The 57,671-nt window shown below is 49.6% G+C and carries 49 protein-coding genes (1 of these 49 running past the window's edge); 40 read left to right on the forward strand and 9 right to left on the reverse strand.

Annotated features, from left to right (window positions below; all coding sequences use genetic code 11):
- Positions 1 to 291 precede the first annotated feature (291 nt).
- Positions 292 to 525 (forward strand): hypothetical protein, encoded by a 234-nt coding sequence (locus CSQ88_RS05830; RefSeq protein WP_099397170.1) that lies wholly within the window; start codon positions 292 to 294, stop codon positions 523 to 525.
- A 13-nt stretch (positions 526 to 538) separates the two neighbouring features.
- Here the strand turns inward: CSQ88_RS05830 and CSQ88_RS05835 are convergent, their stop codons facing one another.
- Positions 539 to 820: a GIY-YIG nuclease family protein gene (locus CSQ88_RS05835; protein WP_099397171.1), complete on the reverse strand. Its 282-nt coding sequence runs from the start codon at positions 818 to 820 to the stop codon at positions 539 to 541.
- A 6-nt stretch (positions 821 to 826) separates the two neighbouring features.
- Between CSQ88_RS05835 and CSQ88_RS05840 the strand changes: the two genes are divergently transcribed.
- The 3 genes from CSQ88_RS05840 (at position 827) to CSQ88_RS05850 (ending at position 2,350) form a co-directional block, all read left to right on the forward strand.
- Positions 827 to 1,576: a fused MFS/spermidine synthase gene (locus CSQ88_RS05840; RefSeq protein ID WP_099397172.1), complete on the forward strand. Its 750-nt coding sequence runs from the start codon at positions 827 to 829 to the stop codon at positions 1,574 to 1,576.
- Between the two features lie 66 nt (positions 1,577 to 1,642).
- On the forward strand, positions 1,643 to 1,870 hold the full coding sequence (locus tag CSQ88_RS05845) for an RNA-binding S4 domain-containing protein (RefSeq protein WP_099397173.1): 228 nt from the start codon (positions 1,643 to 1,645) through the stop codon (positions 1,868 to 1,870).
- 6 nt (positions 1,871 to 1,876) lie between these two features.
- Positions 1,877 to 2,350 carry a WbuC family cupin fold metalloprotein gene (locus tag CSQ88_RS05850; protein WP_099397174.1) on the forward strand — a complete coding sequence of 158 codons (474 nt, stop codon included), beginning with the start codon at positions 1,877 to 1,879 and terminating at the stop codon, positions 2,348 to 2,350.
- 77 nt (positions 2,351 to 2,427) lie between these two features.
- On the opposite strand, the gene CSQ88_RS05855 is transcribed toward CSQ88_RS05850, so the two are convergent.
- Positions 2,428 to 3,123: a crotonase/enoyl-CoA hydratase family protein gene (locus CSQ88_RS05855; protein ID WP_099397175.1), complete on the reverse strand. Its 696-nt coding sequence runs from the start codon at positions 3,121 to 3,123 to the stop codon at positions 2,428 to 2,430.
- 639 nt (positions 3,124 to 3,762) lie between these two features.
- Between CSQ88_RS05855 and CSQ88_RS05865 the strand changes: the two genes are divergently transcribed.
- From CSQ88_RS05865 to CSQ88_RS05925, 13 genes are all read left to right on the forward strand, one after another.
- On the forward strand, positions 3,763 to 6,393 hold the full coding sequence (locus CSQ88_RS05865) for a TonB-dependent siderophore receptor (RefSeq protein ID WP_143449427.1): 2,631 nt from the start codon (positions 3,763 to 3,765) through the stop codon (positions 6,391 to 6,393).
- Between the two features lie 381 nt (positions 6,394 to 6,774).
- Positions 6,775 to 7,428, forward strand: a complete 654-nt coding sequence (locus CSQ88_RS05870) for a hypothetical protein (protein ID WP_257212495.1) — start codon at positions 6,775 to 6,777, stop codon at positions 7,426 to 7,428.
- A 34-nt stretch (positions 7,429 to 7,462) separates the two neighbouring features.
- On the forward strand, positions 7,463 to 8,200 hold the full coding sequence (locus CSQ88_RS05875; RefSeq protein ID WP_115226902.1) for a MotA/TolQ/ExbB proton channel family protein: 738 nt from the start codon (positions 7,463 to 7,465) through the stop codon (positions 8,198 to 8,200).
- Positions 8,201 to 8,259: 59 nt separating this feature from the next.
- Positions 8,260 to 8,643 carry a biopolymer transporter ExbD gene (locus tag CSQ88_RS05880; RefSeq protein ID WP_207916319.1) on the forward strand — a complete coding sequence of 128 codons (384 nt, stop codon included), beginning with the start codon at positions 8,260 to 8,262 and terminating at the stop codon, positions 8,641 to 8,643.
- Positions 8,644 to 8,744: 101 nt separating this feature from the next.
- On the forward strand, positions 8,745 to 9,164 hold the full coding sequence (locus tag CSQ88_RS05885; protein ID WP_099397180.1) for a biopolymer transporter ExbD: 420 nt from the start codon (positions 8,745 to 8,747) through the stop codon (positions 9,162 to 9,164).
- 159 nt (positions 9,165 to 9,323) lie between these two features.
- Positions 9,324 to 11,324, forward strand: a complete 2,001-nt coding sequence (locus CSQ88_RS05890) for a M3 family metallopeptidase (protein WP_099397181.1) — start codon at positions 9,324 to 9,326, stop codon at positions 11,322 to 11,324.
- Positions 11,325 to 11,418: 94 nt separating this feature from the next.
- Positions 11,419 to 13,191, forward strand: a complete 1,773-nt coding sequence (locus tag CSQ88_RS05895) for an ABC transporter substrate-binding protein (RefSeq protein WP_099397182.1) — start codon at positions 11,419 to 11,421, stop codon at positions 13,189 to 13,191.
- Positions 13,192 to 13,228: 37 nt separating this feature from the next.
- Positions 13,229 to 14,167, forward strand: a complete 939-nt coding sequence (locus tag CSQ88_RS05900) for an ABC transporter permease (protein ID WP_099397183.1) — start codon at positions 13,229 to 13,231, stop codon at positions 14,165 to 14,167.
- A gap of 15 nt (positions 14,168 to 14,182) precedes the next feature.
- Positions 14,183 to 15,241, forward strand: coding sequence for an ABC transporter permease (locus CSQ88_RS05905; RefSeq protein ID WP_099397184.1), 1,059 nt, complete (start codon positions 14,183 to 14,185; stop codon positions 15,239 to 15,241).
- Between the two features lie 12 nt (positions 15,242 to 15,253).
- On the forward strand, positions 15,254 to 16,987 hold the full coding sequence (locus tag CSQ88_RS05910; RefSeq protein ID WP_099397185.1) for an ABC transporter ATP-binding protein: 1,734 nt from the start codon (positions 15,254 to 15,256) through the stop codon (positions 16,985 to 16,987).
- A gap of 204 nt (positions 16,988 to 17,191) precedes the next feature.
- Positions 17,192 to 18,043 (forward strand): ABC transporter substrate-binding protein, encoded by an 852-nt coding sequence (locus CSQ88_RS05915; protein WP_218963005.1) that lies wholly within the window; start codon positions 17,192 to 17,194, stop codon positions 18,041 to 18,043.
- Positions 18,044 to 18,146: 103 nt separating this feature from the next.
- Positions 18,147 to 20,384 (forward strand): alkaline phosphatase, encoded by a 2,238-nt coding sequence (locus CSQ88_RS05920; RefSeq protein ID WP_218963006.1) that lies wholly within the window; start codon positions 18,147 to 18,149, stop codon positions 20,382 to 20,384.
- A gap of 565 nt (positions 20,385 to 20,949) precedes the next feature.
- Positions 20,950 to 21,381, forward strand: a complete 432-nt coding sequence (locus CSQ88_RS05925) for a cytochrome c (protein WP_143449429.1) — start codon at positions 20,950 to 20,952, stop codon at positions 21,379 to 21,381.
- A gap of 196 nt (positions 21,382 to 21,577) precedes the next feature.
- Here the strand turns inward: CSQ88_RS05925 and CSQ88_RS05930 are convergent, their stop codons facing one another.
- Positions 21,578 to 22,708: a GNAT family N-acetyltransferase gene (locus tag CSQ88_RS05930; protein ID WP_099397187.1), complete on the reverse strand. Its 1,131-nt coding sequence runs from the start codon at positions 22,706 to 22,708 to the stop codon at positions 21,578 to 21,580.
- Positions 22,709 to 23,013: 305 nt separating this feature from the next.
- Here CSQ88_RS05930 and CSQ88_RS05935 point away from each other — a divergent pair, with 305 nt between their 5' ends.
- The 10 genes from CSQ88_RS05935 (at position 23,014) to nagA (ending at position 32,473) form a co-directional block, all read left to right on the forward strand.
- Entirely contained in the window at positions 23,014 to 24,066 is a 1,053-nt protein-coding gene (locus CSQ88_RS05935) for an oxidoreductase (protein ID WP_099397188.1), read from the forward strand.
- The gene (locus CSQ88_RS05940; RefSeq protein WP_099397189.1) at positions 24,059 to 24,523 is read left to right on the forward strand and encodes a CreA family protein; all 465 of its coding nucleotides are present in this window, start codon (positions 24,059 to 24,061) and stop codon (positions 24,521 to 24,523) included. Before CSQ88_RS05935 ends, CSQ88_RS05940 begins: the two co-directional genes overlap by 8 nt.
- Before the next feature lie 461 nt (positions 24,524 to 24,984).
- On the forward strand, positions 24,985 to 25,767 hold the full coding sequence (gene agaR, locus CSQ88_RS05945) for a transcriptional repressor AgaR (protein ID WP_099397190.1): 783 nt from the start codon (positions 24,985 to 24,987) through the stop codon (positions 25,765 to 25,767).
- A 24-nt stretch (positions 25,768 to 25,791) separates the two neighbouring features.
- Entirely contained in the window at positions 25,792 to 27,075 is a 1,284-nt protein-coding gene (locus CSQ88_RS05950) for a D-tagatose-bisphosphate aldolase, class II, non-catalytic subunit (RefSeq protein WP_099397191.1), read from the forward strand.
- Positions 27,072 to 28,232, forward strand: coding sequence for an SIS domain-containing protein (locus tag CSQ88_RS05955; RefSeq protein ID WP_099397192.1), 1,161 nt, complete (start codon positions 27,072 to 27,074; stop codon positions 28,230 to 28,232). The genes CSQ88_RS05950 and CSQ88_RS05955 overlap by 4 nt, the downstream gene beginning before the upstream one ends.
- A gap of 400 nt (positions 28,233 to 28,632) precedes the next feature.
- Positions 28,633 to 29,112, forward strand: a complete 480-nt coding sequence (gene agaV / locus CSQ88_RS05960; RefSeq protein WP_099397193.1) for a PTS N-acetylgalactosamine transporter subunit IIB — start codon at positions 28,633 to 28,635, stop codon at positions 29,110 to 29,112.
- An 11-nt stretch (positions 29,113 to 29,123) separates the two neighbouring features.
- A complete protein-coding gene (gene agaW / locus CSQ88_RS05965) occupies positions 29,124 to 29,891 on the forward strand; it encodes a PTS N-acetylgalactosamine transporter subunit IIC (RefSeq protein WP_099397194.1) in 768 nt (255 codons plus the stop codon).
- Complete coding sequence (locus tag CSQ88_RS05970) at positions 29,881 to 30,774, forward strand: PTS system mannose/fructose/sorbose family transporter subunit IID (protein ID WP_099397195.1); 894 nt, start codon at positions 29,881 to 29,883, stop codon at positions 30,772 to 30,774. The genes agaW and CSQ88_RS05970 overlap by 11 nt, the downstream gene beginning before the upstream one ends.
- Positions 30,775 to 30,828: 54 nt before the next feature.
- A complete protein-coding gene (gene agaF, locus CSQ88_RS05975; protein ID WP_099397196.1) occupies positions 30,829 to 31,260 on the forward strand; it encodes a PTS galactosamine/N-acetylgalactosamine transporter subunit IIA in 432 nt (143 codons plus the stop codon).
- Entirely contained in the window at positions 31,250 to 32,473 is a 1,224-nt protein-coding gene (gene nagA / locus CSQ88_RS05980; protein WP_099397197.1) for an N-acetylglucosamine-6-phosphate deacetylase, read from the forward strand. The genes agaF and nagA overlap by 11 nt, the downstream gene beginning before the upstream one ends.
- Positions 32,474 to 32,907: 434 nt before the next feature.
- Here the strand turns inward: nagA and CSQ88_RS05990 are convergent, their stop codons facing one another.
- The 4 genes from CSQ88_RS05990 to dapA form a co-directional block, all read right to left on the reverse strand.
- On the reverse strand, positions 32,908 to 33,888 hold the full coding sequence (locus CSQ88_RS05990) for a serine/threonine protein kinase (protein ID WP_099397199.1): 981 nt from the start codon (positions 33,886 to 33,888) through the stop codon (positions 32,908 to 32,910).
- Positions 33,889 to 34,329: 441 nt separating this feature from the next.
- A complete protein-coding gene (locus CSQ88_RS05995) occupies positions 34,330 to 34,545 on the reverse strand; it encodes a Lar family restriction alleviation protein (RefSeq protein WP_099397200.1) in 216 nt (71 codons plus the stop codon).
- A 72-nt stretch (positions 34,546 to 34,617) separates the two neighbouring features.
- Positions 34,618 to 35,757, reverse strand: a complete 1,140-nt coding sequence (gene bamC, locus CSQ88_RS06000; protein WP_180273548.1) for an outer membrane protein assembly factor BamC — start codon at positions 35,755 to 35,757, stop codon at positions 34,618 to 34,620.
- Positions 35,758 to 35,779: 22 nt separating this feature from the next.
- Positions 35,780 to 36,658 (reverse strand): 4-hydroxy-tetrahydrodipicolinate synthase, encoded by an 879-nt coding sequence (dapA, locus tag CSQ88_RS06005; RefSeq protein ID WP_099397202.1) that lies wholly within the window; start codon positions 36,656 to 36,658, stop codon positions 35,780 to 35,782.
- A gap of 487 nt (positions 36,659 to 37,145) precedes the next feature.
- On the opposite strand from dapA, the gene CSQ88_RS06010 reads away from it, so the two are divergent.
- Complete coding sequence (locus CSQ88_RS06010; protein WP_180273549.1) at positions 37,146 to 39,815, forward strand: PAS domain S-box protein; 2,670 nt, start codon at positions 37,146 to 37,148, stop codon at positions 39,813 to 39,815.
- A 102-nt stretch (positions 39,816 to 39,917) separates the two neighbouring features.
- On the opposite strand, the gene CSQ88_RS06015 is transcribed toward CSQ88_RS06010, so the two are convergent.
- Positions 39,918 to 40,541 carry a LysE/ArgO family amino acid transporter gene (locus CSQ88_RS06015; protein ID WP_218963007.1) on the reverse strand — a complete coding sequence of 208 codons (624 nt, stop codon included), beginning with the start codon at positions 40,539 to 40,541 and terminating at the stop codon, positions 39,918 to 39,920.
- A gap of 254 nt (positions 40,542 to 40,795) precedes the next feature.
- On the opposite strand from CSQ88_RS06015, the gene CSQ88_RS06020 reads away from it, so the two are divergent.
- From CSQ88_RS06020 to CSQ88_RS22725, 10 genes are all read left to right on the forward strand, one after another.
- Complete coding sequence (locus tag CSQ88_RS06020) at positions 40,796 to 41,467, forward strand: energy transducer TonB (RefSeq protein ID WP_218963008.1); 672 nt, start codon at positions 40,796 to 40,798, stop codon at positions 41,465 to 41,467.
- Between the two features lie 12 nt (positions 41,468 to 41,479).
- On the forward strand, positions 41,480 to 42,157 hold the full coding sequence (locus CSQ88_RS06025; protein WP_099397205.1) for a MotA/TolQ/ExbB proton channel family protein: 678 nt from the start codon (positions 41,480 to 41,482) through the stop codon (positions 42,155 to 42,157).
- 2 nt (positions 42,158 to 42,159) lie between these two features.
- Positions 42,160 to 42,570: a biopolymer transporter ExbD gene (locus CSQ88_RS06030; protein ID WP_099397206.1), complete on the forward strand. Its 411-nt coding sequence runs from the start codon at positions 42,160 to 42,162 to the stop codon at positions 42,568 to 42,570.
- 85 nt (positions 42,571 to 42,655) lie between these two features.
- Positions 42,656 to 44,938, forward strand: a complete 2,283-nt coding sequence (locus CSQ88_RS06035) for a TonB-dependent siderophore receptor (protein ID WP_099397207.1) — start codon at positions 42,656 to 42,658, stop codon at positions 44,936 to 44,938.
- A 79-nt stretch (positions 44,939 to 45,017) separates the two neighbouring features.
- Entirely contained in the window at positions 45,018 to 45,698 is a 681-nt protein-coding gene (locus CSQ88_RS06040; protein WP_099397208.1) for a Fe2+-dependent dioxygenase, read from the forward strand.
- Between the two features lie 109 nt (positions 45,699 to 45,807).
- A complete protein-coding gene (locus CSQ88_RS06045; protein WP_099397209.1) occupies positions 45,808 to 46,020 on the forward strand; it encodes an FmdB family zinc ribbon protein in 213 nt (70 codons plus the stop codon).
- A 13-nt stretch (positions 46,021 to 46,033) separates the two neighbouring features.
- The gene (locus CSQ88_RS06050; RefSeq protein ID WP_099397237.1) at positions 46,034 to 46,678 is read left to right on the forward strand and encodes a DUF502 domain-containing protein; all 645 of its coding nucleotides are present in this window, start codon (positions 46,034 to 46,036) and stop codon (positions 46,676 to 46,678) included.
- Between the two features lie 139 nt (positions 46,679 to 46,817).
- A complete protein-coding gene (aspS, locus tag CSQ88_RS06055) occupies positions 46,818 to 48,623 on the forward strand; it encodes an aspartate--tRNA ligase (RefSeq protein WP_099397210.1) in 1,806 nt (601 codons plus the stop codon).
- 308 nt (positions 48,624 to 48,931) lie between these two features.
- A complete protein-coding gene (locus CSQ88_RS06060; RefSeq protein ID WP_099397211.1) occupies positions 48,932 to 49,852 on the forward strand; it encodes a DMT family transporter in 921 nt (306 codons plus the stop codon).
- 405 nt (positions 49,853 to 50,257) lie between these two features.
- Positions 50,258 to 50,563, forward strand: coding sequence for a hypothetical protein (locus tag CSQ88_RS22725; RefSeq protein WP_143449431.1), 306 nt, complete (start codon positions 50,258 to 50,260; stop codon positions 50,561 to 50,563).
- A gap of 64 nt (positions 50,564 to 50,627) precedes the next feature.
- On the opposite strand, the gene glnE is transcribed toward CSQ88_RS22725, so the two are convergent.
- A complete protein-coding gene (glnE, locus tag CSQ88_RS06070; RefSeq protein WP_099397213.1) occupies positions 50,628 to 53,309 on the reverse strand; it encodes a bifunctional [glutamate--ammonia ligase]-adenylyl-L-tyrosine phosphorylase/[glutamate--ammonia-ligase] adenylyltransferase in 2,682 nt (893 codons plus the stop codon).
- Between the two features lie 166 nt (positions 53,310 to 53,475).
- Here glnE and CSQ88_RS06075 point away from each other — a divergent pair, with 166 nt between their 5' ends.
- Positions 53,476 to 57,264, forward strand: coding sequence for a YhdP family protein (locus CSQ88_RS06075; protein WP_099397214.1), 3,789 nt, complete (start codon positions 53,476 to 53,478; stop codon positions 57,262 to 57,264).
- 17 nt (positions 57,265 to 57,281) lie between these two features.
- Positions 57,282 to 57,671, forward strand: the beginning of a protein-coding gene (locus tag CSQ88_RS06080; RefSeq protein WP_099397215.1) for a carbon-nitrogen hydrolase family protein. 414 nt of this gene lie beyond the right edge of the window; the window shows 390 of its 804 coding nt (coding positions 1–390); it begins with the start codon at positions 57,282 to 57,284; the stop codon falls past the right edge of the window.

Consider the following 57,671-nt stretch of genomic DNA (forward strand, 5'->3'; position numbering starts at 1 on the left):
AGCAAGCATTTTGCTTAAAATGGCATCTTTACGAGCCTTGGGAATACGCGACATGATAAGTAACCAGCCCCCTGAGTAAGTTGGAATCCCTGAAAAGGGAGTATCTCAACTATCCTGACACAGGGGGGGGCTGTCTTACTACTAAGGTCCGGAGTAAAAACACTGTAGACAAGGGGTTAATATGCTGGAAAAAAAACGTAGCGCCGTCTTGCCTGTTGTTTTAATTGCAGTGGGCGGTGGCTGGTTAATAAATGAGCTGCAATTAATGCCGCAAATGGGCACTTTAATTATTTGGGGCTGATTGCTGCGGGTATTGCTGTGCTGGCATTGGAAGGGATTAATAAATCCAGTGTTGTAACCGCACCGATGCTGATCGCAACGGGGTTTGCACTTTATCTGAAGGATTATCATGGGGTTGGTTTAAAGCTTTCTATTCCCGCATTAATGGTTTTGGCTGGTTTACTGATGTTGCTGGCCAGATCCAGCCATATTGCTGATCGGGCCGAACAAAGTGCACAGGAATAGCGGTTTTTTACAATCAGATCACGGGATGTTGTGCGGCAAACGCGCGTTTTTGCTTTGCCGTCCATTGCTTGATGGTGTATTCCGTACTGGCCGCTGCGGCCCTGTCGGCAAACTCAATCACAGCCAGTAATTTTAGCGGCGGGCGAATGCGTGTATAGCGCGCGCCTTTGCCGCTTAAATGAGCTGCATAGCGTTTTTCTACATTCACGGTGATTCCTGTATAAATTGAATAGTCCTGACATTCAATCAGGTATACAAACCATGGCTTGTGCGCATTAGTTAATTCTTTAGGCATATTGTAATGACTTTTTCAGCTTCGCTTGATAAAGCGCTTTATCTCACTTTAGAGAATGGATATAAATCTTTGCGCTTTGACGGGAATTCTATTCAAAGCGCAATGGATTTAGATGATCCTTATTCACTGGCTTTGGGCTACTCACAAACAATGATGGGTTTTTTGCTTTTTGTACCTGACCCGAAACAGGTATTAATTGTAGGCTTGGGCGGCGGCTCATTACCCAAATATTGTTACCGTTATTTGCCTGAAAGCAAAATCACCACGCTTGAGATCAATGAAGAAGTCATTGCCTTGCGCCATGAATTTTTCATCCCTGATGATAATGAGCGCTTCAGTATTATTCAAACCGATGCGGTTGATTATATAACGCATGGCCGTGCCGAAGCCGATGTAATCATGCTGGATGCTTATGATAATGAAGGCTTGCCTGCTGTTCTGGCAACAGAATCTTATTATGATCATTGCCGCATGGCTTTATCTGAAAAAGGCGTGCTGGTGATTAATTTATGGGGCACAGATCCCAAGCTAAATATCTATATCGAAAGATTAAAGCGGGTTTTTAATGGCCGTGTTTGGTATTGCCGCGCATTTAACAGTTATAACGTGATTGTTTTTGCAAGCAATGATGAGGACTTTAAAATGAACTGGATCAAGCTTTTATTTTTGGCATCCAAATTAGAAGCCCGGCATGATCTGGATTTACAAGGCATTGTGCGGCGCTTGCGTGCGGGTTTGCAATACAGCCTGAGCTGATTTTTCGCGAGCCGGAGAAGCTGGTATCATCCGGCCCTTATTGAAGTATTGAAAAGAGAAATTGAAATGCAAGAATTTGAAGTTGAACTCAGTAATGAATTTATTGAGCTGCATAATTTGCTGAAAATTACGAATGTGGCCAGCTCTGGCGGCCAAGGTAAGCAAATTGTTGCTTCGGGGGATGTGCAGGTTGACGGGCAACAGGAGCTGCGCAAAGCGTGCAAAATTCGTGCCGGGCAGATCGTGCAGGTAGGCGAATCCGTATTAATCCGTGTTGTGGCTGCGGCAGAGTAAATCAGCATGAAAAAAATAACTCCGGCTGATCTCACTAGCCTAGCTGGCAAAGCGCAGGCATCTGCCCGCCGCCGTGCAAATCATAATCTGCATGAAGAGCTGGCTGATCCGATTCAGCGTCTTGCCATTGCTATGGAGCCAGATACGCTGGTGCGTCCTCACAGGCATCCGCATACATGGGAGCTGCTCTATCCTTTGGCCGGAAGATTTCTGGTGCTGCATTTTAATGATGGCGGCGAAGTGATTGCCCGCCAGATTTTGGGTGAGGATGCGGCTGTGTTGGAAACGCCGGCGGGTGTATGGCACGCTGTATTGTCTTTGGATCAGGGAGGGGTGATTTTTGAGGTGAAGCATGGGCCTTATATGCCAATTGCTGAGCAAGACTTTGCGCCTTGGGGGCCTTTGGATGGCGGGAGTAAAGTGGCTGATTTGCTTGCCTGGTATAAGCGCGCTCAGTTGGGTGAGCGCTGGACTGGCTAGCAGGTGAGCCTGAAGCTCAGGCGCATCTTGCAGGGGCTGGCAAAAAACGCGGGCTGCGTTTTTTGCCACCTGGCCTTTTAATCAAGACTCAGGGTTTCTTTATCCTGCTCAATAGCTTTATCTAAGGCGGCTAAAAAGTCATGGCGTACTTTTAGCTTGGTATTTCTGTGCGCCTTCATGCTGATTTTCTTTAAAGATTCTGCTGCGGCCAGTGCGCTGCTTGCGAGCCCTTCCGGCTCAACCAATAAATCTAAAAACCCTGCATCCACCGCGCCTTGCGGATTAAACATTTCCCCATTAATGACAGAGCGCTCAAAAGCTGCCGGGCTTAAGCGATTGCGCGCAATTGCGATGCCTGCGTAGGGCATGGTCATCCCAATTTGTACTTCATTCAGGCCAATACTGAACGGGCCAGCCACACCAATCCGATAATCAGCAGACAACAATAAAAATGCGCCCTTGGCAATGGCATGGCCAGGACACGCCACAATAACCGGGTAGGGGTGAGACAGCAGACGGCGGCTAAGTCTTGATCCTGCAGTGACCAGTGGCAGCGCATGATCTAAGCCCGAAGTCATGACTTTCAGATCATAGCCTGCCGATAAAACACCCGACCCCGAAGTAATAATGACAACAGCCTGATCAAGCTCCGCCTGATCAAGAGCACGGTTAAATGCATCAATAACATCCATAGAAATTGCATTGACTTTGCCATTGCTTAAACAAAGCGTAGCAATACCATTTTCTAATTGATAAGAAAGAACTGGGCTCATAAATAAACCTGGTGGAAAGGGGAGAACGCAAACCTTATCGGCTCTGTGGGTATTGGTAAAGTGGGGTAAGCCCGCTTACATTGCGGTGAAATGGTCATTTTTGTAATTGTTCACCTTTAAATATTACACGAGTATTTCTTATTGCTTTTGTTGTGCAGTGCAATAAGTAAATAGTGTGGTAAATATCACTCAAAAGTGATGATAGTGATGCATAAATGTATAAATAAATAATGACAATAAAATATGAATTTCTGGGTTTTTTCATCCACTGTTTACTAGGGAAAGCACGGTAATAGTACAAGTCTCCCTTTAAAAAAAGCATAAAAATGTTTGCATTTTCTTTTGAATACGAGTGATGGGGGTATTATTGATGAGTGGTAGCTGCGTCTTTCGCTTACAATCAACTTTTGATAAAAAAAGAAAAGCGTGCAAGTAGTGAACGTTATTTTTTCTATCTTATTGATTTTATTGATGTAAGTATTTTGTTGTATTGCTATCTGATTCTCAAAAAAAATAAAACCGCCACGTTTTTTCTTGCAAGTCACTCAAGTTGGGATTATCCCTAGCTTGCCGTCTAATTCTTGATTTGCATCAAGCCCATTCAAAAAATATCTGTTTTAAACCCCGCCACCCTATGCCTTGATTTGGTTACATATCGTTACATTCGCAATATTCGCCTATGGTAATTTTTACTTAGCGAAAGCCGCGGACAAAAAGACAGCGGCAATGCAGAGCGAGGGATCTCACTTCTTAGTGAGCATTTGTAAGTCTAAATATCAGGGGGCTTTCATGCGGATGAAACAATTAGCGGTTGCGATCGCTTTAATCGGTGCTGGTGCAGCAATCAATGCCCAGGCTGAAGAAAAAGTAAATAAAGTTGAGCGCGTTGAAGTAACGGGCTCGAGCATTAAGCGGATTAAGAAAGAAGGTTCCACACCGGTTGAAACGGTTACTCGTAAGCAAATTGAAAAAATCGCTGCGACTTCTGTGAATGAGTTGCTCAAGAATATGGCTTCCATGGACATCATGGACCAAGGTGAAAATGCAAGTAACTCTCCAGCTGCGTCGGGTAGCTCTACCATCAAGATGCGTGGCTTGGGTGCTGGTGATGTATTGGTCTTGCTGAATGGCCGTCGCGTGCCTGTAAGTGCCGTGGGTGATACGGCTACGCCATCAGGCGTTGACGTCAATATGATCCCTATTTCAGCCATTGAGCGCGTAGAAGTGTTGAAAGATGGTGGTTCTGCCATCTACGGTGCGGATGCAGTGGGCGGCGTAGTTAACTTCATTACCAAGAAAAACTATCAAGGTGGCGAACTACGTACCAACCTAGGGCAATCCAGCCGTGGTGACGGTACTGAGAAAAGCTTTGGTATGAGTGGTGGTTATGGCGACTTAGATGAGCAAGGCTTTAATGTATTCGCCAGCTACGACATCTTTAAGCGCGATGCTATCTTGCGTAAAGATCGTGATTTAACCAGCTCGGCTGATTTCCGTCGTTTTGGTGGGCGTGATCAGCGTAGCTCATTTGCGCCGACAGGTAGTTTGAACGGCAAGCCGTACACACCATGTCCTGCTGATTCGCTCAACAAGTCGGGTGCCTGTGTATTTGATTTTAATAAAGAATTGCTTACTTCATATAACGGTGCTGATCGTCAGACCGCTATGATGTTGGCTAATGTTAAGATTAATGAAGATATCCGTGCCTTTGCATCTGGTTTCTACTCAAAGAGTAGCGATCATTTTGAAGCGCACCCTGCGCCAGGTAATTTGCCTGTTCCGGGTAGTACGACCGAGGAGACCTACCGTGGTCGCTTTATGCAAGGCGGTTCACGTATTACTGATCGCGATGCCTCTTTGTATCAAATTGCGTTTGGTTTGGATGGTACAACCCAGGGCTTTGATTGGAAAATTGGTGTAGCGCACGGCGTAAGCAAGCAGACCAATCAAGATAGTAATTATCTTGATGAGAAAAAATTCTTCGCTGCGCTAAATAGCGGGCTTATTGTTGGTACATCAACCACAAACAATCAAGCCATTGTCGATTCACTCAAAGTCACTCCGCGCCGAGAAGGTGAAAGTACGCTTTCATCGATTGATGCCAAAGTCAGCGGTGAGACCGGTATCAGCCTGCCAGGTGGCCCTTTAGCTTTTGCCGTTGGCGCATCGTTCGCGCGTGAATCTTTAAAAGACACGCCAGATGCCTTGACTCAGGCAGGCGGTGTATTTGGTAGCATTCAACAAGCGGCCGTAGATGCATCACGTAATACCAAGGCCGTTTTTGCTGAGTTGTCTATTCCTTTGAGCAAGCAGTTTGAGCTGCAAGCCGCTTTGCGTTACGACAGCTACGATACCGCATCTAAGGCATCCCCACGGATTGCTGCACGTTATCAGCCTTTACCGGAGTTGTTGTTCCGTGGTTCGTACACGGCCAGCTTCCGTATGCCTACTCTCAAGCAATTGAAAGGGGGGCTGGATGAGGGGGCATACCGAGTTGAAACGAAGGAAGAATGCGCTGCACTGAATAAGCCTGCCAATTGCATCGTGGATGGCTATTACCTCAATGGTAGTAACACTGAGTTGACGCCAGAAAAAGGCGAGTCTTTCAATATTGGTGTTGTGGTCGACAACGGTCCGTTTAGTGCATCTATGGACTGGTGGAGAACCAAAAAAATTGATCTGATCGACACACCAACACAGTTGCAAGCGTTAGAAAAAGGCAAGTACTCCTATCAACAGCGTGGTCTGGTGATCAATACCAACCTGCAGAATATGAATAGCCTGACAGTAGAAGGGATTGATACTGAGTTTAGATTCCGCTTACCTACTTCGATTGCAACCTTTACTTTTGGTAATACCAATTCATTCTATTTGCTGAATGAAAAAGTAAATGGCGATAATCAGAAAGAAAACTGGAATGGCATTTTCAACCAACCTGCATGGCGCAATACTTTACGTGTTGAGGCAGAAACAGGTGAATGGAGTGGTGCGGTTTCTCTGAAAACAACGGCTGGTTTTGTGAATCGTAAAGATCCGATTACTGATACAAATCCATTGGGCGCAAATGAGTATGAAGTGCCTAGTCATTCAGAAACAGACTTTACACTGAGCTATACCGGCTTTAAAAACTTTAAAATCGATGCTGCAGTGAAAAATGTCTTTGATCGTATGCCTCCATTTACCGATGTAGGCACGAGCAATATGGGTTTTGCTGATTTGTACAGCGTACGTGGTCGTTTTTACTCTTTAGGTGCTAAGTATTCATTCTAAAATGAGTATTGCCTGTGAGGGCCCGCCCTCACAGGCTTCTTTAGCGTGTTTTTTTATTTTGTGAAGCATATCGATATAACTATTCATTTTTTGACTAACATAATTTTGTGTTTATGATGTTCGTTCATTTTCGGTTATATCTGTTTTTCGATTTTAATTTATTCAATTGAGTGTAAAAAAATAAATGCATAAAGGTTTGCGGGGCGCGTTTTGTCGGCCAACTTTTATGAGCTATTTGTTTTTGCCGAATTGCTGATTATTATTTTCGATTGGTTAGAGTAAACCCTAGTAAAAATTCATTTTCTACTAGCGTATCTTAGTGGTGTAGCTGCTTAATTGTTTTATTAAGTTATTTCGTGAATCTATTTAAAGGAGAGCATCGTGGAAGCTTTTGGCCAGAATGCACGTGATCGTCGTGCAGTGGGCTTAGCGGGAGTGGCTGCCTTGCATGTGCTCGTTGTCTATGCGCTGGTTACCGGCTTGGGCAAAGATTTGGTTAAGGTGATTCAGCAAAAGGTTGAAGTTGCTGTGATCAGTGAGCCGCCACCGCCGCCGCCGCCGCCACCCCCAAAAATTGAAAAAGTGGTGAAGGATACAGCGCCTCCGCCACCGCAACAGCAGCCGGCCTATGTTCCTCCGCCTGTGGTTGCTCCGACTACCCAGTCAACAAACACGATTCAGGCTACATCAGAAGCAAAAGCACCATCTGCTCCTGCTGTGCCTCAGGCAACTGCTGCCCCTGTTGCTGCGCCTGCAGGGCCGATTTCAACAGCAGGTAATTGCAGTAAGTTTGGTGGTCTGGAGTTTCCTCGCAAGGCTTTAAACGAGGATATCAGTGGTGTGGTTACCATTGTTTACAAAACAAATTCAGACGGAAAGCTGAGCGAAATTATTAGCTCTAAGTTTACAAGTGGAATTCCGCCGTCTTTCCGTAGCCAGTTTTTGCAAGCAGCTAAGCAGTCTTTACAAGGTAACAGCTGCAAACCAGATACGATTTTTGAGCAAGAGCTTTCTTTCAAGCTTGATTCAGAATAATTAAGACCCTCACCTAAATAGAATGGAGTAAATCATGGCTAAGTTCTCCCGCCAATTCTTTATGTTCGCAGCCGCTGCTGCAGCGTGTGCTTTGCCAGTGCTTGCAAATACCACGACAGCTGTCGCTAATCCATACGGTATTGATGCTTTATGGGCTCAGGGCGATATCGTTGCTAAAGGTACTTTAGTGATTTTGCTGACCATGTCCGCAGCTACCTGGTATGTGGGTATTGTTAAGATTCTGGATCAGCGCCGCCTGATCAAATTAGGCCGTGATTTGCTCAAAGCGCGTGGCCCGGAGCTGCTGACTAAGGCTAAAGCACTGAAAGACGATGGTATTTACAGCTCTGTAGCTCATGCAGGTGCTCAGGCTGCCAGCGAGCACAATGGTGAGTTAAGCAAAAACGTAGACCTGAATACATGGGTTTCGATGGCAACTTACGATGCAGCGGATCACGCCAGCAGCAAAATGCAAGCCGGTATGTCGGTTATCGCAACTGTAGGCTCGACTGCTCCTTTCGTAGGTTTGTTCGGTACAGTTTGGGGTATTTACCACGCGCTAACAGCCATCGGTATTTCTGGCCAGGCATCGATCGATAAAGTGGCGGGCCCGGTGGGTGAGTCTTTGATCATGACTGCGATTGGTCTGGCAGTAGCCGTGCCTGCGGTACTGGGCTACAACTGGTTAGTACGCCGTAACAAGCTGGTAGTGGAAATGGTTCACACCGTAGCAGCCCGCTTGCATACCAATTTACTCAGCACACCTAAGTAATCATCATGAGATATCTGCGGCCAGGACAAAGGGCTTCCAGCCACGATGAAGATGAGGTCATGTCTGCAATCAACACCACGCCATTGGTGGATGTGATGCTGGTACTGCTCATCATCTTTTTGATTACTATTCCAGTTGTAACGCAAACGATTAAATTGACTTTGCCTAAAGAGGTCAATATTCCGACGCAAACCAAGCCAGAAAACATTGTTTTAGGCGTGGATGATAAAAGCAATATTTACTGGAATATCACCCAGATTAAGTCGGATGAAGAATTACTGGCTCGTTTGGTTAAAGTTGCAAAAATGGATCCGCAACCGGAAGTCCATATTCGCGGCGATATGTCTTCTAAATATAGCTCGGTAGGCCGGATTGTTTTAGCGGTACAAAGGGCGGGGATTGTAAAAATCGCCTTTATTACCGAGCCGCCTGCCAGGAATTAATGGCTTTCGATGGGTCAGGCCGTGGTTTGATTTATTTAAACCACTGGCCTGATTCACTGAATCATAAGATATAAAAAGCAAATGCGCTGTGGAGAACGATTATGGGAATGCAAATCGGTGGTAATGACGATGATATGATGATGGAAATCAATACCACGCCATTGATTGACGTGATGTTGGTTTTGCTGATTATGCTGATTATCACTATCCCAATTCAAACGCATGCCGTAAAACTGGATATGCCCGTTAATTCACCTTCTAAATCAACAGAAAAGCCGGAAATAGTTCAGATTGATATTGGCAGCAATAATATCATTTCATGGGCGGGTGTTCCTTTGGCTGATCGTGCTGCTTTAGAAAAGAATCTGTCTGATGCAGCACAAAAAGCGGTACAGCCCGAGTTTCATATTCGCCCTGATAAAGATGCAAATTATGAATCTGTGGCATTGGTTTTGGCTAGCTCGCAGCGCTTGGGTGTAAAAAAGATTGGTATTGTCGGGCATGAGCAGTTTATAAAGTAATTTAAAGCTGGGCGTCATTCGCCCAGCTCTTCTGCGTTAACCCAAAAAAAGATAAAACTAAAATGGCAGCAGGCATTTGCGTGTGCCAGTTTTGCTACGTCTGCTGATCAAAAAAACAATTGCAAAGTAATACCCAATTAACCTTTGCCGGGGAATAAATTGAAAAAAATCGCCATGAGCCTCGCCGTATTGTTTTCTTCTGCACCGCTATTTGCAGCACAGGGAGGCGCATTGCTTTTGCCTGATGCGGCCGATATTGCGCGCCAGTGTCAGCAAACAATTTCCCATGCCAAAGTAAAAATTGCTGCATTAGAAAAACTGCCATTGGCTAAAGTTAATGCGGCAAATACATTGGGTGAATGGAATACAATTAATCAGGATCTTGATCGCTTTGGCGGCTCCGCCGGATTACTTTCTGAGGTCAGCCCTTTAGCGCCTGTGCGTGCTGCGGCTGATGCATGCAATTTAAAAATGTCGGCACTGATCAGTGATGTATTGCAAAGCGAGGCTTTATACAGCCGCTTTAAAGCTTTAAAACCAAAAGATGCCATTGATGCGGAAGCCCGTGCAGATTTGCTGAGCAATTTTGAAGACCGTGGGGTTAATTTATCTAAAGAAAAACGTACAGAATTAGCCGCAATTTTCAATAAAATTGAAAAGTTGCAGCAGGATTTCTCGCGCAATATGCGCGACAACCAGGCCAGAATCAGCTTTACTGCTTCAGAATTAAAAGGGGTTTCGGCCAGCTTTTTAGAATCCGCTAAAAAAGACGCAGCAGGCCAGTATGTTTTGGGCTTTGACTACCCAGAAATTGATGCGGTAATGGGGTATGCAGAAAACGAAGCCACCCGTGAGCGCTATTACAGTGGCCGGATGAAAATTGGCGGCGCTGCCAATTTGCAAATTCTCAAAGAAGTCGTTGAATTAAGAAAACAAATTGCCCGGCTCACCGGCTACCCAAGCTATGCCGCATTTGCAATCCGCAATAAAATGGCCGCTACGCCAGAAGCGGTTAATACCTTTTTGGCCGATGTGCAATCCCGCGTTGCTGATTTAGAAAAGTCAGATATTGAAGAGCTGCGCCAGGAAAAAGCCCGCTTTACCGGCAAGGCTGATAGCGTACTGAAACGCTGGGATGTGCAGTTTTACGAAGAGCAGCTGAAAGCCAGCCGCTATCAGCTCGACCAAAAGCAAGTGCGTGAGCAGTTCCCTACCGAGCCGACCATTGCCTGGATGATGAATGTCACCGGCACACTCTATGGTGTTGATTTCCGCCCGAATGCTCAATTAAAAACATGGCACAAAGATGTACGTGCTTACGATGTATTTGATCGCAGCAGCAAAAAATACCTCTCCAGCTTTTACCTTGATCTCTTCCCGCGTGATGGCAAATACAAGCATGCGGCGGCTTTCCCTGTTCGCGGTGTAAGCACCTTAAGCGGGCAAACGCCGGTCAGTGTTTTAGTGACCAATTTTAGCCGTGAAGGCTTTAACCAGGATGAGCTGGAAACACTATTCCATGAATTTGGTCATGTGATGCACGGTGTTTTATCTAAAACACGCTACACCATGCAGGCGGGTACATCGGTGAAGCGTGATTTTGTTGAAGCGCCATCACAAATGTACGAAGAATGGGCGCGTCGCCCTGAGGCGGAAGCGCTGTTTAACGAGACCTGCCCAAGCTGCAAACCGATTGATCCTCAGCTGATTGCCAAAATGGATGAAGCGCGCCGCTTTGGCCGTGGCCTTAAATACGCCCGACAGGTGCTGTACTCCGCCTACGATATGGCCCTGGCTGCTGCCGATGCGGGTGATCCGCAGGCGGTATGGCAGGCCATGGAGGGTAAAACCCCGCTGGGCTATGTAGCGGGTACAGAATTCCCCGGCACCTTTGGCCATATCGTGGGTGGCTATGCGGCAGGGTACTACGGCTATATGTGGTCTGAAGTTTTAGCGCTGGATATGTTGTCGGCTTACGGCAGCAATGTGATGGATGTGAAGCAGGGCAAGCGTTACCGCGAATTGATCTTAGAAAACGGTGGTCAGCGTCCTGCGATGGAATTAGTTGAAGAATTTATCGGCCGCAAGCCTAATGCCGATGCTTTCTTTCAGGAAATTACCGGCCAGCGTGGCGCGGCGGCTAAAACGGCTAAACAATAGCCTGCTGAGCAAGATTCAGATTGAGGTGAATGTTTTTGTTTAAAAATAAAAGCATTTATTACAGCCATATACAGAATTAAATGAGGAGACGGTGATGAAAAAACTATTAAGCATCGCCATAGCGGGGGCGCTATTTAGCCAGCCAGCATTAGCTGCGGATATGAATAAAGTGTTGCGGGTGGCTTTTGTTGCACCTGAAACGGGCTTTGATCCGGGCAAAATATCAGATGTGTATTCCAGCTCAATTACAGAAAATGTATTTGACCCTATGCTCACCTATGACTTTATGGCAAGGCCCGTAAAGCTGGTTCCTAATACGCTGACAGAAATGCCGCAGCTCAGTGAAGACGGCAGAGTATTAACCCTGCATATTAAAAAAGGCATTTACTTTGCACCAGATGCGGTATTTAAAGGTCAGAAGCGTGAATTAACCGCTGCGGACTATGCCTATTCACTTAAACGTCTTGTTGATCCTGCTACAGGTTCGCCTACAGGGTATTTAATTGCGGGCAAGTTTATTGGTCTCGATGAATGGGTAAAATCGGCCAAAAATGGCAAACTTGATTACGATAAAACAGTTGAGGGTATTAAAACCCTTGATCGTTACACCCTGCAGCTCACATTAAAAGAGCCATACCCGGCTTTGCAGTATGTGCTGGCTATGCCGCATATGGGCGCAGTAGCACGCGAAGTGATGGAAGCCTATAGCGATAACACGATGTCCCACCCGGTAGGTACGGGCCCTTATATGGTGACTGAATGGAAGCCTGGCACACATATCTCGCTGGTGGCCAATCCAAATTACAGAAAAAGAATCATCGATTACAAACCAGGTGATGATGAAGGTGATCAGCAGATCGCCAAAGAAATGAATGGAAAAAGCATTCCGGAAATTGGCCGTGTTGAAGTGTCCATTATCCAGGAAGAGCAACCCCGCTGGCTGGCATTTAGAAATGGTGATTTAGATTTGAGTGGTTTGCCTCAGCCTTTGGTACGTGGTTCTTTATTGCTTGATCCAAATGATCCATGGCGTGCAGATTTAAAGCCTGATTTAAAGAAGCGGGGCATTAAACTTTACCGTGATTTGGGTGAAGAAATCACCTATTACGTATTTAATATGCAAAACCCAGTGGTGGGTGGTTTAAGCAAGGATAAAATTGCTTTGCGCCGCGCCATTGCCATGTCTTTTAATACAACAGATACCATTCGCAATATCCGCCGTAATCAGGCCGTTAAAGCACAATATATTATCCCGCCAAATGTGGCTGGGCATAACCCAAATTTTAAAGCGGCGTTTGAATATAACCCGGCTTTAGCAAATGCTTTGCTGGATGAATTTGGCTATAAAATTGGCAAGGATGGTAAACGCTTGCTGCCAAGCGGCCTGCCATTTGAAATTGATTTCATTACGGGCACCAGTGGTATTGATAAGCAGTGGAATGAATACTGGCAAAAAGCCTTTGATTCGATCAAAGTAAAAGTAGCATTCAGACAAATGCAATGGAATGAGCAGGTTAAATCATTGCGTACCTGCACCTATGGCATGGATGGTGCGGCATGGCTGGCTGATTATCCGGATGGTGATAACTTCACCATGATGCTGTATGGCAAAAATATTGGCAGCGAAAATTATGCCTGCTACAAATCGCCTGGCTACGATAAGCTTTATGAGGCATCCCAAAAATTAGGAGACAGCCCAGAGCGTAATGCGCTTTATGATCAGATGAATAAAATCATGATGGCTGATACGCCCTGGGTGATGGGCGACACGCGGTTTAACAATTATCTGGCGCATCAATGGATCAAGGGATATAAACCTCATCCGCAATTTAATACCCTTTGGCGCTATCTGGATATTAAAAAATGATGACCAATACTGATCGCTTTGTGGCCAAGGAAAAATAATGCTCGCCTATATTATTCGCCGTGTTTTACAAATGATCCCGACTATATTCGGGGTGATGCTGCTGGTGTTTTTCTTATTCTCTGTGGTGGGGGGAGACCCAAGCCTGATTCTTGGGGGGAAACATTTAACCGAAGAAGTATTAAATAATATCCGCAGCCAGCTGGGATTGGATAAAAGCTTGCCGGAGCAATTTTTTATTTTTGTAAAGCAGGTGCTGACTTTGGATTTTGGCACGTCCTGGTCTACGCAGCAGCCTGTATCAACTATGATTGCCAGCCGGATTGGGCCATCACTTACCTTAACCGGATCCTTGCTGGTGGTGAGTTTATTGGTGTCTATTCCATTGGCGGCGATCGTGGCGTATTTTCGTGGTGGTTTAACGGATCGCGTGGTCACTATTGCGTGTACGGTAGCCATGTCGATCAGTGCTCTGGTGTATATCGTGGTAGGGCAGTATGTATTGGCGTATGAATTAGCCTGGTTTCCAGTACGTGGCTGGGGTGATTCTTTGTTTACTAATTTGCTCATTTACGTGCCCTTGCCATTATTAATGGGCTTGCTGGTTTCAATTGGCCCGGATATTCGTTTTTATCGCAGCTTTTTTATTGAAGAAATGAATAATGATTATGTGCGTACTGCGCGTGCTAAAGGCTTATCCGAGCAAAAAATCATGCTCAAGCATGTATTGCGTAATGCCATGATTCCGGTGGTGACCACGGTAATGATGTCGCTGCCCTTTTTAATGATGGGCGCGCTGATTTTGGAAAGCTTCTTTGGTATTCCGGGTATGGGTAATGAAGTATTACTGGCTGTGAATAAAAGTGACTTTCCCGTTATTAAAGCAGTAACCATTTATATTGCAATTGCCACGATGATTTTTAATTTGCTGGCCGATCTGGTTTACAAATTAATCGATCCACGCGTTCAGCTTAAATAAACCCGGAGTATGGAAATGAATGCAATTGTTGAAGCAATGCCGGGTCTGCAGACAGAAACGGCTTCTAAAAGTTTGTGGGCATTAGGCTGGCAGCGGCTTAAGCGTAATAAAGTGGGCTTTATTGCGCTGTGGGTGGTGGTGGCTTATTTACTGATTGCCGTGGGTGGCTGGGTCAATGTGGTGGCAAGCCATTGGGCCGATGAAGTTGCCGTGCCTTACGCGCCACCTTCATGGATTACCAAGGGCAAAGACGAGCAATTGCCGCCTAGTAAACATGCGGCGGTAGAAGCAGGAAAAGGAATTCAAACCATGCTGCCATCAGAAGACCCGATTGGTGCAGAGCTGGCTGCAGCGCAAAAAAATGTGGGCAAGTATGCGGATAACAGCCCGCCTAAGCGTGAAACTTTGCCTTTTGGTGCAGATTTACGTGGCCGTGATGTGATCGAAAAAACCATCAAAGGGACATCGACTTCGATCTTTGTCGGTATTTTTGGTGCCATTCTGGCCTTATCAATTGGTACGGCGCTTGGTGCAGTGTCAGGATACTTTGGTGGCAAGGTTGATGATTTCTTAACCTGGTTTTACAGTATCTTTACTTCTGTTCCAGATATGCTTTTGCTGCTGTCTTTTGCCGCCGTTTCTGGCCGCGGTATCAGCACGATTATTACCGTGATGGCACTGACCAGCTGGACAGGCACTTACCGCCTCGTGCGGGCCGAGTATATGAAGCTGAAAAACCGTGAGTATGTGCAGGCCGCAAATGCCATTGGCGCTTCTCATTCACGCCGGATGTTTGTGCATATTCTGCCAAACATCAGCCATTTACTTTTGGTGCAGTTCTCTTTAATGACGGTAGCGCTGATTAAGTACGAAGCGATTTTGTCTTTCTTAGGTTTTGGTGTGGGTGTGCGTCAGGTAAGCCTTGGCTCGATGCTGGCTGAGTCACCGGCTGAGCTGGTGCAGGGCTTCTGGTGGCAAATGGTGGCGGTAACGATTGCGATGTCGGTCCTGGTGACGGCGTTTAGCCTGTTGGTGGATGCATTGCGCGATGCGCTTGATCCAAAAGTGAAATAAGGAGCACGCGACATGTCCCAAAATACTGAAACACTGCTGTCTGTACGCAATTTAGTGGTTAATTTTCGTCAGGAAGATGGCGAGCGCTTTAACGCCATCAAAGGCGTGAGCTTTGATATTCCCAAGCACCGCACCGTGGCCTTGGTGGGCGAATCGGGCTCGGGTAAATCGGTGACTTCGATGGCGATTATGCAATTGCTGCCACCTAACAACACCGAAGTCAGCAAAGACAGCCAGATTCTGTTTGAAGGCCGTAATTTGCTGGGTTTGAGCGGCAGTGAATTACGCAAAATGCGCGGTAAAGATATCGCCATGATTTTCCAGGAGCCGATGAGCTCTTTGAATCCGGTATTTACCGTGGGCGATCAGGTGGCTGAAACCCTGATGCTGCACGCTGGTTTAGGCCGCCGTGATGCGGCAAAGCGCGCGGTAGAGCTGCTGACCGAAGTAGGCTTGCCTGATCCGGCAAAAAAAGCCAAAAACTATCCGCATGAATTGTCGGGCGGACAGCAGCAGCGCGTGATGATCGCCATGGCCATTGCTTGCGAGCCTAAGCTCTTGATTGCAGACGAGCCGACCACGGCGCTGGATGTGACGATTCAAAAGCAAATTCTGCAACTGATTGCTGATCTGCAAAAAAAACACGGCATGTCGGTGCTGTTTATTACCCATGATCTGGGGCTTGTGGGCGAGTTTGCCCATGATGTGGTGGTGATGCGTCACGGTGAAATCCGTGAAGCAGGAACGGTAGAGCAAATTTTTGACGCACCTAAAGACAGCTATACCAAGGCGCTGCTGGCTTGCCGCCCGCACCTGGATCGCCGTCCTGAGCGCCTTGCAGTCATCGACGATTTCCTAAAGCCGGGTGGCTATGCAGAGCCAGCAAATCGTGAGCGCGGTTACAAGGCTGATGATGAGATTGTGCTGGAGGTGAAAGGCCTCGGTAAATCTTTTGAATCGCGTGAAGGCTTGTTTGGTAAGCGCGTATTTCATGCTGCGAAAGATGTGTCATTTAAATTAGCGCGTGGTAAAACGCTGGGTATTGTGGGCGAGTCAGGCTCGGGCAAGACCACGGTAGGCTTAACGCTGGTTCGCCTGCATCAGGCCACCAGTGGCCAGGCCTTTTTTAATGGCAAAGATTTATTTGCCATGAGCCCGCGTGAATTTAATGAATACAAACGCCGTATTCAGATTATTTTCCAAAACCCTTATGCGTCTTTAAACCCGCGCTTTACGGTTGAGCAAATTCTGACCGAGCCAATGAAATTGCACAGTATTGGCGCAAATGACAGCGAGCGGATTAAGTTAGCACGCGATTTGCTGAATAAAGTATGCCTGCCTTGGAATTCGCTGTCTAAATATCCGCATGAATTCTCGGGCGGCCAGCGCCAGCGTATTGCCATTGCACGCTGCCTTACCATGAAGCCGGAAATTCTGATTTGTGATGAATCAGTTTCCGCCCTAGATGTATCGGTGCAGGCGCAGGTATTGAATTTGCTGCAAGATTTGCAGGATGAATTTAAATTATCTTATTTATTTATTTCGCATGATCTGGCGGTGGTTAAGCATATTTCAGATCAGGTGATGGTGATGAATAAGGGCGAAGTGGTTGAGCAGGCGGATGCGGATGCCATTTATCTTAATCCTACTGCCGATTACACCCGCAAGCTGCTGTCCTCTATCCCGCAAGGCCGGGGGCGTGTGCAAAATCAGCAGTATTCAGACAGCGCTCTGCTTACTCTGTAACTTGCTTTTGCAAAGTATCAGCCGTTCAGATGAAAGTCTGAGCGGTTTTTTTTTGCATGAATAAAATGTGCTGGGTCAGGGGGGGCTTGGCTTAATGATAAGTACAGGTGGGTGATGTGGTGATGGTCTAAGTTGGTTGGAGTGTAAGCGCTTTTTCGGGTGCCTGTGATGATGCGATTTTTATTTTGTTGCTGCTTGATGCTGATGCCCGTCTCCGCCCATGCACTTAAAATTGCGATGGTTCTGTGGCGGGGTGAAACGGCCGCAGAGCAGGGCTTTCGTGATGAATTAAAGAAGCTGGGTTTCAAGCCCGACATTGTCGTTTTTGATGCAAATCAGGACCGGACAAATTTAGCCACAATGTTGCGGACCAAATTAGAGCCTTATCTTGCGTCCTACGATTATGTGTACAGCTTTGGCACAACAGCCACTTTAATGAGCAAAAGCTTCTTATCCGGGCGCAAGCCCTTAATTTTTAATGTGGTTTCAGATCCGGTTGGTGCAGGGATTATCTCCGTTGTTAAAGAAGAAAATAAAATGGTGGCAGGGGTGAGTAATATGGTTTTTCTGCCACTACAAATCAGTAATGCCCGCAAATACTTACCTAAGGGCAGTAAAATGCTGCTGCCGGTTAATCCCCGTGAGCGAAATACGCAATTAATTGGAGAGCAGTTAAAGGCTGTGGCGGCTGATTATCAGTGGACATTAGAAACATGGCGAATCAACCCCGATAAAGCGCTGCTTAAAACTGAATTGGCCCGTTTGCAACAGGCCGCTAAAGACAGCGTGGTTTTTATTCCGGCAGACAGCTATTTAATTTCAGTCGCCCCAGAGTTAATGCTGGCTCTTAATGATGCGCGTATTGCAACTATTTGCAGTATTGAGGCTTTCATTCCTTATCAATGCAGTGTAGGAACAGTAGGGGATTACCGTGTCCAGGGTATATTGGCTGCGCGGATTGTTTTAATGCATCAAAAGGGGAGGGCATTGCAGGATATTTCTGTGCAATATGATCTGAATCCCAAACTGATTGTTGGGGGTAAACAGCAGCCTTAATGGCAGAGCGTGTTGCGTGGCTTTGTAATATAAAACAATTGTTTTAATTTGATTGTCATACTGTTCGGCTATGTTGCACACCTTACTCTTTTGGATGCGCAGCATGAATCGTCGTCAGTTTTTAAAGTGGACCGGCTTTGTTACTGTTTCAACTGTAGGCCCTGCGTTGCTCGTGGGTTGTAATAGCAGCGATGATGATGCTGCCTTGCCACTGACTCCTTCCCTTCCTTGTAAATTTCCGCAAAGTATTGCTTCGGGCGATCCGGCTGCTAATAGCATTATGCTGTGGACCCGCGTTGTGCCAGCCGATGCGGATGATGTGGTGTCTGCCAGGGCTGCAGATATTGCGGTGCGCCTTGTGATCAGCAGTAGCGATCAGTCGGCGCTTTTGGGTAGCAATAAACCACTGGCAGGTACGATAGTGCATGAGGTTGCGCTGAGCGCAAAAGCCGATTGGGATCACACGATTCGCCACAAAGTTGAGGGTTTAAAACCAGCAACGACCTATTTCTACCAGTTTATTGCAGGCAGCAGCATCAGCCGTGTAGGGCGCTTTAAAACGGCTCCTGCGGTGGATGCCGATGTCAACAAGCTGCGCTTTGCTTACTTATCCTGCCAGGACTGGAGTATTAATCACTGGGCGGGCTTTACTTCTCTGGCAAGTGAAGAGCTGGATTTTGTAGTGCATTTGGGTGACTACATATACGAAACCGTGGGTGAGGATTTCCAAAAGGGCGCCGTAGAGGCCGCTCACACCGCCATCAAACTGCCTGATGGCCCGTTCAAAAATGGCAAAGACGGCGCACGTTTTGCCAATACCACTGCTGACTATCGCACGCTTTATAAGCAATATCGCTCAGATGCCCGCTTGCAGGCGGTACATGAGCGCTTTGCAATGATCGCCATTTGGGATGATCACGAATTCTCGGATGATTGCTGGGGCGATTCCACCACTTACGATAATGGCAGCTTCGATGCCAAAACCGGCAAGGCCGATAATAAGCACGAAACCGAGCGCCGCCGCAGCGCCAATCAGGCATGGTTTGAATTTATGCCTGCCGATGTGAAGTTTGATATCACCGATAAAGGCTTCCAGAACATCCGCCTTTACCGTGATTTCCGCTTCGGTAAATTGCTGCATCTGGTGATGACAGATCAGCGCTTGTACCGTGCCGACCATGTGATTCCTGAAGCCGCTGCTGGCAGCTCAATTGGTTCGCGCTATATGGTGCCAACCGCTGTACTGGCAGGCGCTGAGGCGCAAAAAATAGCCGCAGCCAAGCCATCGGGTGATGAGCTGGCCCTGGTATCTATTCTCGGTAAAACCCAGCGTGATTGGTGGCAAAACACCATGAAGGCTTCAACCGCCACCTGGAAGCTGTGGGGCAATGAAGTATCGCTGCTTAAAATGTGTGTAAACGGCAAATCACTCACGGCCGCGCCTAAAGATTTCCAGACAGAAATCATCCTGAACGCCGATCAGTGGGATGGCTACAACGCCGAGCGCAAAGCGTTGATGCAGTTTTTGAGTAGTAATCAAATCAAAAACGTGGTGGCCATTACGGGCGATATTCATTCTTTCTATGCCGGGCAAGTGTATGACGATTACGCCAGCGGCAAGCCAGTGATGATCGATTTGGTTACCGCAGGCATCAGCAGCGATTCTTTCTACAGCTACTTTGTAAAAGCAGTCAGCGACAAGAGCTTTGCCGCGGTGCAGCCGCTCGTGTTTACTTCGGAAGCCGCAGCAGAAGGGATCGCCATTCAAATGATATCGGCAGGCGTGGCCATGCAAGCGGGGCTTACAGATTTAAGCAATACCGCTGCAATTGCCGCAGCAGTGAAGGGCGCAATTGCGGCGGGTAAATTGCCAGCGGCAGCGGTGACCCCTGCGGTAGGCCTGTCGGCGACGGCTGTGAATACCTTTAACGAAACGCTGGCCGGGAATATGGGTACGGTAATTGGCGGGCAAATTGCAGCCCTGGCCGCAGCAGGGCGCTCGGTGGCGGCGCAAACGCTGTACGGCATGATTGCCCAGCAGCTGGCCAGCGCAATGGGAATCACCACGGCGCAAGTACCTGCCACCGAAGTGGTGAAGCGCCTCAATCCATTTGCTAATCAAGCGGCGGGCACACCTCCTGCGGTAAATAATCCTTGGATTAAATACGCTGATACTGATGCACAGGGCTACACGGTGCTTGAGTTAACGGCTGATGGCTTGAAGGCAGAGTTCAGAAAAATCAGCCGCTTAGAAGGCAGCGTTGCCCCACAAAAAGCCGTAAGCAGTGTTAAAAGGATTACGGTAAAAGCGGGGAGCCTGGATTTAACCTTTACGGATTAATAGCGACTTTTCCAGCATCGCATCATTTCTGGGCGGGCGAAGCTCTATGCGAGTAAAGCAATTTGTTTTTTTAGAAAACAGCGAAAAAACATAATAGGCACGCTCTTCGCATAGGGCTTTTTAAAGTCCCCTTGAAACACGCCGTAGCGAGGAACAAGCGGGGCGGGGTTTCGGCCAGGGAGCGAGGCAGCGAGCCAATCCCGCCTGCCGCCGACTCGATTGTCCGCAGTGCAGGGGCCTTCGTGTTTCGTGGGGCGGCCTTCTTTGGCTTCGTTTCTTGGCCGTTCAAGAAAGGAAGGCCCCCGCGGTGGCTACCGCTCCAAAATCAACGTGCCGAAGGCACTATTTTTTTGATTTTGGAGAGTGCGCATGGGGTGAAGCCCTCCGAACCTTAGGTATGAAAAGCGACATTTGGTATTTCATCCGAACAAGATGATTCAATGTATGAAAATAATTATCCTGGGTAATCACCTGCTTTGAAGCCATCTTCAATCAGTAATGCGTATTTTGAGCCGGGAAAAGGGGAGTATCATGCTCCCCTTTTGCTCTTGACGATTTGGCTGCTATGCAACGATTTACACTTGTTTTACTCACATTGCTGGCTTTAACCGCTTGCCAGCGCAGTGATCCTAATTCCCCAACTTCCCTTAGAAAAGCCACTTTTAAAGAAATGCTTAAATCGCGCGAGGCGATTAATGCCATGCTGACAGGGGCGAAGCCTTATAAAGCCGATAGCGTGTTGCAAGAAGCAATTAAGCTGCAAGAAAAATCGACCAAGCCTTGGGCTTATTTTGCTGAATTCGCAGTAAACAATCAGTCTGATGCCAAGCAAAAATCTGATTCTGCAGACTTTCATGCTGCAGCAGACAATATGCAGCAGCAGAGCAGCGCTTTAAAAGCGGCGGCGCAAGCCGGACAAGAAGACCGTATCCGTGCGTCTTACAAGGCAGTAGAAGACGCTTGTATCCGCTGTCATCAGCAGTTCAGGCCTGGCTAGTTGTAAAATTCGGAGCCTTAGCTGGCTCTGAATGCATAAATCAGGCAGGGGCTGTGTATTACTGATTTATTGCGCGATGGATTACTGCGCTTGCTTGATCAGGCTAAATGGGCGGGCAGTGGTTTGTCGTTGAGGTGAGGGCGGAGTAAAACTCCATGCGATCAACTTAAGCAAACCCCGCCGGAGTGGCGCTTCCTTAGCTTGATTTAAATGGCTTATGCTGTTCCAACTCGCTTTGCCAGCTGGCCACAGCCTCTCGTTCCCTGTTTAAATGCTGATCGATGGCATCACTAAAGCCGGGGTGGGCCAGCCAGTGGGCGGATTGGGTGGCGACGGGGACGAAGCCTCTTGCCAGTTTATGTGCGCCCTGTGCTCCGCCTTCAAAAGCATCTAATCCTTCTTCTAATGCAAACTCGATTCCCTGATAAAAACACAGCTCAAAATGCAGATTGGCCACATAGCCCGCAGGCCCCCAAGCTGCGCCCCAATAGCGGCCATAGAGGCGATCTGGGCCGATGATATTGAGCGCTGCGGCAATGGGTTGGCCATCTTGATAAGCCAGCACAAGCAGGCAGGATTGCGGCATGGCGCTGGCGATTTGTAAAAAAAACGCCAGGCTTAAATAGGGTGTGGAGCGGTGCTCCAGATAGGTATTGCTGTAGCAGCGGTAAAAAAACACCCAATCGGCCTCGCTGATCCCGCTGCCGCGCTTACGAATGATGTTCACCCCCGCATCACTGACCTTACGCCGTTCCTGGCGTAACTTTTTGCGCTTATCCCGGGTGAGCGCGTCGCTAAAATCGGCGTAATCACGCCAATCTCCACGCAGCCAATGAAACTGCACATCATGACGGGCAAGCAGGCGGGCACTTTGTGCAATGGAAAGCTCAGCCTCCTGCGGGAATAAAAGATGAAACGATGAATCGCCTGATTCTTGTGCAATTGCTACGGCAGCGGCCAGTAAGTGTTTTCGGGTGGCGTCTGTTTTAGCCAGTAATCTTGGCCCGGTAACCGGTGTAAAGGGAATCGCGCTGATTAACTTGGGATAGTAATCCAGACCATGGCGCTGGTAAGCATCTGCCCATGCCCAGTCAAACACATACTCACCGTAGGAATGCGTCTTTCGATAGAGCGGCATGGCGCCGGTTAACTGCTGATCAGCATCTCTGATCGCTATATGGCATGGCGTCCAGCCGCTGTGCTTGCCCACAGCCCCGGTGTTTTCAAGTGCAGCAAGGTAGGCGTGGCGTATAAAAGGCTGAGTGCCTGCCAGTGCATCCCAATCTGCTGCGGCAATGTCATCGATATGTGAGTGAAGGCTGATCATGCGTTTCCATTAGGTTGGTGGCTTGCTGGGCGTAGATAATTGTTTACTACTCCTTATACTTGAAGTCAGCTGATTGTGTCTCTTACTCTCCGGCACGATTTTTGAGTGCAGAGGGTAGGTGCTTACTTGGGGGCAATATGAATTAAAGTACGTGGATTTTCTCCGCACTGCGATATTTACTCATCGGTTTGAATCAGCGTTATTGTCATATAAACAATATGCATATTGCTCTGTTGCCGTGAAAGATTGCGTTTATATTTTGTATTCCTAGGGTAAGCTCTGCTATCGGTTTGGAGGTAAACAAGATGCAAAAGAATTTAGCAGTCGGTTTGGTGGGCTTTGGTTATGCAGGGCAAACGTTTCATGCTCCCTTGATTGCGGCCACGGCAGGCCTGGATTTACGCTTTGTGGCGTCGAGTCAGCCTCAGTTAGTGACAGATCGATATCCAGAAGCCACTGTGCTGCCTAATCCCATGGCGCTGATTAATGATCCTTTGGTTGATCTGGTGGTGCTGGCTACGCCCAATGCCAGCCATTACCCGCTGGCCTGCGAGGCTTTGGATGCGGGTAAGCATGTGGTGGTGGATAAACCATTTACATTAACGCTGGCGCAGGCAAAAGAGCTGGCGCTGCGTGCGCAAGCTTCAGGCAAAGTCTTGTCTGTTTTTCATAATCGCCGCTGGGACTCCGATTTCCTGGGTTTAAAGGCGCTGCTGGCCAGTGGCCGCCTTGGCGAGATTGCGCAGTTTGAAAGCCAGTTTGATCGCTACCGCCCGCAAACCAGAGAACGCTGGCGCGAAAGTGCGGAGCCGGGCAGCGGGCTGTGGTTTGATTTGGGCCCGCATTTAATTGACCAGACACTGCAGCTGTTTGGCTTGCCGCAGGCGGTATTTGCCGATTTGCAAATGCGCCGTGCTGGCGCTCAGGCAGTGGACGATTTTCATGTGTTGCTGCGTTATCCAACGATGCGGGTAAAGCTGTCTGCCAGCTGTTTAGTCAGCGGTGGCGCGCCGCGCTATGTATTGCATGGCAGCCTGGCGAGCTTCAGCAAACAGGGCCTGGATGTACAAGAATCTCAGCTAAAAGCAGGGCTATTACCGGATGCCGCAGGCTTTGGCCTCGATCCCGTGCCGGGTTTATTGCACCATAGCGTGAATGATCAAATCCAGAATGAAGAGATTGTCATGCCGCTGGGGCAATATGTGGCTTATTACGCTGCGGTGCGCGATGCGGTGCTGGGCTTAGGGAAAAATCCGGTCACGCCTTTTGAGGGCGTGCAGATTATGCAGCTGCTTGAAGCGGCTCAACAAAGCGCTGAAACAGGTGCTTGGGTGAAAATGGAGAGCTTTAATGGGTAAATGGGCGCTGTGTTTTTTAGGTTTAATGATCAGCGGTATCAGCCTTGCCGAAGAAGTGGGCTCGGTAACAACGGCTTTTAAGCTGATAGGCCGTAATCACCGTGTGCAGGTTGATGCATTTGATGATCCTAAGGTAGCAGGGGTCACTTGCTATATATCACGGGCTAAAACAGGTGGCGTGAAAGGCTCTCTTGGTTTGGCGGAAGATAAAGCAGAGTTTTCGATTGCTTGTCGTCAGACTGCAAAATTAGTGTTTAAAAATCCTTTGGCGAAGCAAGAAGAAGTATTTTCTGAATCGGCCTCTATCTTTTTTAAATCGGTGCAGGTGGTGCGTATGGTGGATGTGAAACGCAATACGCTGATTTACCTGACGTACTCGGATAAATTAATCGACGGCAGCCCGCAAAACAGTGTGACGGCGGTGCCGGCGGGCGATGTGAAAATCCCTGTGAAGTAAAATTCAGTGCTTCACGATTTTTAAGCTTTGAAAATAAATCAATTTAAACGCGGCATGGCCGCGTTTTTTTTGATTTATTTTTGCAAAAAAGCAGCATTTTAACGGGCCAAAACGAAAGTTATTAAAATGTAGTGCTTTCGATTTACTTTCATTGTAAAGGTCTGGTTTATTGGGGCTGGTTTTTTGTTTGCCGCGTAGTATTGTTTCATTTTTGGCGGTTTTGTTATTTTTACTTATTTCTTAAAGGTTTTAAGCCAACCTTTTATTGCTTTGTCATGTATTAATACTACATATCCTTGTTTTTGATTACTATCGACTATCGCTAAAGTCGAAAATTTAGCGATTTTAAGTCGAAAATTAATGCGTTGACACCCTTTGCTTTGTAGGAATAAATTCGAGTCACTTCCTTGTTGTCTTCAGGTTTTTTTACAAGCAGTGAATGAATAAAAGCAGAGGTTGCCATGCCCAGTAACCATATAAAAAACATGCAAAAACGGCATGAAAAAATTGTTGATCTGCTACGCCAGCATGAAAGTTGTAATGTCAGTGTTTTGGCTCAGGAATTAGGCGTTTCTACCGTTACTATCCGGCATGATTTAGATGAATTAGAGCAAAGTGGCTGTATTCGCCGCTCTTATGGCCGCGCCACGCTTTCGCAGAATTTTTCTTTTGAATTGGAATTCAGAGAAAAAGAAAATATCCGCTCAGAATCAAAACAATTAATTGCCCGCAGAGCGGCAGATTTAGTCGAAAACGGCGATTCAATTATTGTGGATTCAGGCTCTACCGTTGCTTTATTAGCCCGCTATATTGCAAGCAATAAAAAAATCACCTTAATGACCAATGCGCTTAATTTAGCCAGCGAATTAGTCGCCGACCCGCGCTTTACCGTGATGATGACGGGCGGCACTTTACGCGCTGATTCTTATTCCCTGTGCGGGCCAGAGGCGGAGCAGGCAGTTCGGTTACATCATTTTAATAAACTATTTATTGGCGCAGATGGCATCGATTTATTGGCTGGCGTGAGCACCACCAATGCGCAGGATGCGCAGCTTAATCGCGCCATGCTGGCTGCTTGCGATCAGATTATTTTATTGTCTGATTCCAGTAAATTTGGCAAACGCAGTTTCTGTGTGATTTGCAAAATGCCGCAGGTCGATATTCTGGTCACAGACAGCGGGATTAGCGATGAATACCGGCAGGCATTAACGCAAATGGGCGTAACCGTGATTGTGGCGGAATAAAGTTTTTTAAAGGAGTAAGCCTTTATGTCTTATTTAATAGAAATGATTGCGCAGCATAAAGCAGGGCAGGCGAATGGCATTTATTCAATTTGCTCTGCCCATCCGCTGGTTTTAGAAGCGGCATTGCAGCAGGGCCTGCAAGACGATAGTTATATTTTAATTGAAGCCACTTCTAACCAGGTGAATCAGTTTGGTGGCTATACCGGTATGAAGCCGGCCGATTTTAAAGACTATGTATTTGCAATTGCCGATAAAGTGGGATTTGCAAAGGCACGCATTATTTTAGGCGGTGATCATTTAGGGCCAAATGCATGGCAAAAAGAGCCAGCCGCTCAGGCCATGGCCAAGGCTGCCGAAATGGTCAGCGCCTATGTATTGGCAGGCTTTCGCAAAATTCATTTGGATTGCTCGATGTCATGCGCCGGGGACCCGGTGCCGCTGAGCGATGCCACAGTGGCCAAACGCGCCGCTGTTTTGTGTCAGGTGGCCGAAGGCGCCTGGCAAACAGCCGGGGGGGAAGCGCCCGTGTATGTGATCGGTACCGAAGTGCCGGTGCCGGGCGGCGCGCAAGAATCGCTGGATGCTGTGGAAGTCACCTCGCCGGAGGCTGCAGCGCAAACGCTGGCCGTGCATCAGCAGGTCTTTGCCGAAGCAGGCTGCGCGGCGGCCTGGCCACGGGTGATTGCCATGGTGGTGCAGCCGGGGGTTGAGTTTGATCATCATAAGGTGGTGCGTTATCAGCGTGATAAGGCCACCGCGTTGAGTAGCTTTATTGCCAAAGAAGCGCTGGTATTTGAGGCGCACTCTACCGATTACCAAACCGGGGCCTCGCTTAGGGAGCTGGTGCAGGATCACTTTGCCATTTTAAAAGTAGGCCCGGGCTTAACGTTTGCCCTGCGTGAGGCGATGTATGCGCTGGATGCGATTGAGCGCGAAGCCATCGGTGAATTTGCTGCCTCGCATTTAAAAGACACGCTCACTCAAGTGATGAAAGAAGAGCCGGATTACTGGCTGGCTTATTACGATCAGGCCGGGCATCAGCAGTACCTGGATCGCAATTACAGCTTGTCTGACCGGATTCGCTACTACTGGCCGCATCCTGAAGTGAGCGCGGCAGCGGCAAAACTCTTTGATAATTTACGCCGCCAGCCGCCGCTGCCTACCTTAATCAGCCAATACCTGCCTGAGCAGGCCAAAAAAATCAGCGCGGGTTTATTGCCTGCCGAGCCTGAAGCATGGGTGGTCGATAAGATCATGGAAGTTACCCAGCTCTATGCCCGTGCTTGCGGGATGGAGGCACAATCATGAACTACCTCAACTATGAGCAAAGCGTGCTCGCCGACCGTGGTGCTGTGCATACCGCCCGTGAAATCAGCCAGCAGCCCAGGCTTTGGCGCGAGCTGATGGCAGGGCTGATCCAGGACAAATTAGCGTGGAAGGCATGGATGCTGGATGTGCTGTCCACGCCTAATTTACGGATTATCCTTTGCGGCGCGGGCACGTCGGCCTTTGCGGGGCGCACTTTAGAGCCATGGCTGCGGGCTTCTTTTGGCCTTGCCGCCGAGGCGATTTCGACTACCGATATTGTCAGCCAGCCGCTTGCTTATCTGGACCCATCGCGCCCCACCCTGATGGTGTCTTTTGCCCGCTCAGGCAATAGCCCGGAAAGCGTGGCTGCGGTCAATCTGGCTAATCAGCTGTTGCCTTACTGCCGTCATTTAGTGCTGACGTGTAATCCTGAAGGCGAGCTGGCGAAATACAGCCAGGACAATTCCCATGCCTATTGTGTGCTGATGCCTGCAGGTTCAGACGATCAAAGCTTTGCCATGACCTCTAGCTTCAGCTGCATGTTTGTGGCTGCGGCCATGATGCTGACGCCGGGCATTTTATTAAGCCGTGCCAAAGAGCAAATCGAAACCGTGGCGGCCTTTTGCGAATCGCAGCTGGAGGGCTGGGCCTCACAAGCCAAAGCGCTGGCAGGCAAGGGCTTTAAACGTGTGATTTATCTGGGCAGTGGCGAAATGGCAGGGCTGGCAGAAGAAGCCGCTTTAAAAATGCTGGAGCTGAGCGCAGGGCAAATAGCCACACGTTTTGATTCCACCCTGGGGGTGCGTCACGGCCCCAAATTTATGATCGACAGCCAAAGCTGCGTGGTGATGTTTATGGCTGCGGCGGATTCTTATACCCGCCGCTACGACGATGATTTTCAGGCAGAAGTAATCGCTAATGGCATTGCTCAGCAGGTCGTCGCCTTAGGCCCAAAAAGCGCCGCCAGCCTGCCCCTGACTGAAGTCACCATTCCATGCCTGGATGATCTGTATTTATCACTGCCTTATCTGCTGTTTGCCCAGCTCTTTGCTTTTGAATGTTCTTTAGCACTGGGCCTGGCACCCGATAACCCCTGCCCAAGCGGCGAAGTAAACCGTGTGGTGCAAGGCGTAAAAATTTATCCCTATCCGGCTTAACTCACTGATGGTATGCCGCGAAAACCTAAATCTTGAGCCACAGAGGACACGGAGTTTCACGGAGGAAACCAAGGTTTAAATTATGTTTTTTTTGAGTTTTTGAATGTTTTTAAGCCTGGTGGTCTCTCGTTTATCTCCACGTGGCATGGGGCTTAAATCTCCCCTTGAAGCCGCGATCCGAGGAATAAGCGGGGCGGGGTAGTCGTCAATTCGTGTTTGAGCGAAGCGAGTTGAATTGACGCCGCCTCGATTATCCGCAGTGAGGGGCCTTCGTGCTGGTCGGGGTTGCCTTCTTTACTCACTTTCTTGGCGAAGCAGAAATCAAAGACTTCGCGGGGATGCCGCACCTAAATCAATGTGCCGAAGGCACTTAAATAATTAAAAAGACAAGGAGCACGTTATGGCTGGGCCAAATATTTTACTTACCCGTATTGATAACCGGCTTGTGCATGGTCAGGTGGGTGTGACCTGGACAGGCAGCCTTGGGGCGAATCTGGTGCTGGTGGCCAATGACGCCGCTGCTGCCGATCCGGTACAGCAAAACTTAATGGATATGGTGGTGAGCGAGGGCGTGCAAACGCGCTATTTCACCCTGCAAAAAACCATTGATGTGATTCATAAAGCGGCGGCGCATCAAAAGATTTTGCTGGTGTGCAAAACCCCGCAGGATGTGCTGACGCTGGTGAAAGGCGGCGTGCCCATTCATGAAGTGAATGTGGGCAATATGCATTTTGCCGAAGGGAAGCGCCAAATTCATAAAACAGTGTCGGTGGACGATGCCGATGTGCAAGCTTTTCGCGAGCTGGCTGCCCTGAAGGTGGTTTGCGAAATACGCCGGGTGCCTGATGAATCGGGCGATCTTGTTTCTAAACTGCTGTAAGGATTGAAATCATGCTATTTGAAGCCTTATTGATTGCGCTGTTGGCGGGTGTGGCGGGGGTCGATTTATTTGACGGCCTGACGCATATGCACCGGCCCGTGGTGATTGGCCCTTTGGTTGGGCTGATTTTAGGTGATGTGCAAACCGGCTTGCTGGTGGGCGGTACTTTAGAGCTGGTTTGGATGGGCATGGTGCCGCTGGCCGGGGCGCAGCCGCCCAATGTGGTGATTGGCGGGATTATCGGCACGGCTTTTGCCATTTTGACCAAGGCCGAGCCCACGGTAGCGATTGGTGTGGCAGTGCCGTTTTCAATTGCGGTGCAAGGTTGTATTACCGTGCTCTTCACTACGTTTTCGCCGATGATGCACAAATGCGATGAGATGGTGAAGCGGGGCAACTGGCGCGGCATCGAGTGGGTTAATTATCTTGGCATGATCACGCTCTTTGTCTTTTACTTTGTGGTGGCTTTTTTGCCGATTTATTTTGGGGCAGAAGCGGCGGGTGCCGTGGTGCAAAAAGCACCGAAATGGGTGTTGGATGGCCTGAGCGTAGCGGGTGGCATGATGCCGGCGATTGGTTTTGCGCTGCTGATGAAAATCATGCTGAAAACCAATTACATCGCTTATTTCATTATGGGTTTTGTGGCGGTGACGTATCTGAAGCTGCCCATTCTGGCGGTGGCACTGGGCGCTTTAGCGATTGCAATGGCCGATTACTTTAATCAAAACCGCGCACAGCCTCAGGCTGCCCGCAATGTGGAGGTGGAAGATGGGATTTAATGATACTGAAGCCGCAAATGCGGCCAAAGCCGAGCTGCGTATGCAGCAGGCCCTCGCCACCAGCCATGTTGAGCGCGATGATTATATCGATACCACGCCCGCTGAGCCGCTTACTAAAAAAGACATTAATCGCATGGCCTGGCGCTCTTTAGCCCTGCAAGCCTCATTTAATTACGAGCGGATGCAGGCGGGGGGCTGGTTGTATACGATTTTGCCGGCACTGCGCAAAATCCATAAAAACCCGGAAGACTTAAAAAATTCCGCGCAGATGCATATGGAATTTATTAACGTCCACCCCTTTGATGTGACTTTTCTATCCGGCCTTGTGCTGGCAATGGAGCAGAGCAAGGAAAAAATCTCCACCATACGTGCTGTAAAAGTGGCGCTGATGGGGCCTTTGGGCGGGATTGGCGACGCGATGTTCTGGCTGACCTGGCTGCCAATTTGTGCGGGGATTGGTGCTGCGCTGGCGCTGGAAGGCAGCTTGTTCGGGCCGGTCGTGTTTCTGCTGCTCTTTAACGCATTGCACTTTGGCCTGCGCTTTGGTCTGGCGCATTATGGCTACAGGGCGGGGCTGGGGGCGATCAGTGCTTTAAAAGCCAATACCAGAAAAATATCGCATGCCGCATCGATTGTGGGGATGACGGTGATTGGTGCGCTGGTGGCGTCTTATGTCAGGCTGTCTACGCCGCTGGAAATTCATGCGGGTAAAGCCAAAATTGCGCTGCAGGCCGATGTGCTCGATAAGCTGATGCCTAATCTCTTGCCGCTGGCATTCACCTTTTTGATGTTTGCCCTGATGAAAAAAGGCTATTCACCCGTGAAGCTGATCGGTGTAACGGTGTTGTTTGGTCTGGCTGGAAAATTATTAGGTTTCTTGTAATCACACGCTGCAGCGCGTGTTTTGGCAGGCGCTGTAGCTTTAAAGGATTAGAAAATGATTGCCTTAATTCTGACAGGTCATGGCCGCATTGCCAGCGGTACTTATGAAGCGATTGTGCAGGTGTTTGGTGAGCAGGCGCAGCTGATTGCGGTGGACTTCCCTGAAGGCAACAGCACGGCGGTGCTCGATGCTTCTTTAAGGCAGGCGCTTGCCGCCGTGGATCAGGGCGCGGGTGTGGTGTTTGTCTGCGATTTATTGGGCGGCTCGCCCTTCAGGACGGCGGCGACCATTGCCCAGGAGCGCAGCGATATTGAAGTGGTGGCCGGGCTGAATTTGCAAATGTTTGCCGAGATGCTGTTTGAGCGCGATGTGATCAGCGATTTGGCCGAGTTTCGCCAGCGGCTGGTCGCAGCAGGCAAAAGCGGGGTGGTCAGTCTTGCTGAGCGACTTGCCCGCAAACGGGCGGAGCCTGCCGATGCCTTGTAAACCGCTGCGCCTGCGCGCTGCACGGGTGCTGGCGGAGCAGGGCTGGCTTGATCATGCGGTGGTGGAGATCGACGCCGCAGGTTTGATCACCGCCATCGTGCCTCAGGGCGAATTTGATCTTGATCTGGGGCCAGTCTGGCTGATGCCCGCCCTGATCGACAGCCATGTTCATGGCGCGGCAGGTTTCGACACCATGGATGCCAGCAGCGAGGCGCTGGATCAGATCTCAATGCACTTTGCCCGCTTTGGCGTAGGGGCTTTTTTAGCCACCACCGTAACCGCACCCCTGCCTGCGATTGAAGCAGCGCTGCGCGAGGTAAAAGCCAGCCGCGAGCGGGGCTTGCCGGGGGCCGAGCTGATCGGCAGCTATCTGGAAGGCCCGTATTTCACCGCTAAATGCTGCGGCGCACATCCAATTCAGTGGATGCGCCCTTTAGATATCGCCGAGCTGCAGCACTGGCTGGATATTGCCGGTGATTCATTGCATACCTTAGCGCTTGCGCCTGAATTGGCGGGTTCGGATGAGGCCATCGCCTGGCTGCGCCGTAAGGGCATCCGCGTGCTGATCGGCCATAGCGATGCGAGCTACGATCAAACGCGGCAAGCCTTGCATGCGGGCGCTCAGGGGATTGTGCATTGCTATAACGGCATGCGCGGCCTGCATCACCGCGATCCGGGCGTGGTGGGGGCGGGGCTGACCTCGGTATGTGATATCGAAATGATCGCCGACGGCCACCATGTTCATCCTGCCGCCGTGCAAATTGCTTTGTCTTGCTGCGGCGAAGAGCGCTTGGTGCTAATCACCGACGCCATGCGCGCAACCGGCATGGCCGATGGCTCTTACCAGCTGGGCGAGATGTCAGTGACTATGCAAAACGGCGTGGTGCGTACCGGGGCCGGTGGTTTGGCGGGCAGCACGCTGCATCTGATTGATGCGGTGCGCCACGCGAAAGAATGGCTGGGCCTGCCACTGGAGCGGGCATGGGCACTCGCCAGCCGTAATCCTGCCAGATCATTAGGCTTGAGTGATTTAGGTAGCATTGCCATAGGCAAAAAGGCGAGCTTTACGGTGATTACACCGGAGCTGGACGTGGTAGAGACTTGGGTGAAGGGGGTGAGGATTGCTTGCCAGGCAAAAGTATCTACGCAAGTTGAAATGACAAAGGAATGTACCCGAGAAAGCATATTAAATATGGACTCTTCCGCATCCTAGCCGTACCCCCCCCATGACATTGCGCTGTGGCGGGTTACTGCCGAAGTTGATCCGTGCCTTAATGAGCATCAAGAGCGGCCTGACCCACCCTACTATGACCAAATTGTTTTTTATTAGCAAACAGCGAAAAAGCACAATAACCACGCTCTCTGCATGGGGCTTTAAAGTCCCCTTGAAACACGCCGGAGCGAGGAACAAGCGGGGCGGGGTTTCGGCGAGGATGTTTGAGCGAAGCGAGTCCCGCAGCGGCCGACTCGATTGGACCGCAGCAGGGGCCTTCGTGTTTCGTGGGGTCGCCTTCTTTCGCTTCCTTTCTTGGCGAAGCAAGAAAGGAAGGCCTCGCGGTGGCTAACCGCACCTAAATCAACGTGCCGAAGGCACTATCTTTTTGACTTTGCTTAACGCTCATGGAGCGCATCCACCCCACAAGATTTTTAAACCACCAGCGGTGGCTCATCCATCAAGGCGATTTGTTCGCGTAATTCTAAGATGCGATCTTGCCAGTAGTGCTCGGTATTAAACCAAGGGAAGGCGGCGGGGAAGGCGGGATCGTGCCAGCGGCGGGCTAACCAGCCGGAGTAGTGAATCAGCCGTAACGTGCGCAGTGCTTCAATTAAATGCAGCTCACGCGGGTCGAAATCGCAGAAGTCTTCGTAGCCGATTAGCACATCCACCAATTGGCGGCTCATCTCTTGCCTGTCGCCTGACAGCAGCATCCATAAATCTTGTACGGCGGGTGCGCTGCGGCTGTCGTCAAAGTCTACAAAATGCGGGCCGGCGTCGGTCCACAGCACATTGCCAATATGGCAATCGCCATGCACGCGGAGATTGGCCACATCGCCTGCCCGATCAAAACTGCGGCGCACGCCATCGAGCGCAAGGGCAACGGCGCTTTCCCATGCGGGTTTGAGCGAGACGGGGATAAAGTCGTGGCTAAGCAGAAAATCACGCGGGCCGGAGCCAAAGGTTTCAATATTGAGCGCAGGGCGGTGCACAAAGGGAGTGAGTGCGCCCACGGCATGAATCCGGCCAATAAAGCGCCCCATCCATTCTAAAGTTGACGCCGATTCCAGCTCGGGTGCGCGTCCACCGTGTTTATTAAAGATGGCAAATTGAAAGCCTTCAAAACGATGCAGGCTGCTGCCCTGATGAATAATCGGCGGCACAACCGGCAGCTCACGCTCAAACAGCTCAAGCGTAAAAGCGTGCTCTTCGAGGATGGCTTCACGGCTCCAGCGCTCTGGCCGGTAAAACTTAGCCACCAGCGGCGGGCCATCGTCCTGGCCAACCTGATAAACACGGTTTTCGTAGCTGTTAAGCGCAAGCAGCCTGCCGTCGCAAGGCAGACCAAGGCTGTCGATGGCGTTCATGACGCAATCGGGCGTGAGATTGGCAAATGGAGGGATAGTATTCATGGGGAGATTGTACGGCTAAAGCTGGGGGCGGGGGCAACCCCATGTGCGCTAAGCAAAATCAAAAAGATCTTTTTAGTGCCTTCGGTACGTTGATTTAGGTGCGGGCGTCCCGCCGGACCTTCCTTTCTTGTGTGGCCAAGAAAGGAAGCGAAAGAAGGCCACCCCACGAAACACGAAGGCCCCTGCACTGCGGACAATCGAGTCGGCGGCTGCGGGACTCGCTTCGCTCAAACATCCTCGCCGAAACCCCGCCCCGCTTGTTCCTCGCTCCGGCGTGTTTCAAGGGGATTTTGAAGCCCTGTGCGAAGAGCGTGGTTCCTATGTTTTTTCGCTGTTTGCAAATGACAAACAATTTGGTCAGTGCGTATGGGATGAAACCCGCCGCTTTCGTTATTTAGGTATCAAAGTCGGCGGGCAAGTACCCAAATTGCTCAATCTGCCTTATTTCAGCTTATTCCACAAAGCAATGGCTTCTTTTTTGGTTGTGCCTTGCTGGGAGATGGCGCTGCAATTGCCGTTTTTGCCAAATTTAGAGCATTGTACCCAGCAGCGGTTTGATCCGGCTTTGGTGACTTCAGGCTTGGAGCCGCACTTTGGGCAAGCTTGAGGATCGCCCTCGGCGGTAATGACTTTTGGAACGGGTCTTGAATTAAGCATGGCGGGTGTTGCCTTAAGGTAAAGAAAAATGCCCGCAAGCAGCGGGCATTGGTTGAGCGGTGCTGCGGGGGCTTACTTCAATTCATTCAGTAAAGCAGAAAGAATCTTGCCGTTATCATCGCTCTTGTTTTTAGAAGTCACAGTCAGCTTAGTTTGCTTCAGGCCTTCTGTTAAGTGGATTTCATACTCGCTGGCTTGTTTTTGTTCCGGAGTGGCGTCTTTCTTCCAGAAGGCCAGTTTGCTGAAGATGCTGCTATTGTCTTCACCGGCGATATCAGTATCCGCACGGCGGATCATATAAACGCCCTTGCTGCGGTCGCGGTCGTAAACCACATAACCTGAGCGATCCAGCGCCAGGCCAACACGCCGCCATGCACGGTCAAAGTTATCCGCAATCGACAAGGCCTTGCCATTTTCAATCAGGCTGGCCGCTGCAGGTGCCTGATAAGGCTTGGCAACCACGGCTTTTGCTGTTTCCTGATCAAGGCCAAAGCGCTGCAGTAAGAGGGACAGCATTTCAACTTCCATCTCAGGATCAGGTTTTTTAGGTGTCCAGATGGTTTTGGTGTTGTCGCTGTTTTTGCTGAGTGTGGCAGCGGAGTCGCTGCTGCCATCTTTGCTGTACACCTCCACCATCCCGCGATGAGAGATGTAGATTTCGCTGGTGCCAGGCTCACTGCCGCGCTCTACGCGGGTACGGTAGCGATCGAGCTCACCCGTCGACAAAATACGGTCGGAGATTTTGGAAAGCATCCGTGATACCAAGTCTTTAGGCAGCTTGGCACGGTTTTCCAGCCAGTCTGTTTCCATAATGCCGATGGCCGGGTTATCCAGTGTCAGCAAAAAGCCGTTATCCAGCCAGAATTCGTGGATTTCGGGCCAGAGCTTTTCAGGGTCGCCCTTCACGACTAACCAGCGCTGATTGCCAGCCTGAACGATTCTGGCGCGGCTGCCTGCTTCTAAAACAGCCTGTGCCGGATTAGCCGCAGCAGCAGCAGGTGCCACACTGCTTAATACGGTGTTTTGCTGCACATTAAAGTGGTTGTTGCTTGCTGGTGCGGTTAATTCTGGCGGCAGTTCAAGATTGTTTTTACCAATGTTGTCACTCCCGCTGCGGTAATCCACTTTCTTTTGCAGCAAAAGCTGATCCGTAGTGCAGCCTGCCATGGCAATGCACAGGCTCATGACGAGGAGTTGTGAGGATTTTTTCATCTGGAGCATTATTGGCATCTTCTCAGTGGGTCAGTCCGGCTGCGGCCATGGCATGAGCCACCACGGCTTGTGCGCCTTGTGAAAGGGGGGTAAGGGGCAGACGAATGCCAGCTTTAATAAAACCAAGCTGCTCTACAGCCCACTTCACAGGAATAGGATTTGCTTCAATAAATAAATGCTTGTGCAAGTCTTGCAGCGGATCGTTTAATTTACGTGCACCTGCTGCATCGCCAGCAATGGCTTTTTTGCACATTACATGCATTTGCTGAGGGGCGATATTGCCTGTTACGGTAATGACACCATGCCCGCCAATCAGCATAAACGCCATGGCCGATGCATCGTCGCCAGTGTAAAGCGCAAAGTCTTTTGGCGCGCGCTTAACCAGATCTGCAGCTCTTTCCAAATTGCCTGTGGCGTCTTTAATGCCGACGATAAAGGGTAATTCTGCAAGGCGCAAGGCGGTGTCATTAGATAAATCAGCAACGGTGCGGCCAGGCACATTATATAAAATGGTCGGCAATTCGCTTTGCTCGGTAATGGCTTTGAAGTGCTGATACATCCCTTCCTGAGTAGGGCGGTTGTAGTAGGGCACAACAGAAAGACCATAATTTGCACCAACGGCTTTTGCCCGCAGCGAAAGATTAATGGCTTCGCGGGTAGAGTTGGCGCCTGTGCCTGCAATCACCGGCACACGGCCTGCAGCCTGCTCAACAACCACGCGAACAATTTCAATATGCTCGTCCACATCAACCGTCGGCGACTCTCCCGTGGTCCCTACGGCAACAATGCCGTCGGTACCTTGTTCGATATGCCAGTCGACGAGTTTTCTAAGGCTCGCGAAATCGAGGCTTCCGTCCTCGAACATGGGGGTGACAATCGCCACCAGACTACCTGTCAACATGAGCCTGTAATCCAGTCATTAACACAAACTCCTATTCTAACTGAACGATGAAGCAGCAGGAAACCTGTCGTAGGGAGCTTTTCCAGTGCTTTGTGTTGCGATTTTTTGAATCTTTGTGGGGCAGGGTGGCTCTGCTTCCTTAATATTCAAGGCTTAGCTGTAGTTTTAATTTTTTTTTGTGCTATAGAACCGCCGATTTTTTCACACAAAATGCCAGTAATTTTGCTTTATTTTTTATGCCGAGGGCGTTTTGTAAGGTGAAAATCTTACGCAAAAGCATAAAAAAGACTGCTGTTGTGCATAGGAAGCGATTTGAATTTACTTATCTATACTGTCGTTAATCATTATTTATGATGCTTTATCTGCATTACGGCAGGGTGGTGATGGCAGATAGGCTTGTCAATAAACGAGCTTTGAAGGGTAAGGAGGGGCAGTGCAAGTTGCTGAGCGCCTGTTAGGGTATAGAAGGCTTGGGTGGCGGGATATAGTGGCATTGATTGCGCTAACCCTGTTGCTTGCCTTTCATATTCTGCAATGGCCGGGCTATCTTTTGCTCTGCGGGCTTTTTATTGTATTAAGGTCGTCTAAAGAGGTGTGCGATACAGCTATTTACGATGCTTCAGCTTTTGCGGTGCTGTTGAGTGATCAGAAAGGGCGCTGCTGTTATGTTAATGAAAAATGGAGCTTGTTGTCCGGCCTATCTTTGCAGCAAGCACTGGGGGAAGGCTGGCTGGCCGCGATTCATCCTGAAGACCGTCCCGGCGTGCTGGCGATGTATGCAGTAGCAAGGGAAGGGCAGCTTCATGCTGCAGAGTATCGATTTCTGCTGGGTGAGGGGCGTGTGGTTTGGGTTTCCTCATCGCTTTTGCCTGTGCCAGGCTATGCCAATGTAGCCTGCCAGGAGCTGATTCTTGATTTAACAGCGTCTAAACGACAGGAGGCGGAGCGTTCTGCTTTGCTTGCTGAACAAAAAGAAATGAAAGAAGAATTAGAAAGTATCTTAAGCAGCTCTAATGATCCGATTGTTGCTGTTGATATGGAATTCAGATTCAGTGTTTTTAATCAAAGCTATGCAAATCTCTTCTTTTTATTGTATGGCGTAAAAGTTGCCCGGCGGGATTGCCTGCTGCAATATGAATTAAAATCAGAAGAAGACAGGTCCAATTTAATTACCTTTTGGGGGCGTGTGTTACAGGGCGAATCTTTTGTGATTCGCCGTGCTTTACATGGCGATGACAAAATAACCCGGGTCTTCGATTTATCTTTCAGCCCTCAGTTTAATTCTGCAGGTGAGCAAATTGGTGCAATTAATGTTTTGCATGATGTGACACTATCCGCACAAACGGAGCGTGCATTACAAAAAAGTGAAGAGTTACTTAAAGCGGCCACTCAGTCCAGTGTGGATGCTATTTATGTGCTGGAAGCCATAAAAGATGAAAGCTGGACGCTGGTTGATTTTGATTTTTATGAAGTTAATCAGAATGGATTTGATTTTTTTCAGCTGCATTCAGACGATATGCCAAAGATGTCTTTTGAAGAAGCGGTGAATCGTATTGGCTATGGCTATTTATTTGATGTATGCAGTGATGTGTATTTTACTAAAACAAAATATCAGCAGGAAAAAGAATGCCTTAATCCGGAAGGCGGCAGCTGCTGGTTATTGTTTAGTGTGGTTGCCTTATCGAACGGTGCCGTGCTTACGGTCAGCGATATTAGTGAGCGTAAACAATCTGAGCTGGCCCTGGCGACCTTCAGCAGCTTGCAGCAGGCCATTCTTGATTCGGCAGGATCTGCAATTATTGTCACTGATTTAACAAATACGATCCGCTTATTTAATCAGGCAGCAGAGAAAATGCTGGGTTATCAGGCGGGCGAGCTGATAGGCAAAGAAACCCCCGCTATTTTTCATCAGGCAGAGTCTGCCCGTTTGTTTATTACTGAATTTGAAAAAGAGCTGGGTGAGCCATTGCCGGTTGGGGCGGATATCTTTTCAATTCAGGCTATGCGTTATATCCAACGCGACTGGATTTATCAGCACCGGGATGGCCATGCTTTTCCGGTTGAATTAACCATGAATGTAGTTCGCAATCAGCAGGGTGAAATTACCGGCTATATGGGGATTGCGAATGATATCAGTGTTCGAAAAATGGCCGAAATGAAATTGCAGCAAAATGAATCCCGCACCTCGGCAATTTTGGATAGTCTGCATGATTGTGTGCTTTCAGTGGGCGTGAATGGTTTGATTCTGGATGCTAATCCCGCGGCATTAAAAATATTTGCTTACGATGATTTAAGAGGGAAACCCTTGAGTTTATTATTTCCTCATTTGGGAGAAATGAATCTGCACCATGGCCTGGCACAGGATATTTTTTCCCGGCTGGGGGTCGATACCCAAGGCATGCGCGAAGTGGTCGCCATTAATAAGGAGGGCGTGGAAGTTTTAATGGATATGGCGCTGGCTGAGGTGGAAGTTGATGGTGCGCGTGTTTTTATCACTACGCTGCATGATTTAACCCAGCATAAATTAGATGAACAAAAAATGCAGGAAACCATCGAAGAGCTGGAGGCGGTGCAGTCCAGTTTAAGCGGCAGCCACGAGCAATTGTCTCAGGCAAATCAGGAGTTATCCAGACTGGCGCATCTGGATGGCCTGACAGGGATTGCTAACCGGCGCTTATTTGATCAGACGCTGGTGCAGGAGTGGGCGCGTGCGGCAAGGGCGGGTGAGTGTCTGGCGCTGGCGATGCTCGATGTGGATTACTTTAAGCGTTATAACGATCATTTTGGCCATCAGGCAGGCGATGAATGCCTGAAGCGGGTGGCCGTGGCGATTGCCTCGGCTTTGCATCGCCCGGGGGATTTTGCCGCGCGCTACGGCGGAGAGGAGTTTGTTCTGGTGTTGCCAGGTACAGATCAGGATGGTGCGGTACAGGTGGTCGAGGCGGTTTTAAATCAGGTGCGTAATCTGGCCATTGTGCATCAGACATCGGATGTGGCGAAGGTGGTGACTTTAAGCGCAGGTATTGCCGTTGTTCTGCCTCTGCAGGGGGTTGATCCCTATTGCCTTGTGCAGGCTGCCGATCAGGCCCTTTACCAGGCCAAGCATCAGGGACGAAACCGTTATTTTCTGGCGGGGGCGAATCGGCTCACAGAATAAGGGGATAGCGGCGTGTGTGAATTGTGGATAAGTCATCTAAGACATTGATCTGCTAAGGATAGAGGTGGGCTGCTTATTTTTTAAGCAGCCCTTTTTCTGTAACTAAAAAAAGCCTGCCATTTTGATTAGGGAAACGGCAATCGCCAGCATCATAAAGCCAATCAGAATATCCAGAATCCGCCACGCCAATGGCTTATTAAACAGGTGGCTGAGCTTGCTGGAGCCATAGGCGAGCGAAAAAAACCAGACAAATGAAAACCCAACCGCACCCAGTACAAAGAGCGGGCGTTCGGCGGGGGCTTGTTGTGCGCCAATGGAGCCGACCAATACCACGGTATCGAGCAGGGCGTGAGGGTTGAGCAGAGAAAAAGCCAGCCCCGCCAGGATCACCTTGCCCGGTGTGGCAAAGGCGCGTTCACGATGATCATCGCCCAGAACGTCGGGGTGGAGTGCCTTCTTAAAGGCGTTGAAGCCGTACCAAAGTACAAAAACAGTGCCAAAAATGGCCATCCAGCGCTGCAAATCGGGCATGGTGTTGAGCGCATGCCCCATGCCTGCCACACCAATCGACATCAGGACTAAATCACAAATAGAGCAAATCAGTGCAGTCAGAAATACATGTTGTCTGGTTAAGCCCTGCCTTAATACAAAGGTGTTTTGTGCGCCAATGGCCATGATCAGGCTGGCAGACAAGGCTGCGCCATTAAATACAGTTGAGATTGTCATCGGTGGGTCTTTTCTGAGAGGGCTGAAAATTGCTGGGTCACCCACAATGTAAGGTATTCGTCTGCAAATGCCTAGGGTCTCCTGATCTTTCATTCACGGTTATTGTCTGAATTATTGCTGCTGAATAAGGCAACAATCATTAAAGCCCCGGGGCTTGCAAACAGTGCAAAGTGCGCTGCCAGACAGGCTTTTTATGCGGTGCGGAAATGTAAATATTACTTGAAAGAAGAATTGTTCTCGTTTAAAGTATGAGAATGATTATCAATAGAACTCTCATTGTTGCGGTGGCTTTGCTCGGCCACTCTGCTCTGCTTTATGGCTTAACGACGATGTCAGTACAGCCTGCAAAGCCGAAGCAGGTACTCATGCTCCTTGCGCCTGCGCCCATTCCTATGGGGGAGGATGTTGTTAAGCAGCCAGATAGTAAGCCCCAAGCCAAACCCCGCCCCATAATCAAGCCGCAAACAGCAAAGCCAGTGCTTGCTAAGGCGGTGAGTAAAACCCCCGAAGCGATAAAGGCGCCTGAGCAGCCAGTAGCCGGGCAGATGGCTGCCGCTGCACAAACGGCAGCGCCCGCAGAGGCTGTGCCTGCGCCGGCCACGGCGGGCAGTAAAAACAGCAAGCAGATTTCGGATGAAGTACCTGTTGAAACACCCCCATTATTTAATACCAGCTATCTCGCAAACCCTCGTCCTTCCTACCCTGCTCAATCGATGGCCCTGGGTGAAAAGGGGCGGGTGATGCTCAGGGTGAAGGTCAGTGAGTCTGGCCTGCCTATTGAGGTTGAATTAGCGCGCAGCAGCGGTTATCGCCGCCTGGACGATGCCGCTAAAAAAGCGGTTGAGCGCTGGAAGTTTGTGCCGGGCCGCCGTGGTGATAATCCGGTTGTAATGAGTGCCATGGTTCCTGTGGATTTTGTAATTTAAAAGAGGTTTGTAATGGATTTAGCGTTAATTTGGCATTCGGGTGACCCTGTTCTGGTGTCGGTTTTTGTACTGCTGCTGACCATGTCGGTGGTGAGCTGGTGTCTTATTTTATTGCGCAGCAGTCTGCTTATTCGCATTAAACGCGGGCAAACCCGTTTTTTAGCCAGCTTCTGGAAAGCATCAGATTGGAATGAGGCCACCAGCCTGACTGCCCATGCGATTGCACCTGAGGCTAAGCTGGCCCGTGCCGGCTGGGAAGGTTTGGCTCATTACCGCAGCAATGCAGGCAAGGGCCTGGGTTTGGCTGTGTCTTTAGATGATTATCTGGTCCGCACATTACGTACCCGCTTAAGCCAGGAAAACGCACGTCTGGAGCTGGGCTTGTCATGGCTGGCAACGGTGGGCTCGGTGTCTCCGTTTGTAGGTTTGTTTGGCACGGTGTGGGGGATTTATCACGCGCTGGTGGCCATTGCAACAAAGGGCGATGCATCGCTGGCAACGGTGGCAGGGCCTATCGGCGAAGCGCTCGTGGCAACCGCGGCAGGTTTGGCAGTGGCGATCCCTGCGGTGGTGGCTTACAACGCCTTTGTGCGGGCTAATCGGGTGATTGCTCAGGGCCTGGATGGCTTTGCGCATGATTTGCATGCTCAGCTTTTAACGGCTGCCGCTGTAGAAAAAGAAGGTAAATAAGCATGGCTTTTGGAGGCTTTGATCAAAGCGATAACGCGCCGATGTCTGAAATCAATACAACACCGCTTGTCGATGTGATGTTGGTGCTTTTGGTGGTGTTTATTGTAACCGCGCCTGTTATGACGCATTCCATTCGGGTTGATTTGCCTAAGGCTAAGGCAGAAGTCACCCAGACACCGCCTGCGGTGCTGCGGGTTACGCTAACGGCAAGCGGGCAGATTGAATGGGAAAAAACACCTGTTCGTGCCGATGAATTACCCCTTCGTTTCGCAACAGCCGTGGCGAAAGATGCTCAGACCGAGCTGCATTTGCTGGCGGACAAAAGCGTGCGCTACGAGCTGATTGCACAAACCATGTCGGCAGCAAGGCAAGCGGGTTTAACGAAAATTGGCCTGCTGACAGACGGAAACTGATCAAGCATCAGACTGAACGTTTTACCGGACGAAGGTCAGACGACCTTCGTTTTTTTTTGACTCAAAAAAAATAGAAGACATACCCATGAGAGAGATACACAAGCCTAAATCGGCTATCCGCCACCTGGCTAAACTGCCGGCGGCCGCAGCATTATTTGGCGCGATGAGCGCAAATGCCGCACCGATTGACGAAGTGAAGCTCGCACCGGTTGAAGTAAAGGCCGATGTTAAAAACACTAAAGACACTGATAAAACTTACAACGCGCCCGTAACCCGCGTAGGCCGAGTGCCACAGGCTGCGCGCGATATTCCGCAGTCAACAAGCAGCGTGACGCGCTCCCTGATGAATGATCAGGATAGTAATTCGCTAAAAGAAGCTTTACGCAATGCAGTAGGGATTACTTTTAATGCTTCCGAAGGCGGCAGTAGCGGCGATGGCGTGCGTTTACGTGGCTTTGCGGCATCGAATGATTTGTATTTAGATAATTTCCGTGACGCGGCTCAATACAATCGTGACACTTTCAATACCGATACGGTAGAAGTTTTACGCGGGCCATCGTCAATGATTTATGGCCGTGGATCAACGGGCGGTATTATCAATCAAGTAAGCAAAACACCATATCGTGGTGATTTGAATCAGTTCACTGCTTCTATTGGCACAGAAAACTTATATCGTGGCGAGGCTGACTTTAATCGCAGCTTGAGTGAGAACGCAGCGTTGCGCGTTAATGTCATGGGCCAAAAATCCGGTAGTACGCGTGAAGGTGCAGAAATGAATCGCTGGGGCGTTGCGCCTTCGGTGAGCATCGGTTTGGGTGAACCAACGGAAGCTACGCTGTCTTATATGCATTATCAAGAAGACAATATTCCTGATTATGGCGTGCCTTATTATCGCGCTGCCGCTAATGGCCAGCCAGAAGAAATCAAAGGAATGCCGGGCTTTTATCGTGAGAGTAAAGATGGAACAAATCAGCCTATCCCTCAGGTTGGACAGTTCTATGGTCTAAAAGATTTTGATTCCGAAAAGACCAAGTCTGATGTCTTGAGCTTGAATATTCAGCACCGCATTAACCCGAATATGCTGTTGAAAAATTCGACCCGTTTGGGTGTTTACGAGCTGGATCTGCGCGCAAGTGCACCAGGGTTGTTGTTCAAAAAAGATGAAATATTGAATGACAATACGATCATTACCCGTGGCCGCAAATTGCGTATGCGTGATCAGGATATTTATTCCAATGTCAGTGATTTGATTTGGGATTTTGAAACCGGCACGGTACGGCACAATGTATTACTTGGCTTTGAATTAACGCGTGAAAAGTTGTTAAGCACTGGTCGTGTTCATTTAGACACAACTGGGACCGTTGCTCCTGATAAAAACACCGGCTTGGCTCAATGTGTTCTCCCAAGCACAACAGTAGGCAATCCAGCAACGAGTGGCAATGTGCCAGGGTGCTCTGCACCTTTTGTAACGGGTAAATCGACTTCAGTGGCCGATACCGTGGCCTTTTATGCGCAAGATTTGATCGAGCTTACGCCGCAATGGAAGTTGTTGGTTGGCGGGCGCGTTGATCACTTTAAGGCCTATACAGATAATGAATCGTTCACCAAGGTTAAAGCTGCTGCCAGTACGGGTCGCACCGATAATATTGCTAGCTGGCGCACAGGGCTGATTTATCAGCCTGATGGTAATCAGTCTTATTATGTTTCTTATGGCACCTCGTTTAATCCATCGGCTGAAGCCTATTCAACCGACCCGCGTGGTGAATCGGTTGATCCGGAGAAAAACCGCAATTTTGAAGTGGGCGCGAAGTGGACCATGCTGGATGGCGATTTAAGTCTGCGCACGGCTATTTTCCGTACTGAAAAAACCAATGAGCGCCAGACAGACATCGAGCAGGGCGTTGCTAAGCCTTATTTAATGTCGGGTCGCCGTCATACTGACGGGATTGAGATTGAATCGGCAGGGCGGATTACTGAGCTATGGCAAGTTTTTGCCGGTGTAGCCGTGATGAATGCGCGTATTGATGAAGTAGCAGGCGCAACACCAAAAGAGACTGAAGGCAATTACGCTGATAATGCACCGCGTTATACCGCTAATTTCTGGAGTACTTACCAAATCAATAGCAATTGGAAAGCAGGTGGTGGTTTTAATGCCATGGATAAGCGTTATGCGGGCACCGACAATACCGTTTATTTACCCGCGTATGTGCGTTGGGATGCAATGGCTGAATATCGCTTCCGCGATTACAGCGTGCAATTAAACATTAATAATTTGTTTGATACCGATCATTACGAAGGTTTATATCGTGGGTTTGCCGTTCCGGGTGCAGGCCGCACTGCGCACCTGACGGCTAACTACAAGTTTTAAGTATTAGTGATTTTGCAACCGCCACGAGTAGCATCGTGGTGGTTTTTTGCATTTAAGGTTGATTGAAAAGGATTGGATGATGTTGTTGCATATTCCCCAGGTGCTGGATGCGCAGACTGTGGCTTATTGTCGGGAGCGGCTGGAAACGGCTCAGTGGCAGGATGGCAAAATGACTTCGGGCACGCTATCCGTGTCGGTGAAACGAAATGAGCAGCTGGCAAAAGACAGCCCGGTGGCAAAAGAGCTGGGGGCGATTATTTTGCAGGCGCTCAATGCCAATGAGCTGTTTTTTTCAGCCGCGCTGCCCAGCTACGTGATGCCGCCACAATTTAACCGCTACGAAAACAGCATGGATTTAGGCAATCATATTGATAATGCCGTGCAGGGGATTTTTGGCACGCAAGAGCGTATCCGTGCAGATTTATCGGCCACGCTGTTTTTTGCTGAGCCAGAGGATTACGACGGCGGCGAGCTGGTGATCGAAGATACTTACGGTGTGCATGAGGTAAAGCTGGCTGCGGGCGATATGATTTTATATCCATCCACCAGCCTGCACCGGGTGGAGCCTGTTACCTGTGGTGCGCGGCTGGCTTCATTTATGTGGATTCAAAGCATGGTGAGGGATGTAGGCGAGCGGGCGGTATTGTTTGATCTGGATACCTCAATCCGCCAGTTGCGCCAGCAGGGCGGATCGCACGATATTGCCACTCAGCTGACAGGCACCTATCACAATTTATTACGCCGCTGGGCTGATCTGTAGCCTTAAGAGCGCTTGTGGTGAAAATTTTTATGCTTTCTCCGCCTCTGCGGGTTCGATCAGTGTGCCTATACGCGGTATAATCCGTGTTTTTTGTGTGAGCTTACACGTAATGCCTATTTATGCTTATCGCTGTGCTGCTTGCGGTCATTCTGACGAGCATATTCAGAAGATGTCGGATGACACGCTTACCGTGTGCCCTGCCTGCCATGCATCCTCTTATGAAAAGCAGCTAACTGCGGCTGGCTTTCAATTGAAAGGCAATGGCTGGTATGTGACCGATTTTAAAGGTGGACCTTCGTCTAAATCGCCCACGGATGCTTAATAAATCCATGCTGATGACGCATTTCAAAAAATACTTACTGACAGGTTTATTAGTGTGGGTGCCTTTGGCCATCACGCTGTGGGTCTTGCAGCTGATTATTGGCACGATGGATCAGATCGGTGCTTTATTACCTACTTCAATGCGCCCGGATTCATGGCTGCTGCAGGCTTTAGAAGGATCGTTTCCCTTTTTAGTGGGCTCGCATCATATTCCTGGTTTTGGCGTGATTCTGACCGTCGTTGTATTACTGCTGACGGGTGTGTTTGCGACCAATGTGCTGGGCCTGCGTTTATTGCAGGTCGGGGAAAAAGTTCTTAACCGTATTCCGATCGTGCGTTCAATTTATAGCAGCGTGAAGCAGGTTTCAGATACTTTGTTTTCTGATTCCGGCCAGGCGTTTCGTCAGGCGCTACTTGTGCGTTTTCCTCATGGGGATGCGTGGACGATTGCTTTTATGACCGGAACACCGGGAGGGGAAGTGGCCGCCGTACTGGATGGTGATTATGTGAGTGTTTATGTGCCTACAACACCCAACCCCACCTCCGGTTATTTTATTATGGTTAAAAAGTCCGACGTGATCGAGCTGGATATGAGCGTCGATGAAGCTTTAAAGTATGTTATTTCGATGGGTGTGGTTACACCCGGCAAGACGGTTTAGTCCGGTAAAGAGCCAAAGATGGCGTTAAGAATGGTTTGTAGCGATTGCCTTATCCGCTCAGGGCTTTTTTTCCTTATCCTTGGCTTTTTCAATCACTTGCCAGCATGATCAACACTGATTAAATCAAAGAGAAAACTAAATGCGTACAGATTACTGTGGTCTTATTGACAGCCGTTACCTCGGGCAAACCGTCACCATTAAAGGTTGGGCGCATCGTCGTCGTGATCATGGTGGTGTGATTTTTATCGACCTGCGTGATCGTGAAGGTTTGGTGCAGGTTGTGATCAACCCGGATACCCCGGAAGCATTCACCACAGCGGATTCATCACGTAATGAATACGTTCTGGAAATCACCGGTCTGGTGCGTGCCCGCCCGGAAGGCGCAGCCAATAAAAACCTGATTTCTGGCGAAATTGAAATTGTTGCGACTGAAATCAAAATTCTGAATACAGCGGTAACGCCACCGTTCCAGATCGACGATGAAAATCTCTCTGAAAACGTGCGTCTGCAAAACCGTGTGATCGACCTGCGTCGTCCGGTTATGCAAAAAAATCTGCGTCTGCGCTATCGCATCGCCATGCTGATCCGTAATTACCTGGACAGCCGTGGTTTTATTGATATCGAAACCCCGATGCTGACCCGCTCCACACCAGAAGGCGCGCGCGATTATCTGGTGCCCAGCCGTGTGCACGATGGTCAGTTTTTTGCCTTGCCACAATCTCCACAGCTGTTTAAACAATTGCTGATGGTGGCGGGTTTTGATCGCTACTACCAAATTGTAAAATGCTTCCGCGATGAAGATTTGCGTGCAGACCGTCAGCCGGAATTCACCCAGATCGATATCGAAACCTCGTTCCTGAATGAACACGAAATCATGGACATCACCGAATCGATGGCCAAGCACGTGTTTAAAGAAGGGATTGGCGTTGAGCTGACCGATTTCCCGCGCATGACTTACGCTGATGCAATGTATTACTACGGCTCGGATAAGCCTGATCTGCGTGTGACTCTGAAGTTTGTTGAGCTGACAGACCTGATGAAAACGGAAGAATTCAAAGTATTCCGCTCTGCTGCAGAAATGGCCAACGGCCGCGTGGTAGGTTTACGCGTACCGGGTGGTGCTGCGCTCAGCCGTAAGGAAATCGACGAGTACACCAAGTTTGTTGCGATTTACGGCGCTAAGGGTCTGGCTTACATCAAAGTAAACGATGTAACCAAGCTGACCAATGACGAGCATTCCGGTCTGCAATCTCCGATTGTTAAAAACTTGTCTGAAGCTGCTCTGAAAGAAATTATCGCCCGCACTGGTGCAACTGATGGCGATCTGATTTTCTTTGGCGCGGATAAAGCCAAGGTGGTGAACGAGGCGATTGGTGCATTGCGGATTAAGATTGGCCACGAGAAGGGCGAGGCGGGTGGTTACTTCGCTCAGGGCTGGAAGCCAATGTGGGTGATTGATTTCCCAATGTTTGAGCACGACGAAGAAGCCGATCGCTGGACAGCATGTCACCATCCGTTTACTGCACCGCAAGACGGCCACGAAGATATGCTGGATACCAATCCGGGCGCATGTATTGCTAAAGCTTACGATATGGTGCTGAACGGCTCGGAAATTGGCGGCGGCTCTATCCGTATTTACCGCGAAGAAATGCAATCTAAAGTATTCCGCGCGCTGAAAATTGATGCTGAAGAAGCACAAAACAAGTTTGGCTTCTTGTTAGAAAACCTGCAATTTGGTGCGCCTCCGCACGGTGGTTTAGCATTTGGTCTGGATCGTTTGGTGACTTTAATGGTGGGTGCGGAATCTATCCGTGACGTGATCGCCTTCCCTAAAACACAACGTGCTCAGTGTTTACTGACCGATGCACCAAATAGCGTGGATGAAAAACAACTGCGTGAATTGCATATCCGTTTACGCCAAAAAGCAGAAGTCGCAGCGAGCTAAATATTCAAGCTGTAAAGAAGCACTCACTTGGTGGGTGCTTTTTTTTGCATTAAATATATTAGATTGGCGAAGTTGGATTTATAAGTAATTTTGGTATGGAAAAACTGGTATATTTTTTCTATGTATCGTGGGGGGGGCATGGTATCGCAATGTTTTCTAGATGGCGTTATGGAAATTGCTACAACTACTTGTTTAATTCGCAATCGATGTGTATTCAACTTGGTGGGAGTAGAGCACAGTTACTTTTATAAACCAATGATGGTTGCTAATAAACGCATAACTTTACAAAATAATGCAGGAATTCATCGATGACGATATCCGCCCCGGAAGTATTGGCTTTTAATGGTTCTAAAAATCTAGTTTATATAAAGCTCGCCATGGTTTCTTTTATATGGGGAGGGACTTTTGTTGCCGGGCGATATTTGTCTGGAGAAGTAGCGCCATTACTTGCTGCTTTTTTGAGGTTTTTATTAGCTAGTGTCACTTTAATTATGATTATTAGCTTTAAAAAAGAGTTAATTATTCAGCTGACCAAGGCACAACTGCTGCGTTTGCTTGTTCTTGGTTTCTTTGGAATATTTAGCTATAACCTTTGCTTTTTTTATGGGCTTCACTATATTAGTGCTTCCCGTGCATCCTTAATTGTGGCACTAAATCCTGCGCTAATTGCCCTTGCTGCTTTTATGTTTCGAGGTGAAAAGCTGTCTGTATTGAATATATTTGGAGTGCTTGCCTGTGTGATCGGCGCTGCAATCGTGATTCTTAGCAAAAATGCATCTGTCGTTATTCCTCTTGCGGATGCATGGAAAGGCGATGTATTTATCCTAGGCTGCGTGTTGAGCTGGGTGATTTATAGCGTTTTTTCCAAGAAAATAGTAATGGAAATTGGTCCTGTTCACACTGTTACGTATTCAGTTGTTGCAGGTACGTTCATGTTGTTGTTTGCGCTCTTGTTTTATGGTGATATCAGTATGAGTGCTATTGAGTTAATCTCGCGGCAACAAGTCTTAAGTCTTATCTATTTAGGCGTTATAGGCTCTGCCTGTGCCTATATTTGGTATTACGATGGAATACGGGAAGTTGGGGCAACTAAAGCGGGTGTTTTTATTGCGCTTAATCCCCTGTCTGCCGTGGTGCTTAGCTGTTTGATCCTGGGTGAAAGCTTAAGTATGGCGATGTTTGCAGGCGGGGCGATTGCTATCGTGGGGATATATTTTTGTAATAAGTAGTTAGTTCTTGACGGGGCGTATTAAGGCGATCTGTTGAGGATCTGCCCCCGAAGCGTGGATGAAAAACAACTGCGCAGATTGCATATCCGCTTGCGTCAGAAGGCAGAAGTTGGGGCAAGCTGTTTTGCATCGCTTCGCCCAAAAACACCTGCAAATGCAGGTGTTTTTTTTTTGCCCCAGCGCTGGAATGAAAGCGTATCATTATATTTACTGTTTTCTAATGAAAGGTTTAGTGTGGATTCGTATCATAGTTGTGGGCATCCCGTCTTACCAATTGCTGATACTTACGCGGATGAAAGCGAATATGCACCACGTTCCGGTTTTTTTTGCACCCAGTGTATGCAAACGGTGCAGCGGCCTTTCCATACTCATATCTATGTAAACTTACAGCAAGTGGCACCTGGGATGGCTGCGTTTGTGCTTGAGGTGAGCAATAGCGGGCCCGAGTTTGCTGACTTTTTAGCGGCCTTGGGTTTTGCATTTCGTCAGGCATCCGTGAGCGAGCTGGAGCCGGGAGGGGATGTGGGGCTTAATCCTGTATGGCGCAAAGAATTCTGGTTTGAAGTGGGCTTACAGCCGGATCACGTTGTGGCACTGATGGGGCGGATACGCGAAGAGGCGTATTTGCTGGCAGATTACCTGCCCAATGGCGCTGAAGCAGTCAGCTTTGCTGCTTTCCCGGATGCAAGCGCCAATGAGCATCAAATATAGCGCGGCTTGTGTTTAAAAAGTAATAAGACGAGCAGCTGCTTTGCCCGTCTTTTGTCTTCCTGTTTTAATCTTCCCCGAATAATGTTTTCCAGAGCAGGCGTACGGCGGCCAGCTGAGGCTGAATAGGGGCCAGCATTTTGCTTGTAAGCTGGGTGCCATTCAGGCGGCTGCTGTGCTGCAGGCGGCGTAATTCCCGATAGCCATCTGCGGCAAGCTGAGCGGCTTCTAGTGGAATTAATCCCTGCCGGGCCGCGGTGGTCAGCAGTGCGATATTGCCGCTGTTTAAGCAAAATTCCTGATGCGCACTGGCGTGAGCAAGAATCAGGTATTGCATAATAAACTCGATATCAACAATCCCGCCACGCACATGTTTTACATCTTCCGCATGCGCCGGATGCGTTTCCAGCATGCGCTCCCGCATGGTTTTTACTTCACTGCGCAGCTTGGCTAAATCACGGGGCGTGCGCAAAATATCTTCGCGTATGGCTTCAAAAGCATTGCCTACAATACGATCCCCGGCGCAATAGCGGGCGCGGGTCAGCGCCTGGTGTTCCCACACCCAGGCCGATTCGCGCTGATACTGTGCAAATGCGCCAATGCTGGAAACCAGCAGGCCCGATGTGCCATTGGGGCGCAGGCGTAAATCAATATCGTAAAGATGCCCGGCGGGGGTCAGCGCGGTCAGCCAGTTCACCACGCGTTTGGCGTATTTGGCATAGACTTCGGGCGCGTTGGGGTGATCGTCATCAAAGAGGTAAACGATGTCCAGATCCGAGGCAAAACCCAGCTCTTTGCCGCCCAGCTTGCCGTAGCCAATGACCGCAAACTGCGGATGACTGCGGTGCTTGTTCGGCAGCTCTTGCCAGACTTGCTCAAGCGTTACGGTGAGCATTAAATCGGCCAGATCAGATAAATGATCTGATACCGTTTCTAAAACCAGTAAACCGTCTAAATCCTGACACACCAGTCTGAATACCTGCGCATGCTGAAAATGGCGCAGGCAATCCATTTTGGCTTCGGTGTCATCGTCTAAATCTTTTAACTCCTGGCGTAAAATTTTGCCCAGTTTTGGCCAGTCTGGTTGCTCTTCAAGTAAGCGGAAATCAAGCAGCTCATCCAGCAAAATAGGATGGCGGGTCAGATACTGCGAAACCCATGGGCTGGCACTATAAAGGCTGGCAAGCCGCTTGAGTGTGCGCGGGTGCTCGGCCAGCAGGGCGAGGTAGGATTCGCGGCGGCTGATGGCTTCGAGTAAATCGAGAATACGGGTGAATGTAGCGTCAGGATTATGAAAACTGGCGGCTACTTCAATTAAAGGCGGCAGAATGCTGTCGATGCGTTTTCGGCAGCGGTCTGGCATTTGCTGATAGCGGCTGCTGCTTTGCATGGCGGCAAGCCGGCGGTTGATTTCAGCCGGGTTTTCAAAGCCCAGTGAGGCCAGATCGGTGCTGTCGCCATCCTGTGCGCTAAGCCAGATGGCGGCTTGCGGATGGGCTTCGCCCTCGTCCGGGGGCAAAACAAATACATGCTCGAAATGCTGGTTGACGCGGCTGCGGTAAAGGGTGAGCTGCTCTCTGAATTGCTCCCACTGTGCAAACTCCATACTGTGCGCGACGCGGGCCTGATCATCAGTATTTAAAGGCAACATCTGGGTTTGTGCATCGTCCAGATACATTAAGCGGTGTTCGGTATTACGTAAGAAGCGGTAAGCTTCCTGCAGCTCCGCTACGGCGGCGTGGGTGAGTATGCCCTGCTGAGCCAGCTCATCCAGGATGGCTTGCGTTGGGCGCAGCTGTAAAATTTTATTGCGCCCGCCCCGGATTAGCTGAAAAACCTGGCCGATAAATTCGATTTCACGAATCCCGCCCGGCCCCAGCTTAATATTGTCGATTTTGTCTTTGCGGGCTACTTCACGGCGGATCTGGCTGTGCAGCTCACGCATGGAGTGATACGCGCCATAATCCAGATATTTGCGGTAAACAAAAGGCGTCACCATCTGCATCAGCCCGGCTTCATCGCCTGAGAGTGCGCGGGCTTTGATCCACGCATAGCGCTCCCACTCGCGGCCCTGGGTGAGTAAATAGCTTTCTAATGCAGCAAAACTGCAGGCCAGCGGGCCCACGTCACCAAAAGGGCGCAGCCGCATATCCACTCTGAATACAAAGCCATCTTCGGTGATTTCGCCGATCAGATTAATCAGGCGTTTGCCAATCAGGGCAAAGTATTCAGAGTTGCTGATTTTGCGCGGCCCGGTGGTCTGGCCGTCTTCGGGGAAAATAAAAATCAGATCGATATCCGATGAGACATTCAGCTCGCGCCCGCCTAATTTGCCCATGCCCACAATGATGAGCTCCTGAACCTGCCCGGATTCCTCGCCTGTCGGCTGGCCATAACGTGCGTCGGGCTGCGATACCCATGCCAAAGCGGTGGCCAGTGTGACTTCGGCTAAATCACTGATGGTGTGCATCACTTCGGTCAGATCAGACAGCCCGGCCAGCTCTCTGCTGATCAGTCTGGCCATGACGGCCTGGCGTAAGCGGCGTAAGCGTTGTTTTAAAGCCTGATCATCCATGCCGGACAGCTGGCGGAGCTGCTCTTCCATCATCAGCCGGGTGTAAGGCTGGGCAAGTTGCACGGCTGTTTCTTCGGCCAGATGGGGGTGGCGGAGCAGCAGTTGCTGCAGGTATCGGCTGTGCGCTAAGGCCGGGGCAAGTAAGGATTTAGAACTTTGCGTCAGATCAGTCATCGGTGGAGGCTCAAAAACGGTTAAAATCAAGTATCCCCTAACCTAGGGCGCTGTTTGACACTCAGCTGCAGCCGATCGTGATGCTTCTCCAGCGATTGGCTTTGCTCAAGTGTCAGCAAAGCCTAACACAGCACTGCCTGATTTTGGCATGTCCGAGCCGCACTGAATGCCTGTTTTTTCTAAGCTACTGCAACGTTTTTCTTTATTTTTTCGCTGGCATTACCGCGCTTTACTGCGGGTGCTGGCGGGTGTCGGCCTGGTTTTTTGCTCTGTGGTGCTGGCCTGGCAGTTTTATGTGCTGCCCCGCCTTGATGAATACCGGCCATGGCTGGTGCAAAAGCTGGTTGATGCCACCGGCAGCCAGATTGAAATGGGGCGTTTGTCCGGCGGCTGGCGGGGCATTCATCCTTATATCCGCGTTGATCATTTTAAAGTGTCCGGTGCCGGGCTGGCCGGTCTGCAGCTCACGTCGGCTGATGCTGATTTATCGTGGTGGACGTTGCTGCGCGGCGAGCTGTTGTTTAGCCGCTTAGCTACTGTTGCCCCTCATTTAAATCTGCGCCGTGATCAGGCCGGGCAGTGGTTTGTGGCGGGTTTTCCGCTAAAAACGGGTGCGGGCAAAAATGAAAACCGGTTTATGAACTGGCTGCTGGCGCAGGGCGAGCTCAAAATCAGTGATGGCAAATTAAACTACCTGGATGAGCAAAGCCACACAGGCGAGCAGGTCTTTTCTCATTTTGATCTGGATATCAAACAGCGTTTTGGCAGCCATCGTTTTGAGCTTTCTGTCTTGCCGCCTAAAGTGGTATCCGATGCTGTTTCCTTATCAGGAAACTGGCGTGGTCAGGATGTGGGCGAGCTGCGGAGCTGGTCCGGGCTGCTGACAATGGATATGCCCCGTGTGGATTTGCAACAACTGGCGCAAAGATTGCCCCGTGAGGCGCAATGGTTTACTCAGGCGGAAGGCGATGGCGGGCTGAGGGGTAGCGTGCATTTTGCCAGGGGCAAGTTTGAAAAAATAGATGCCAAATTAAAACTAAACAATTTAGTGCTGGCTTGGCCTGATGCCCCGCAGGCTTTGTTTTTGCCTGCTTTTGAAGGGGGCTTTGTCTGGCAGGATGATCAGGAGCAGCAGTCTTTACGTTTAAAAGCGGCCCATATGGCCACGGCCAGTGGTGATCTTTGCCAAAACTGCCGCTTCGATTACCAGCGCGATCGTTCAGACAAGCACAGCCTGGCGCTGCAGTCTTTAAGTTTGAACGGCCTAGGTGCCCTTTCTGCATGGCTACCGGCAGCGTATCAGGATGCGGGAATGAAGGGCCGGATTGATCAGCTGACGCTTAACTGGCAAGGGCTATGGCAAAAAGCAAAAATATATAGTGCTGAAATAGATGCCAAAGCGCTCGAGCTGGCTCTGCCGCAACAGGGGCTGCCATTATTAGGGCGCTTTGATTTAAAAGCCAGGCTGGATCAGAACTCTGGCAAGGCCACAATAGCCAGCCGTGATTTATCACTGACTATGCCCTCGCAATTTGTTGAGCCGCTGCATTTTGACCGCTCAAGTTTTACTCTGGCATGGCAGCGGGCGGCAGGAGGGTGGAAGCTGGATGTGCCACAGGCTGAGCTGGCCAATGCAGACACAAATTTACGCGCCAGTGCGCAATATATCTGGCCCGGTAAGGGGCTGGGAAATCTGAATTTAAAAGGCGATATTCGCGAGCTGCAAGCCAAACGTGCTTACTTGTATTTGCCCCGCGCCGCAGGCGATGAAACGCTGGTATGGCTGAAAACATCCTTGCTTAGCGGTAAAGCCGTTAATGGACGGGCCGAATTACGTGGCAATTTAGAAAACTTTCCTTTCCGCAATCCTAAAGATGGCGTGTTCAGAATCACGGCAGATGCCAAAGATGTGGTCTTGTCTTATGCCGATGACTGGCCTGCGATTGAGCATATCGATGCGTTTCTTGATTTTCATGGCGCGGCGATGGATATCAGGGCCAGCAAGGGCAAAATCTTTGCGGTGAATTTGCGGGATGTGGCGGTATCGATTCCTGAGATGGATACGCTGTCTCCTATGCTGAATGTCAGAGGCAAGGCGCAGGGGGCAACTCTGGAGTTTTTACGTTTTGTACACCAAAGCCCGGTTAAGCAGAGCACCGAAGGCTTTATTGATGATCTGAAAGCGGAAGGAGATGGCGAGCTGAGCTTGCAATTAGCCCTGCCACTGGAAAACACCGATGCCAGCAAGATTCTGGGTGAGTACCGCTTTTCGGGAAATAAACTCGATTTTGGCGGGGCGGTTCCGCTTCTGACTAAAGCCGATGGAAAGATTGGCTTTACTGAGCAGTCGCTGACCATTAAAGACGCAAAAGCCCAAGCCCTGGGGGGAGGGGTGAAGCTTTCCGGCGCAAGCAATGCCCAGGGCGCATTGCTGCTGAATATGGCCGGGCAGGCTGATATTCAGGACGTGGCCGATCGCTATGGTGTGCCGTTTAAACAACGCCTGCACGGAAAAGTGCCTTATCAGGCCAGTTTAAGCACGGGGCAGGCTCAGTACGCACTAAGCATTCAATCGCCATTGCAGGGTTTAAGTGTGGATTTGCCAGCGCCTCTGGCTAAAAACGGCGGGGATAGCCGGCCGCTGCGCCTGCGTTTAAGCGGCAATGCCAATGATCCAACTTTGCTCGAGTTTGCTTACGACAGAAGCTTGCAAGGGCAATTATCCTTAGGCAATAAGCTGCAGGGGCAAATTATGCTGGGCTCGGGGGCCTTACCCGCCATGCCTAAAGCAGGCATTCATATCAGTGGCGGCTTGCCAGAATTAAATGTGCAAAGCTGGCTGGCGCTGACTGATGAGCTGATCGGCGATCAGACGGGCAGCCGCCCGGGGCCTTTGAGTGTGGATTTACGTTTTGGCCGTGTATTGAGCTGGGGCAGGCGCCTGATCGATGTGCGGATTAAGGCTCAGGAGCAAAATGAATCGCTCTGGAAGGGCAGTATTGAGAGCCAGGAGCTGGCCGGTACTTTTGACTGGAACGGCCACGAAAAAGGCAAGCTCAGCAGCCGCTTAAGCAAGCTGTGGCTGCCTTTTCAAACTTATGGTGCGGTGCAGCTGGCATCGCCATTGCAACAATTGCCTGCGCTTGATTTGCAAGTGAATGATTTTCGCTATAAAAATTTACAGCTGGGCAAGCTGGAAGTCGATGCGGTGCAGCAGGGTGAAAACTGGCGTTTAAGCGGCGTGAATATCAGCAACCCCGATGGCAAGCTGAATATGAGCGGCGTTTGGGATAAATCGCCGGGCAGAATCAGCGGTAATTTTGCGATTGAAACTGAAAACCTCGGTAAATTGCTGACCCGTCTTGGTGTGCCGGACACCATGCGCCGTGCTCCCGCAAAGCTCAGTGGCGATGTGGCATGGGATGGCGAGCTATTCCCGCCTGATCTGTCAACCCTGCAAGGTAAATTGCGCGTGGATGTGGAGGCAGGGCAGTTTGCTAAGGTTGATCCGGGCGTAGGACGCTTATTGTCGATTCTCAGTCTGCAATCCCTGGCCCGCCGCGTGCAGCTTGATTTCAGAGATGTATTTTCTGAAGGCTTTGAATTTGATTCAATCCGTGGGGACAGCGTGATCGACCGGGGCGTGGCACGCACCGATAATCTGGTGATTGCCGGCCCCGCCGCGCAGGTTTTATTCAGGGGCGACGCTAATTTTATGGCGGCCACACAAAATTTACGCGTACGGATTGTGCCGGTGATCGGCGACAGTGTGGCGGTGGCTACCACAATTATTAATCCTGTGATTGGCGTGGCTACCTTTTTATTGCAGCGTGTCTTAAAAGATCCGCTTGGTCAGCTGGTGGCTTACGAATACGACATCACAGGCAGTATGCTGGACCCGCAAATTAAAAGTGTAAGCAGCCCCATGTCACGCATGCCCTTTAATAGAAAATAAAAATTGAGCGTGGAAAAATGAATACTTTACTTGCCGCAGCCATTCAAATGGTGTCAGGGCCTGACGTGGCGGCTAACTTAGCCAGTGCAGCGCGTTTGATTAAAAATGCTGCAAATGCCGGTGCTCAGCTGATCGTCCTGCCCGAATATTTTGCGATTATGGGCAATAAAGATAGGGATAAAGTGGCGGTTAAAGAAGCATTTGGAAACGGGCCAATTCAAAGTTTTTTAGCCGCGGCTGCCAAAGAATATGGCGTGTGGCTGGTGGGTGGCACCGTGCCCCTGACTTGTGCTGATGCAAGCCGTGTTAATAATAGCTGCCTTGTGTATTCACCGGCAGGCGAGTGCGTGGCGCGCTACGACAAAATGCATTTATTTGGTTTTGATAACGGCACGGAGTGTTTTCGC

The sequence above is a fragment of the Iodobacter sp. BJB302 genome, from assembly GCF_002735645.1.
Taxonomy (GTDB): domain Bacteria; phylum Pseudomonadota; class Gammaproteobacteria; order Burkholderiales; family Chitinibacteraceae; genus Iodobacter.

Excerpts from the sequence above, each read along its gene's own strand:
- CSQ88_RS06040 (WP_099397208.1), top strand. The coding sequence starts at position 45,018 with ATGTTGTTGCATATTCCCCAGGTGCTGGATGCGCAGACTGTGGCTTAT.
- CSQ88_RS05885 (WP_099397180.1), top strand. The coding sequence starts at position 8,745 with ATGGGAATGCAAATCGGTGGTAATGACGATGATATGATGATGGAAATC.
- CSQ88_RS05955 (WP_099397192.1), top strand. The coding sequence starts at position 27,072 with ATGAACTACCTCAACTATGAGCAAAGCGTGCTCGCCGACCGTGGTGCT.
- CSQ88_RS06025 (WP_099397205.1), top strand. The coding sequence starts at position 41,480 with ATGGATTTAGCGTTAATTTGGCATTCGGGTGACCCTGTTCTGGTGTCG.
- CSQ88_RS05880 (WP_207916319.1), top strand. The coding sequence starts at position 8,260 with ATGTCTGCAATCAACACCACGCCATTGGTGGATGTGATGCTGGTACTG.
- CSQ88_RS05855 (WP_099397175.1), bottom strand. The coding sequence starts at position 3,123 with ATGAGCCCAGTTCTTTCTTATCAATTAGAAAATGGTATTGCTACGCTT.
- aspS (WP_099397210.1), top strand. The coding sequence starts at position 46,818 with ATGCGTACAGATTACTGTGGTCTTATTGACAGCCGTTACCTCGGGCAA.
- CSQ88_RS05845 (WP_099397173.1), top strand. The coding sequence starts at position 1,643 with ATGCAAGAATTTGAAGTTGAACTCAGTAATGAATTTATTGAGCTGCAT.
- CSQ88_RS05900 (WP_099397183.1), top strand. The coding sequence starts at position 13,229 with ATGCTCGCCTATATTATTCGCCGTGTTTTACAAATGATCCCGACTATA.
- CSQ88_RS06015 (WP_218963007.1), bottom strand. The coding sequence starts at position 40,541 with ATGACAATCTCAACTGTATTTAATGGCGCAGCCTTGTCTGCCAGCCTG.
- agaV (WP_099397193.1), top strand. The coding sequence starts at position 28,633 with ATGGCTGGGCCAAATATTTTACTTACCCGTATTGATAACCGGCTTGTG.
- CSQ88_RS05970 (WP_099397195.1), top strand. The coding sequence starts at position 29,881 with ATGGGATTTAATGATACTGAAGCCGCAAATGCGGCCAAAGCCGAGCTG.
- CSQ88_RS05915 (WP_218963005.1), top strand. The coding sequence starts at position 17,192 with ATGCCCGTCTCCGCCCATGCACTTAAAATTGCGATGGTTCTGTGGCGG.
- CSQ88_RS06045 (WP_099397209.1), top strand. The coding sequence starts at position 45,808 with ATGCCTATTTATGCTTATCGCTGTGCTGCTTGCGGTCATTCTGACGAG.
- CSQ88_RS05850 (WP_099397174.1), top strand. The coding sequence starts at position 1,877 with ATGAAAAAAATAACTCCGGCTGATCTCACTAGCCTAGCTGGCAAAGCG.
- agaW (WP_099397194.1), top strand. The coding sequence starts at position 29,124 with ATGCTATTTGAAGCCTTATTGATTGCGCTGTTGGCGGGTGTGGCGGGG.
- CSQ88_RS06035 (WP_099397207.1), top strand. The coding sequence starts at position 42,656 with ATGAGAGAGATACACAAGCCTAAATCGGCTATCCGCCACCTGGCTAAA.
- CSQ88_RS05840 (WP_099397172.1), top strand. The coding sequence starts at position 827 with ATGACTTTTTCAGCTTCGCTTGATAAAGCGCTTTATCTCACTTTAGAG.
- CSQ88_RS05835 (WP_099397171.1), bottom strand. The coding sequence starts at position 820 with ATGCCTAAAGAATTAACTAATGCGCACAAGCCATGGTTTGTATACCTG.
- CSQ88_RS06075 (WP_099397214.1), top strand. The coding sequence starts at position 53,476 with ATGCCTGTTTTTTCTAAGCTACTGCAACGTTTTTCTTTATTTTTTCGC.
- CSQ88_RS05905 (WP_099397184.1), top strand. The coding sequence starts at position 14,183 with ATGAATGCAATTGTTGAAGCAATGCCGGGTCTGCAGACAGAAACGGCT.
- CSQ88_RS05950 (WP_099397191.1), top strand. The coding sequence starts at position 25,792 with ATGTCTTATTTAATAGAAATGATTGCGCAGCATAAAGCAGGGCAGGCG.
- CSQ88_RS06020 (WP_218963008.1), top strand. The coding sequence starts at position 40,796 with ATGATTATCAATAGAACTCTCATTGTTGCGGTGGCTTTGCTCGGCCAC.
- CSQ88_RS05910 (WP_099397185.1), top strand. The coding sequence starts at position 15,254 with ATGTCCCAAAATACTGAAACACTGCTGTCTGTACGCAATTTAGTGGTT.
- CSQ88_RS05925 (WP_143449429.1), top strand. The coding sequence starts at position 20,950 with ATGCAACGATTTACACTTGTTTTACTCACATTGCTGGCTTTAACCGCT.
- CSQ88_RS05920 (WP_218963006.1), top strand. The coding sequence starts at position 18,147 with ATGAATCGTCGTCAGTTTTTAAAGTGGACCGGCTTTGTTACTGTTTCA.
- CSQ88_RS05895 (WP_099397182.1), top strand. The coding sequence starts at position 11,419 with ATGAAAAAACTATTAAGCATCGCCATAGCGGGGGCGCTATTTAGCCAG.
- CSQ88_RS05935 (WP_099397188.1), top strand. The coding sequence starts at position 23,014 with ATGCAAAAGAATTTAGCAGTCGGTTTGGTGGGCTTTGGTTATGCAGGG.
- CSQ88_RS06030 (WP_099397206.1), top strand. The coding sequence starts at position 42,160 with ATGGCTTTTGGAGGCTTTGATCAAAGCGATAACGCGCCGATGTCTGAA.
- nagA (WP_099397197.1), top strand. The coding sequence starts at position 31,250 with ATGCCTTGTAAACCGCTGCGCCTGCGCGCTGCACGGGTGCTGGCGGAG.
- glnE (WP_099397213.1), bottom strand. The coding sequence starts at position 53,309 with ATGACTGATCTGACGCAAAGTTCTAAATCCTTACTTGCCCCGGCCTTA.
- CSQ88_RS06050 (WP_099397237.1), top strand. The coding sequence starts at position 46,034 with ATGACGCATTTCAAAAAATACTTACTGACAGGTTTATTAGTGTGGGTG.
- CSQ88_RS22725 (WP_143449431.1), top strand. The coding sequence starts at position 50,258 with ATGGCTGCGTTTGTGCTTGAGGTGAGCAATAGCGGGCCCGAGTTTGCT.
- CSQ88_RS06060 (WP_099397211.1), top strand. The coding sequence starts at position 48,932 with ATGACGATATCCGCCCCGGAAGTATTGGCTTTTAATGGTTCTAAAAAT.
- dapA (WP_099397202.1), bottom strand. The coding sequence starts at position 36,658 with ATGTTGACAGGTAGTCTGGTGGCGATTGTCACCCCCATGTTCGAGGAC.
- CSQ88_RS05930 (WP_099397187.1), bottom strand. The coding sequence starts at position 22,708 with ATGATCAGCCTTCACTCACATATCGATGACATTGCCGCAGCAGATTGG.
- agaF (WP_099397196.1), top strand. The coding sequence starts at position 30,829 with ATGATTGCCTTAATTCTGACAGGTCATGGCCGCATTGCCAGCGGTACT.
- bamC (WP_180273548.1), bottom strand. The coding sequence starts at position 35,757 with ATGAAAAAATCCTCACAACTCCTCGTCATGAGCCTGTGCATTGCCATG.
- CSQ88_RS05875 (WP_115226902.1), top strand. The coding sequence starts at position 7,463 with ATGGCTAAGTTCTCCCGCCAATTCTTTATGTTCGCAGCCGCTGCTGCA.
- agaR (WP_099397190.1), top strand. The coding sequence starts at position 24,985 with ATGCCCAGTAACCATATAAAAAACATGCAAAAACGGCATGAAAAAATT.
- CSQ88_RS05940 (WP_099397189.1), top strand. The coding sequence starts at position 24,059 with ATGGGTAAATGGGCGCTGTGTTTTTTAGGTTTAATGATCAGCGGTATC.
- CSQ88_RS05990 (WP_099397199.1), bottom strand. The coding sequence starts at position 33,888 with ATGAATACTATCCCTCCATTTGCCAATCTCACGCCCGATTGCGTCATG.
- CSQ88_RS05995 (WP_099397200.1), bottom strand. The coding sequence starts at position 34,545 with ATGCTTAATTCAAGACCCGTTCCAAAAGTCATTACCGCCGAGGGCGAT.